The organism is Methylobacterium tarhaniae (assembly GCF_001043955.1).
In the GTDB taxonomy this organism is placed as follows: domain Bacteria; phylum Pseudomonadota; class Alphaproteobacteria; order Rhizobiales; family Beijerinckiaceae; genus Methylobacterium; species Methylobacterium tarhaniae.
Genome location: NZ_LABZ01000072.1, coordinates 1 through 46,732, shown reverse-complemented (window position 1 = coordinate 46,732; position 46,732 = coordinate 1). Strand labels below are relative to the sequence as shown.

Sequence of the window (46,732 nt, the reverse complement as noted above, 5' to 3'; positions counted from 1 at the left end):
TTAGCGCACTAGTCTGGGGGACTAGGGGTCGGAGGTTCGAATCCTCTCGCTCCGACCATTCAAATCAAGCACTTAGGCTTGCTTCTTGAGGGTGTCGGGCCCTCGGTTTGCAAGCCGCTTTGCAAAGTTCAGCGCCCCGATCGGGGCGCTTTTCGCGTTTCTGGGCCTCTCACGCCGCCCCATCATGACGCAGTCGATCCAAGCCCTGCGCGGGGAGCGCACGGCAAAAGCCCGTGACGAGACCGGCCAGGGGGGAGAGATCGTCGGCGAGAGTCTGGCGGCGAGCGGCCAGGACATCGCCTTCGGCACCGTCAGCATCGGCGCCTACACGTACGGCTCGAAGACCGTGTTGGTGCCGCTCGAGCTGCTGCAGGACCCCCGCGTCGACATCGAGCCCACCATCAACGTGGCGCTCGCCACCCGCATCACCAACCGGCACTTCGCGACCGGCACCGGCCAGCCCCGCGGCGTGGTCACCGCGGCGGCGGGCCGGACCGGGGCGGTCACCTACGACGACCTCGAGCATGCGGTCGATCCGGCCTGTCGCGGCGACGGCCGGTTCATGTTCCACGACGCCACCCTCGAGGCGCTCAAGAAGCTGAGGGACAGCCAGGGCCGGCCCCTCTGGCGCCGATGGGCGCCTCCGCGCTCGCTGCTGTTCGGCGACCTCAAGACGGACCTGATCCGCGACGTGATGGCGGTGACGTTGTTCCGCTTCGCGGACAGCAAGGACCTGGAGAAGGGTCAGGTGGCGTTCCTGGCCCGGTCGACGCCAGCAACGACGCCATCAAGGCGTTCCAGCACCCGGCGAGCTGAGGCCGGAGCCCGGTCGGCCCGGCCGCCCGGGACGGGCCGCTCACCGCGCAGCCTGCTCCGTGCCCGATGACGGTGCGAAGCCGACGGTGTCCTTCTCGGCATCGCCCATCACGGCGCCCACCCGGGCCAGGGACCGGACGCCCCCGGCGGAGGCCACCGGCAGGCCGGCCTCCGGTTGCGCGCAGAACAGCCCGACCGTGTCCTTCTCCGGGTTCCCGGTCGTCGGCCCGACCCGCATCGGCAAGTACAGGGGACAGCGCGCGGCGGCCGATCCGACACAGGCAAGCAGCAACACCGCCGTCAGCGGCGCATGGAGCAAGCGCATTGTTCCCTCCCTGAAGGGTTATTTTGGATGATCGACCGAGCAGAGACGTCGCTTCGATCTTTTCGTCTTCGCTCTCTATCGGCGCATTCCAGTCTCGCCGCATCCTCAGATTGAACGACGCGCTCACGTCGTCGGCAGGCGGAACACTCGTATCCGTGGGCCTCGAAGGCATGATCCTGCAAGTTCGGATGCCGGGAGGCGGCGGAGGGCAATCCGCTCGCGGTCAGCCTCGTGCCGCGGGGCGACCGGCCGAATGCGCTCCCGGCCTCTCCCGGGCGGAGCGGGCCGAAGCGGAGCTGCCGAGACGCAGGACCTGATCGAGACGCTGATCGCCGGGCTGGAGAAATCCACCGCCGCCCTCGAGGCGGAGCTGGAGGCCTACCACCTCTGCAACGCCGAGAAGCGCATCGCGATCGAGCTGGCCAAGGCCGAGGAGGTCGCCAGGGCCGAGGGCGTGACCCTCACCGGCGAGCGGACTGCCCGCATCCGAGCCGCCGCGGCCAGCGACAAGGACAAGCTCGCCGACCTGGAGCAGGCCGAGCGCCATCTCGCCGAGAGCGCCCGGCATGTCGGCCAGGCGCTCTCCGACGCCTTTGCCGACGCGATCCTGGAGGGCAAGAGCTTCGGCGAGGTGCTGCGCGGCCTGGAGAAGCAGATCGCCCGGGCGACGCTGCAGGCGCTGTTCACCGGCCAGGCCCGCTCGCCGGCCTCCTCGGCACGGCGCCGGCGGCGAACGCCGTCGGCGGGATCACCGGTACGGTCTCGGGTCTCGTCGAGGACCTGTTCACCCGCACGCCCGGCTCCGGGGGCGACGTGACCGGCCCCGACGGCGCGCTCCGGCTCGCCGGCGGCGGCCCGGTGCGTGACCCCGGCCCTGCTCTCGAACGGCGAGTTCGTACCTAAGAGGCGCGCCCGTATCGGGCTACGACGCCCTTTGGAAGGAGGTGCAGCCGCGCACGCTCGTCATAGGTCAGTCATCGATCGAAAACTTGCTTCTGCTGTTTTCACCTCGCCCGACGAGAAGATATGTCGGAACATGTCCGATACCTTTCACGTCTCGAAGGCCGTTGTCGGACACTTCGTAGCGCCCTGATATGACATCTGTCGTGTCTTTATCCAGCAGGATGCCATTGGGCGGAGCCAGTCCCTCCAGACGACTGGCGAGATTGACCTGCAAGCCCCACGTGTCGAAGACGGGTCGCGAATTCCCGATCACACCGCTGACCACGCGCCCGGTCGCAATACCAAATCTCAATCTCAGCTCGATGCCGCGATGTTTCCCCAACATTGCAACCGCATCTCGAGCATCCAGCGCAAACTCGGCCATCGACGCTGCGTCTTTCTCGACAGCATCGCCGATCCCCACGGCCGCCATGTAGGCATCCCCGACAGTCTTGATTTTCTCAACTCCGTGGCGAGCGGCAATCTCGTCAAGTTGCGTGAATAAATCATTCAGCGTATCGACTACAAATTCCGGTCTTTGCTCCAGTGTAAACTTCGTAAATCCCACAATGTCTGCGAACAAGATCGTCACCGGACTGCTCAAATCAGCGATCCGTCGCTCCCCGGAACGAATCCGAGAGAGTATCGATGCGGGAAGGATGTCGCGCAATATCGCATCCAACTTCGCTCGTTCGCTATCGAGCTTAGTGCGAAGAATGAAGTTGCGCCTTGCAAGAAATTCGATCGTAAAACTCAGAACGAGACCGATTGTAACCGCGTATATCATGATAAAATTTGTGTATGTGTACGCATCGGCGCCGGCCGATTTGGCCAAGAGAGCTATGTTGATAAATGCGACTTGAAGCAAGCAGCATACGACAACACTCAAGAAGAGCAATCTTACAGCGCAACACGCATATAGGAGCGTAAAGACAACACCGCATATATAGGCATCAAACGCCTTGTCGACCAAGTACATTACAATGGCAATTGCCATGGCGCTCGGTATCCAGAATATGGGAACCAAAACAAAGAGATGTTTCTTCATCAATGGCATGCTGAACATGGGCACAGCCATGCCGCAGGAAATTATTATATAAAGATGATAATAGGCCAGAATCAAGAATTCTTCCCTGAATGCGAGCCAATCTGATATCATCAAAAGCAGATGAAGAGCGACAGTGGCGGTCAAAGCATACTTCAGAGATGTGATGGTTTCTTCAGCATAATATTCAAGAAACGAATTCTCATCTTCGTTATCAAACCATGGAAACAAAACGCGATTTGACAACGTCAGCATCTTGCCCCTCATGATCGCTGGATGGCCCATGATCTGATCATGCCAATACGGATCGGGCCATTCCGCACCCGGTATCCGCTCAGAATTTTGGAGCCGCGTCCAGAGCTGTTCCCGATCGCGGTGCGATCGAAAGCTGCTCCTCACGCAGTCACGCTGGCCGGGGTGCCTCCTGGCCATGACAGCCCCCTTCCTTCGCAGGCCGCCGCACGAGGTGCGCTTTCCCCTCGCCCTGTCCTTACGGCTCCCGCGGCGGGCCGGAGCGGCGCACCGAGATCGTCACGCTGGGCTCCGGCGACGAGGAGCGCAACAGCCTCTGGCGCCACCCCCGCCGCCGCTACGATGCGGGACCCGCCCTGCGCTCGGCCGAGGTCGTCGCCGTGCTGATCGCCTTCGTCGAGGAGCGCCGCGGCCCCTCCACGGCTTTCGCCGGCGCGACACCTTCGATCACAGCTGCGCCGCCCCTGCCGCCGACAGCCTGGAGATCGTCGGGGCGCTCACCAGCGGGCGCCTGGCCGAAGCGGAACTCGCCCGCGGCCTGTTCGACGGCGCCGTGATCGCGGTCCGGCGCGTCGATTGGGCGAGCCCGGCCGACCAGGTGCTGGTCCTCTCCGGCACCGTGGGTGGAATCTCGCGCGGGCCCGCCGCCTTCGCCGACGAGGTGCGCGGCCGGATCCCCGGTGCCGATGTCGGACGAAGCAAGCGAATTGCGCACCGTGTTGCCGTGCGGGTCGGGCGCAGCTCCGGCCGGCCGCCCTGCTCGTCCGGCCACGCAACCCAGCTTTGCCGTGAACCGGACGGCGCGGCCCGGTGTTGACCCGCCGGAAAGAGCCGGAGAGGTCGAATGTCGATGCCGTTGACCCGCGCCGTCGCATTGGCGGCAGCGGCCGGAGCGATCGCGCTCCTCGTGCCTGCCGAGCGGGCGAATGCTCAAGGGACGGAGCGGCAGCGCTTGGCCTGCATGACGGATGCGATGACGCTGTGCGCCGGCGACGTTCCCAACACGCGCCGCATCGAATCCTGCCTGCGTCGGAACTACGACCGCATCAGTCCGCCCTGCCAGGGCGAGCTCGACGCGGCGGCACGCGCCGCCGCGGCAGGCCCGGGTGCCGCCGGAGCGCCCCGGTCCCGTCCCTGATATCGAGCGCTCCCGCTCCCCGGGGCGAAACCCGGTCTCCCGTCCGGGCCCGCATGTGGCCAGATGCCCCGCCTCGGGCTAAGCTCGAACAGCGCGGGACGGCGCGGCGCCGGCGGGATCGATCCCCCGGCGACCCTGGAGCGGGAGGGAAACGATGGAACAGACGGAGACGTGCTCGCGGCGGGTCCTGCTGGCGGGCATGACCGCGGGGCTGGCAGCCCCGATGCTCGCGGTCGGTGCGGGGACGGCCTCGGCCGCGGACGAGGGCGAGGTGGTGGCCCGCCAGCTCGAGGCCCTGCGCGTCGCGATCGTGGATGGCGACGCCAAGACGCTCGACGCCCTCACCCATCCGCAGCTCAGCTACGGCCATTCCAGCGGCCGCAAGATCGAGACCAAGGCCCAGTTCATCGCCAGCCTCGCCGGCAAGACCAACTACAAGTCGCTGACCTTCTCGGAACAGTGGATCCAGGTCGTCGGCGACAACGCCATGGTCCGCCATGTCTGGGATGGCGCCGACATCCTGCCTGGCGGCGAGACCGGCCGTTCCTACATCGCGGTTCTGCAGGTCTGGCTCAAGGATGGCGGCCAATGGCGGCTGCTCGCCCGCCAGAGCTGCCCGCTCAAGCCCGCCTGATCGCGAGGCGGTCTCGCGGGAACACTGGTCAAGCTCGGGCGTTTCCGCTCGCCGCCACGACGTTCGGTCATGGTCGGTCATGGCGCAGCGGGAGCGTGAGTTGTGCGATCCGACCGGCAGGTGAGCACGATCAGGCTGGTCGTCGAGGCCGTTCGCCTCGCGAGCAGCCTGGCCGTCAAGGAGATCACGCTGTTCTCCGACGAGGCCGACCGGATCGCCCGGGTCGTCTCGGGATGGGCCCTGTGGGGCGGTGCGATCGTGCTTCTCGCCTGCGTCAGCGGCTTCCTGCTGCTGATGGCCCTGGTGAAGGGTCTCGCTGCGCTGATTGGCTCGGAGGCGATCGCGGCGGTGATCGGCGCCTCACCCTTCGCCGTGGCGGCCGCCATGCTCACGGCCTGGGGATGGCGGAAGATGGACGTGCGGCGGTAGCGAGGCCGGCTCTGGCAGCGCGGGCTTCATCCATGCGCTGCGAGCAGGGCTCTTGTGCAGTGCAATCGATTGCAGCGTGCATTGCAACATGAGATAACGGTTTCGCACCGCAGCGATGGCGTCGCGGCGGTGCTGCCCTCTTTGGGCGTTTCCTCCCTAGACTTCGGGCCGCCTCGCAAGGGCGGCCTTTTTTCTGTGGGCAGGTTTTCGGTTGCGTCCGCGCCCGGTGCGGCCACACTGGCCGGCGCGGGCGGTCTGGCGGCCCGTGTTCCGTGAGAGGCTGGGCCATGGATCGCCCCAGGAGCGTCGGCATCGCCTGGTACGAGCCGGGCGACTATCCCCGGATCCGGGAGGCGATGACGGATTCCGGGCTGCCCGAGAGCTACGCCGCCTGGCAGATGTCGGCGACGCAGGTCGAGCGCGAGGTGTCGCGCAGCGGGGTGGCGGTGGTCCGCGTCCGGATCGAGCCGGAGGCCTTCCTGGCCTGGTGCCGCGCGAGGGATGTCGCGCCCGACGGGAAGGCGCGGGCCGCCTTCGTGCGCGAGGCGCACGAGGCGGACGGGGGCTGAGCCGGGGATCTCGGCGCCGGTCCGGAAGCGGGACCGTCCGCGGGTGGGTCGCGCGATGAGCGATCCGATCCTCCGGGCCGGTTCGAGGCGGTCGGCCGGACCGTATATCCCCTTCTCGACCTCATCCCGGAGCCGGGGGATGAAGGGACCTCCGTGAGGTCGTCTTCGCCGTTCGGCCGGCCCTCGACACGATGTCGAGGCCTGCTCGACCGAGCCCGAAATCGCCCTCGATCCGCTGTGTGGATCGGCAAGTCTTGGATCGGGGCCACCGTGCCGCGGCGAGGGCGCGTCCGAGGGCGCGCAGGGCGTCATCGGGGTCGGTCACGCGGCCTCCCCCGGGCGGGCGGCGTCGAGCGCCGCCGCGAGCGCGGCCTCGGTCTCGGGACGGGGCCGCACCAGGGGCAGGCGCAGATCGGGGGCGAAGCCCGGGCGCAGGAGCGCCAGGGCGAGCTTGACCGGGCCCGGATCGGTCTCGCGGGCGAGCGCCGCGATCAGCGGCCCCAGTCCGGCCTGGATCGCCCGGGCGCGGGCGTGGTCGCCGGCCCGGGCGGCCCGCTGCAGGGCGGCGCACGGCCCCGGCACCAGGTTGGCGACGACCGAGACGCAGCCCCGCCCGCCCATCGCGCGGTGGGCGGCGGCCGTGGCATCGTCGCCGGAGAGGATCGGGACGTCCGGGCCGGGCGCCCGCTCGATCACGCCCAGCCGGGCGAGGTCGCCGGCGGCATCGACCAGGCCTGCGATCCCCGGCAGGGCGGCGAGGCGCGCGAGGGTGTCGGGCAGGAGGTCGATCCCGGTGCGGGCCGGATTGGCGTGAAGGAGGAGCGGCCGGTCGCAGGCCGCGGCGATCGCCGCGCAATGCCGGTAGAGTCCCTCCTGCGTCGGGCGGTTGTAGTAGGGCGTGACCGCCAGGGTGGCGTCGGCCCCGGCGGCCTCCGCCGCCCGGGTCCGGGCGATGGCCGTGCGGGTGCAGTTGCTCTCGGTCGCGGCGATCACCGGCACGCGGCCCCCGGCCGCCGCGAGGGCGACGCGCAGCGCCCGGTCGCGCTCCGCCTCGGTCAGGGTCGGCCCCTCGGCGGTCGGGCCGCCGACCACCAGGCCCTCGATGCCCTGCGCGACCTGCCAGGCGACGAGATCGCCGAGCGCCCGCTCGTCGAGCCGGGTCCCGCCCGCGGTGAAGGGCGTGACGAGGGCGGTGAGCGCACCGCCGAGCCCCTGCGCGGATCTCACGGGACGAGGGCCAGGGTGGTGCTGGCGAGGCGCACCGCGTCGGGCCGGCGCCCGGTCTCGGCGGCGGCGTAATGCAGCGCGTCGCGGCAGGTGCGGAAGATGCCGCCGCCGAGGCCGTGCGTCTCGACGGCGAGCCAATGGCCCTCGGCGCTCCGGCCGACGAGGAAAGCGAGGGGGAGACGGGCCGGGCTCGGGGCCGGCGCGGTGGCGTCCAGGGAGGGGGGCATCGCGGGATCGGGGTTCGCGCGGCCGTCCCGCGGCCGCCCGCTCAAGGTGTCCCGGTTCCCGTCAAGGATCGAGGTGGAGGGAGCGGCGACGATATCAAGGCGCCGTGGGGTTTTGCCGGCGGCCCGAGCAGGCCGCGCAGCACGGCGACGCCCCCGCGGAGGACCGCGAGGGCGAGGACGAGACCGACGAGGAGGCGGATCAGGCCCCTGCCCCGCACGGCGGGATCGGAAGGGATGGCGACGTCACGGCCGCAGCTCGACCCGGCGGATCTCGCCGACCACCACGAGGTAGCACAGGCCGGCCACCAGGGCGTTGAGGCCGACGAAGACCAGGGCGCCGCTGAACGATCCGGTCTCGTGGACGATGTAGCCGATGACGATCGGCGTGGTGATGCCCGCGAGGTTGCCGAAGGTGTTGAACAGGCCGCCGCTCAGGCCCCCGGATTCTCTCGGCGAGGTGTCCGAGACCACCGCCCAGCCGAGGGCCCCGATGCCCTTGCCGAAGAAGGCGAGCGCCATCAGGCCGACCACCAGGGCATCCGCCTGGACGACGTTGCAGCCGATGATCGCCATCGAGAGCAGCATGCCCGACACGATCGGGATCTTGCGGGCGGCGGTGAGCGAGTAGCCGCGGCGCAGGAGCTGGTCCGAGATCACGCCGCCGAGGATGCCGCCCAGGAACCCGCACAGGGCCGGCAGCGTCGCGGCGAAGCCCGCCTGCAGGATCGACAGGCCGCGCTCCTTCACCAGGTAGACCGGGAACCAGGTGAGGAAGAAGTAGGTCAGCGTGTTGATGCAGTACTGGCCGACATAGATGCCGAGGAGCATCCGCTCGGAGAGGAGCTGGCGCAGGGTGCGTCCGGCCCGGGTCGCGGTCTCGGCCCGGCGCCCCTCCATGTCCATCAGGGCGCCGCCCCGCTCGAGATCGTCGCGCTCGGCCGGGCCGAGGCCGGGATGCTCGCGCGGCCCGTGCACCACCTGGGTCCAGAGCAGCGCGAAGGCGATGCCGAGCGCCCCCATCACCGTGAAGACGTGCTGCCAGCCGAAGGCGTGGACGATCCAGCCCATGAGCGGCGCGAACAGCACCGTGGCGAAGTATTGCGCCGAGTTGAAGAAGGCCGAGGCCATGCCGCGCTCGTCGGACGGGAACCAGGCCGCGGTGATGCGGGCATTGGCCGGGAAGACCGGCGCCTCGGCGAGGCCCACGGCGAGGCGGAGGGAGAACAGCACGGCGACGGCGGCGAAGCCGGAGAAGAAGCCGACCGCCCCCTGCATCAGCGTGAAGGCCGACCACAGGAAGATCGCCGCGGCGTAGACCCATTTCACGCCGTAGCGGTCGAGCAGCCAGCCGCCGGGAAGCTGGGCCAGCACGTAGGACCAGGCGAAGGCCGAGAAGACGTAGCCCATGGTCACGGCGTCGAAGCCGAGATCCTTGGCCATGGCCGGGCCGGCAATGGCGATGGTCGCCCGGTCGGCGTAGTTGATGGCGGTGGCGGAAAACAGCATCGCCAGGATGCCGAGGCGGATGCGGCTCCGCTTCGCGGCCGCGAGGCCGAGGACTGCGCTCATGACTCTCCTCCCGGGCGGCCCGAGGGCCGCGGCGGCGTCTTGTTCGCGCCCCGCATGCGCCGAGAGGGGCGTTCCGGGACGGGAGACTAGGGGCGGGCCCGGGGAGAGGTCCAAGTCAAAGGGTGAATGGGTCGATGCGCGGGCAGCATCGACCAGAGACTGACAGACGAGCTTGTCGCATCGATTCCGGGTTCAGGAGGCGAGCCCGTAGACGGCGTCGCCGAGGCGGCGGAAGACGGTGCCGCCTTTCGCGCGCTTCCACAGCCGGGTGTTGAGGGCCGCCACCGGATCGTGGCCCGGCAGGGTCAGGCCGCGGGCGGCGAGCCGCTCCCAGATCTCGGCGGCATGCATCGGCCGCCCGGCCTCGGCCAGGATGTCCTCCGCCGCCTCGATGAGCCGGCGGCCCTCCTGGCGCGCCGTCGCGCCGTCGGGCGCCGAGGAGCCGGGCGGGTCGCCGGCCGGCGGCCGGGCGGTCGCGACCATGGGCTCCGGGATGAGCGACCGGGCAGGCTCTGCCCGCGGCGATCCGGCCGCGGCGCCCGATGCCGGATCCGGCCGCGGCGGCTCCACCGGCGCGGGCACGGAGCGAGCCGGTTCGGCGGCGCCGCCCGGCCGGGCGAGGCGGCGGCCGAGGTCGAGATACAGCTCGTGCTCGGCGATGGCCCGGTCGAGGGCGGCGCGCTGGCGCCGCAGGTCGTCCAGACGGGCCTCCGTTTCCGCTTCCGACAGGAACATGCTGGCCTCTTGGAATATTCCAGACATGCGATTGCCGAAGCCTGGAATGCACAGAATAGGAATATTCCGCAAAAGTGCAAGGCGTCCGTCGGATTGTCCGGGCGCGATCCACCGCCGGGCGGCCGCCTCGCTCCCGGATCTTCCCTCCCGCGCCGAGCCCGTCCGGAACACGGTCCGGCGCGGGAAGAGGAGACGTCCTGCGCCGCTCCTGGGCCCCGACCGTTCTGCCCGCGCGTGGGCGGCGGCTCCGGCTGGATCGAAGGACCGCCCTCAACGAGTGAGTGGAATGAATGCGAAACATTCCATATTCCACAGAGCTGGATCATTCCCGCCTTATCGTCCGCCGCGGTTCCGTGGGACGCAGGATCGAGGGCCGTCTCCCCGGCCCCCTCGACCCCCATGGATCACGACGTGCCGCAGGGCCCAACCGGGATCGGCGCGCCCCGCCCTCCCCTCAGGCCGCCCCGGCCCTCGCGATGGCCGCCTTCCGGCGGGCGGGCTTGGGCGGCACCAGGAGGGTGCCGGGATCGGTCGGCATCAGCTGCAGGCCGGCCTCGTCGAGGCTGATCGGCAGCTTCGGAAACACTTCCTTGACGTGGGCCACGTCGGCCTTGAACGCCTGGCGGAAGCTGCGCAGGGAGGCGTTGTCGGCGCCGAACTGCTTGTGGACCGTGTCCCAGCTCAGGCGCAACGGCCGCTGCAGGCCGCGCAGGCGGTAGCCGATCCAGAACAGGAGATCGAGCTTGCGCGCCGAGCCCGAGAAGGCGCGGGCGGCCCGGATGTCGACCGGCAGGGCGTGCTGGACCAGGTTGTCGTAGAAATCCTGGTGGAACTGCACCGTCTTCGACCAGGCGATGCCGTCCTGGCCGCCAGAGCGCCAGAGGTCGAGCTGGCGGAAGGGCGGCATGGTGATGGTGGAGGAGCGCGACTGCCCGTCCCAGAGGCCGATCTGCATCGTGCAGGCGGCCAGGCGATGCAGCTGCTCCTTGAACTGCCGGATGGTGCCGCGCTCGCCGCCGGTGACGGCGAAGCCCATCTCGCGCATGAAGCCCGACAGGCTGTCGGCGACCTCGACCGTGGGGCTGCGCTGGCGCACCGCCTCGGTGCAGAGATGCAGGAGCACCAGCCGGGCCTTGGGGCCGTAGGGGAGCCCCTGCAGCTCCATCTGGCCGGTCGCCGGGTTCTTCAGCCGTCCGGCCAGGATGCTGAGCGTGTTGCGGCCGTATTCCCGGAAGAATTCCCGCTCCTCGCCGGGATCGCGGTAGGGCAGGCCGCAGAGCGCCAGCACGGAATGGATGTGCTGGATCGTGTCCGGGGTCACGGGCTCGGCCTCGATCACCATCCGGACCGCGTCGCGCCGGCGCTGGTCGCGCCCCATCGCGGCGCGGACCTCCTGCTTGCGGCCGGCCTCCGCCCGCTCGGCGTCGCGCAGGGCCTGGCGGTGGGCGATGTGCTCGACGATGACCGCGAACAGGAACCCGCCCCGGGCCGCTTCCAGCTCGGCCAGGAGGTCCTCGTCGTGGATCGCCGCGATCTTGGCCTCGATGCTCATGCCTTGCGATCTTGCCTGACGACCTTGCCTGCGGCGCTCCCCGCCGGTGATGGGTCCAAACCTTCATGCACGATTCCGATCCCGGGATTCCGGGGTCGGGGATGGGTTATCCCAAGATTCCCACGACTCGTCCCCGTTATCCCGCCCGTTATCCCGCCAGCACTCCCACCAGGATTCCCGCCAGGCTTCCGATGCCTGCCCGCCGCGAGGCCCGTGGGAGCCGCCGGAAGCCCCGCAGGAGCCCGCCGCCCCGTTTCGGCGGATGGGATGCCCCTGCCCTCCCCGGGCCTGTGGGCGGCCTGTGCACGGCCCTGTGGGCCGGTCCGGGACAGGCGGTGGCCGGGCCCGGCCGGAGCCTGTGGGCGAGCCGGTGGACGGGCGGTGGGCGGCACGGCGCAGAGTTCGATACGGGGCCGGATCGAGGGATCGCGGCCTGCGCAGAGTTCGATACGCGGGGGCGGCGCGAAACCGGCCGGTTTCCGAGGGCTTGGGCGGGGCTCGACGCCGAATCCGATGCGCGGCCACGCCGAATCCGATGCGCGAACCCCCGGAATCCCCGCAGAATCCCATGCGCCTCCACGCAGAGTCCGATGCCGGTCCACGCAGACCCGTATGCGCAACCACCCGACAAACCGTTGTCACGTCAGTGGAATTTGCCCCTCCATATAATCCACATAACTGACTCTCTGAGACTCCATGACTGATAAGTCACCTATAGGCCCGAGAGAGGGTTCGTTTTGAAGAACGCCATGGCGCGCCTTCGGCGCGGATTGGATACAATCGACGCAGCGTTGGAATTTACGGAATAAGCGAGGAATATCAGGCCCCTGCCCCGCCGGCGCGGGTGCTTCCCCGGGCGCCCCGGGGCGCCTATGAGCGGGCTGACGGCGCCGCCGGGTGCGGCGCGGGCGGATGGCGAGCGACCATGAGCACCACCCCGATCGCGCGGCTTCTCGGAATCATGGCGTCCTTGCGCGACCCGGAGGGCGGCTGTCCCTGGGACCTGGCGCAGACCCATGCCAGCATCGTCCCCTACACGATCGAGGAGGCCTACGAGGTCGCCGAGGCGGTGGATGCCGGCGACCCGGAGGAGCTGCGCGACGAGCTCGGCGACCTGCTGTTCCAGGTCGTGTTCCAGGCCCGGATCGCCGAGGAGGCCGGCACCTTCGCCTTCGACGACGTCGCCACCGCCATCGCCGACAAGATGGTGCGCCGCCACCCCCACATCTTCGGCGAGGTCCGCGGCCTCGACCCCGACGCGGTGAATGCCCAATGGGCGGCGATCAAGGCTGAGGAGCGCGCCGCCAAGGCGGCGCGCGACAAGACCCGGGCGGGCGGATCCGAGCCCGAGGACACGGCCACCGGCACGCTCGCCGGCGTGCCCCTGGCGTTGCCCGCCCTCGCCCGGGCGGAAAAAATCTCGCGCAAGGCGGCCTCCGTCGGCTTCGACTGGCCGGACGCCGCGGAGGTCATCGCCAAGGTGCGCGAGGAGACCGACGAGGTGGCGCAGGCTCTGGCCGGGGAAGGGCCGGAGGCGGTGGCCGAGGAGATCGGCGACCTGCTGTTCTCGGTCGCCAACCTCGCCCGCCACGCGGGCGTCGATCCGGAGGAGGCCCTGCGGCGGGCGAACCTGAAGTTCCAGCGCCGCTTCTCGGCGATGGAGGCGGAGGTGACGAAGGACGGCCACACCCTGAGGGAGGCCGGCCTCGCGGCGATGGAGGCGGCCTGGGTCGCGGTGAAGCGGCGGGAGCGCTGAGGGCGCCCTCCCCAGAGAGAGATGCGATACGGCCGGGCTTGACCGCCGTCCGTATGTGAGAGAATTTCTCGTTCATGAGAGATGTTCTCCCATTCGATTCCGTGCCCGACGCTCAGGCCTCGGATATCGACCTGCGCCTCGCCGCCCGCCTCGCCTCCTTGCGCCAGGAGCACGGCCTGTCCCTCGACGCGCTCGCGCAGGCGAGCGGCATCAGCCGGGCGACCCTGTCGCGGCTGGAGCGCGGCGAGACCAGCCCGACCGCCTCGCTGCTCGGCCGGCTCTGCACCGTCTATGGCCGGCCGATGTCGCGGCTGCTGGCCGAGGTCGAGGCCGATCCGGCCCGGCTTGTGCGCCACGACGAGCAGAGCGTCTGGGTCGATCCCGAGACCGGATTCCGCCGCCGCGGCGTCTCGCCCCCGGCCAAGGGCTTCTCCGCCGAGATGGTCCTCGGCACCCTGCCGGAGGGGGCGGCCATTTCCTATGCCGCGCCGCCGGTCGGCGGCCTCGAGCATCACCTCTGGATGCTGGAGGGCCGGCTCGACCTCACCCTCGACGGCGTCGCCCACGCCCTCTCGCCGGGGGATTGCCTGCGCTACCAGCTCGCCGGCGCCTCGCGCTTCTCCTGTCCGGGCCCGGAGGCCCGCTACCTCATCGCGATCTGCCGGCCCTGAGTCCGCGCATGAGCCTCGCCATCCGCGCAGCCGGGAGGTCCAAGCCATGACATCGATCGAGACCCTCTCCCCCGCCGAGGCCGAGGCCGCCCTGCCGGACCTCGCCGCGCTCCTCCATGCCTGCGTGCTCGACGGGGCCAGCATCGGCTTCGTGCTGCCATTCGGTCTGCCCGAGGCCGAGGCGTTCTGGCGCGAGGGGCTGCCGGCCCTGCGCGGCGGCGCGCGCCGGCTGCTGGTGGCGCGTCATGAGGGGCGGATCCTCGGCAGCACCCAGGTCGGCCTCGCCGGTCCGCCGAACGGCCGCCACCGGGCCGAGATCACCAAGGTGCTGGTCCATCCGGTTGCGCGCCGCCGCGGCCTCGGCCGGGCGCTGATGCTCGCTGCCGAGGAGCTGGCCCTGGCCGAGGGGCGCTCGCTCCTGATCCTCGACACGCGGGCCGACGATGCCGGAGAGGCGCTGTATCGCTCCCTCGGCTACGCCGTCACCGGCGTCGTGCCCGACTATGCCTGCTCGCCGGAGGGCGTCCCGGAGCCCTGCACCTTCATGCACAAGCGGCTGCCGGCACCATCCCATGGACAGCTTGCCCATGGACAGCTTGCCCAGGGACAGCTTGCCCAGGGACAACTTGCGCACGGACCGGAGCTTGCGCGCCAGATTGGAACTTGACGAAGTTTTGAATCGCCGATCGCTTGCGCGCAATCGAACGGTCGGATCATGTCGGGTCGGGCCGACTCGGCCCTGTGAGGGGATCACCGACCATGACCCACGCCACGATCCGGGGCGCGCTGCTCGGCGCCGTGCTGACGCTCGCCGCCGCGCCCGCCCTCGCGCAGGACGCCGCGACCACGGCCGAGCAGACCATCGCGGCCATGACCAAGATCTTCGGCGACCATCCGGGCAAGCGCTCGAACCACGCCAAGGGCGTGGTGGTGGAGGGCCGCTTCACCCCGTCGAAGGACGCTGCCGCCTTGAGCAAGGCGAGCGTGTTCTCCGGCGCCGCCGTGCCGGTGACCGTGCGCTTCTCCGACGCGACCGGCCTGCCGCAGATTCCGGACGGCGCGCTGGAGGCCAACCCGCACGGCCTGTCGATCAAGTTCAAGCCCGCCGACGGCTCCGAGATGGACGTCGTCACCAACTCGCTGAAGTTCTTCCCCGTCGCGACCGGCGAGGAATTCCGCGATCTCCTGGTGGCGATCACCAGGAGCGGCCCCGACGCGCCGAAGCCCACCCCGGTCGAGCAGTTCATGGCGGCGCATCCGGCCGCCCCGAAGGCGCTCGCCACCGCCAGGACCCCGTCGAGCTTCGCCCGCCAGGTCTATCACGGCGTCAACGCCTTCGTGCTGGTCGACGCCGCCGGCAAGCGGAACGCCTTCCGCTACCGCATCGTGCCGGTGGCCGGCGAGGAGATCCTGAGCGCCGACGACGCCAGGGCCAAGGGCCCGAACTACCTCGTCGAGGAGCTGCCGGCGCGGCTCGCCAAGGAGCCCGTGGCGTTCCGGGTGCTGGCCCAGATCGCCCAGCCGGGCGATCCGACGAAGGACTCGACGGTGCCGTGGCCTGAGGACCGGCGGCTCGTCGATCTCGGCACCCTGACCCTGACCAAGGCGGTGCCCGACAGCCAGACCGCCGAGAAGGCGCTGCTGTTCATGCCCAACAACCTGCCGGAGGGCGTCGAGGTCTCCGACGACCCGCTGATCGACGCCCGGGTCCAGGCCTACGCGATCTCGTTCGGCCGCCGGTCGCAGTGAGCAATGGAGCGCGTGCAGCCCGGCAGGATATCGGGCCGCACGTCGAGATCACAGCCCGTTCGGCCGATCGTCTCCGACAGGTTTGACACCCGCCATGTCATTCCGGGCTCCGCTGCGCGGCCCCGGAATGACCCGGAGAGGTGGAAGCGGGCCTGCTGAGGCTGCAGCCCCGGGAGGGTCGTACAATTTCTGACGACCAGGGGAGGTCGTCGTTGCGGGCGGTCCATCCCTCCGCTACGCCCACCCCCATGCTCCCCTTCCTCAAGGCCAACCTGCGCTGGCTCGCGGCCGGGTTCCTGCTCCTGTTCTGCGGCTGCTTCGGCCAGACCTTCGTGGTCGCCCTGTCGGGCGGGGCGATCCGGCGGGAATTCGGGCTGTCGGACGGGGCCTTCGGGGCGCTCTATGCCGGCGTCACCCTGGCCTCGGCCCTGGCGCTCGCCGGGCTCGGCGGGCTCATCGACCGCTGGCCGGCGCAACGGGTGGTGAGCCTCGCAGCCGGCCTGCTGGCGGCGGGGGCCGCCGGCCTCGCCCTCGCGCCGAACCTCCCGATCCTGGCCTCGAGCCTGTTCCTGCTCCGCCTCGCCGGCCAGGGGCTGATGCTCCAGACCGCCTACACGCTGCTGGGGCGCTGGTTCTCGGCGGAGCGCGGCCGGGCGGTGTCGCTCGCCGCCCTCGGGCTCAATGCCGGCCAGGCCTGCCTGCCCCTCGGCTTCGTCGCGGCCGCCGCGTTCCTCGGCTGGCGCGGCCCCTGGCTCGGCATCGCGGTGCTTCTGGTCCTCGTCGCCCTGCCCCTCGCCCGCCATCTCGTGCGGCGCGAGCGGGTGCCGGAGGAGACCGCGCGCTCCGGGCCGGCCGCGGGGGCGACCCGGGCTGAAGCCCTCGCCGACCCGTTCCTCTACCTGTTGCTCCTGGCGATGCTGCCGCCCTCCTTCATCGGCAACACGATCTTCTTCCACCAGGCGCATCTCGCCGAGAGCCGGGGCTGGCCGCCGGAGGTCCTGGCTGCCGCCTTCCCGCCCTACGCGGTCGCGACCCTCGTCTTCCTGCTCGTGGCCGGCCGCCTCGTCGACCGGTTCTCAGGCCTCGCGCTGCTGCCCCTCTACCTGGTGCCGTTCGGCCTCGCCTGCCTGATCCTCGGCGGGATCGGCGCGCCATGGGCCGCCTTCGCCTTCATGCTGCTCTACGGCGTCACCGACGGGATCTCGCTCACCCTGTTCGGCGCCCTGTGGCCGGAGGTCTACGGCACCCGCCATCTCGGGGCGATCCGCGGCGCCATCGTGGCGATCATGGTGCTCGGCACGGCGCTCGGCCCCTTCCTGTCGGGCCTGCTCATCGATGCCGGCGTGCCGTTTGCCGGGATCGTGACCGGGATGGGCCTTTACTGTCTGATCGTCTCGGGCGCCTTCTGCCTGGGCCGGCGCCGGCTCGCCGCGCATCTGCGCGGGCGCCGCTTCGCGGCCGCGTGACTCACCGCGTCGGCCAGACCCAGGACGGCGGGTCGTGGTCCGGCGCCAGGGTCTCGCCGAGGCGCTTCTCCAGGGTGATGCGGGCCGCCCCCTGCCGCTCCAGGGCCGCCACCAGGGCGGCGGCGTGCGACACCACCAGGACCTGCGTGTCCTGCGCCGCCCGCGCGATCAGCCCGGCCAGCGGCGCCAGCAGGTCGGCATGCAGGCTGGTCTCGGGCTCGTTGAGCACCATCAGCTCGGGCGGGCGCGGCGACAACAGGGCTGCGGCGAGCAGGATGTAGCGCAGGGTTCCGTCGGAGAGTTCCGGCCCCCGCAGTGGCCGCAGCAGCCCGTGCTGGCGTAGCTCCAGAGAGAACTGCCCGTCGCTGACTGCGACCGACAGCGTCGAGCCCGGGAAGGCCTCGGCGATGGTCGCGTCGAGGGCGTCGCCGTCGCCGATCTCGATGATCGTCCGGATCGCCGCCGCCACGTCGGCGCCGTCGCCGGCCAGGACCGGCGTGCGGGTGCCGACCTGCGGCCGGCGCGCCGGCGCGTCGCGGTCGGTGCGAAAATGGTCGTAGAAGCGCCAGGCCCGCATCCGCTCGCGGAGCACCAGGACGTCGAGGGCATCGCGGGGATCGGCGCCGTGGGTCATCAGGCTGTCGAAGGCGGCGAGATCGCGAAAGGCCTCGGTCCAGCTGCCGGTGCCGTCGCGCAGGCGCACCAGCGGCCCGCGGCGCTCGGCGAAGACGTTGGCCCGCCCGACGATCGGCCCGGTCCAGACGCTCTCGGCCTTGATCTCGGGGTCTTGGGAAAAGAACGTGCCCTCGTAGCTCGGCGGCGGCAGGCCCAGCGCGATGGCGTAGCCGTACCCGTCGTCCGAGAAGCCGAGCTTCAGCTCGACCGGATGTCGCCGCACCGTGCCTTCGACCCGCCGCGCCCCGGACAGGACCTGGCGCCCGAACATCTCCGGCCCGGCCCAGAGCGCCGAGGCAAAGCCCCCTTCCCGGGCGAGCGACGGGATCGCCCGCCCTTGGGCGACCTCGGCGAGGAGGCGCAACGCGCGGTAGAGGCTCGACTTGCCGCTGCCATTGGCCCCCGTCACCACGGTCAGGCGGTCGAGGCCGAGCACGCTATCGCGCAAGGAGCGGTAGCCGGAGATGGCGAGGCGGTGGATCGGCATGGCGGTCTCGCTTCAGGGCGAGACGGGAGCGAGATCGTCTACCGCCACCGTGACCAGGGCGCCGAGCGGCTGCGCGGATTCGACTTCGTATGCGGCGCCGTCACGCCAGATGCCGACGATCGTGCTCTTGGTACCGGCGGGGATCGCGTCGCCGTCGTCGGTCGTGACCGGGATGGTCACCAGGACGCTGTCGAGATTGCGGAACTGCGACCCTCCCTCACCGTGTCGCACAACGGATATCGGGTCAGTAGGTGAATGCGAACCTTTCATCGCCGATCATCCCTTCGCCGCGTCCTTCGCTGTGACCCGGGCCGAGAAGCGATTGGGTCGATACCATCGAGACGGTGCCGGTCCTGCCGTCGGAGCGGCGCACGCTGCCTTCGCCGCCGAAGAACCCGTGCTTGTACGAACCGCGACATTCGAGGCCGTCTCTCGCCTTGAAGTCGATAGAACGGCCATCGAGGTAGCCCGAGAGCGTCCGGCCGCTCGCGGAGGTGCCTCCGTCCTCGTGAGGAAACTGCAGGCACCAGCACTCACGCACAGGCCCGCCATGACGATCAGGAGCGGCCATCGGCCGAGGATGGTCATGCGTGAAGCTCTTGTCCCGAATCGGTGGCGATGCACATCGTCACCGTCCAATCGCGAGCCTACATGCGTCACGTTCACGAAACGTGGATTTCGTTTGCCATCCGACCCGGGCGTCGTCCGGCGGGCGAGAGGGCGACCCGTCGCGATCGCTCGGGAGGCCCTACCCACCCCCTCGCAACCGCCGCGCCGCCCCGAACCGGTTGAGGAACCGCGGTTCCTTCTCGGGCGCGACCCGGACCACGAGGTGCATCGCGCCCTCGGCATCCTCGCGGCGGTCGAGCACCTCGGCATTCTCGTAGAGCCAGTGCAGCTCGGCGCCCTGCGCCGGCTCCAGGATCACCGCGAAGCTCGTGCGGGCGGCGGCGATCCGGGCCTCGATCCGGCTCATCAGGCGGTCGATGCCCTCGCCGGTCAGCGCCGAGAGCAGGACGGGCTTCGGCCCCTCCTTGCCATTTGGTCGGCTCAGGTTGAGCAGGCGCTCGCGCTCCGCCTCGTCGAGGAGGTCGGCCTTGTTCCAGACCTCGATGATGCGGTCGGCGTCGGGCTCGATGCCGAGCTCGGCTAGGACCTGCGCCACGTCGGCCCCTTGCGCCTCCGCGTCCTCGTGGGCGATGTCGCGGACGTGGAGCAGGATGTCGGCCTCGATCACGTCCTCCAGCGTCGCCCGGAAGGCGGCGATCAGCATCGTCGGCAGGTCGGAGATGAAGCCGACGGTGTCGGACAGGATCGCGGTCTCGCCATGCGGCAGCTTGATCGCCCGGGCGGTCGGGTCGAGGGTCGCGAACAGCATGTTCTCGGCCAGGACCTCGGCCCGGGTCAGGCGGTTGAACAGGGTCGACTTGCCGGCATTGGTATAGCCGACGAGGGCCACGATCGGGTACGGCACCCGGCGCCGGGAGCGGCGGTGCAGGCCGCGGGTGCGGGTGACGGTCTCCAGCTCGCGCTCGATTCGGGTCATCCGCTCCTGGATCATCCGCCGGTCGGCCTCGATCTGCGTCTCGCCCGGGCCGCCGAGGAAGCCGAAGCCGCCGCGCTGGCGCTCGAGGTGGGTCCAGGACCGCACCAGCCGGCTGCGCTGGTAGGCGAGGTGCGCGTGCTCGACCTGCAGCGTGCCCTCGCGGGTCGAGGCGCGGCGCCCGAAGATCTCTAGGATCAGGCCGGTGCGGTCGATGACCTTGACGCCCCAGGCCTTTTCCAGGTTGCGCTGCTGCACCGGCGAGAGCGCGCAATCCATCACCACGAGGCGGATGCCCTCGGCCTCGACGCGCCCGGCGATCTCCTCCACCCGGCCCTTGCCGAGATAGGTCGAGGGCCGGATCTGCTGGACGGTGACGAGGAGCTTGTCGGCAACGTCGAGCTCAATCGCGGCGGCCAGCCCCACCGCCTCGTCGAGGCGGGCGAGCGGCGGCCGCGGCTCGCCGTTGGCATCGCGTCGGGTCTGGTAGGGGCCGATCACCAGCGTGCGGGTCTCGGCCGCGATCGCGGCCTCCGGCTCGGCCTGGCGCTGCAGGCGGATCTCGCCCGGTATCCGCGGTTCCATCGTGTCTCCGGCTGCTCCCGCAATCCATCGGGAGTCCATCGGACAGAGGTTGGATGAGCGCGTGCGATAATCAAGCGGCAGGGCGCGCCCGCGGCCCCGGATTCGCAAGCTCCGGCGACGAAGAGGCGGGGCCGACAAAAAACAGGCCGCACGATGCGGCCTGGACACTGGCATGGGCGAGCCTGCGGGGCCTTGGCAGGCCACGCCGCTCGCGCCGGTTTCCCCGGGATGGGATCAGGCCTTCTCGGCCCCCTCCTCGCCCTGCTCGAAGAGCTGCACGGGATGACCCGGCATGATCGTCGAGATCGCGTGCTTGTAGACCAGCTGCGAGTGTCCGTCGCGCCGCAGCAGCACGCAGAAGTTGTCGAACCAGGTCACGACACCCTGCAACTTCACGCCGTTGACCAAGAAGATCGTCAGCGGAATCTTGTTCTTGCGAACGTGGTTGAGGAAGGTGTCCTGCAGATTCTGAGCGCGTTCGCCCGCCATTCTTCTTGTCCTTTGAACCCGCTGCCAGTCCTGTCGACGGGTCGGTCCGTGTTGTTGTGTTGCGGGAAGCGCGGCGCGCCACCCCGGGAACCGGCCGCCCCATTACACGGTGAAGCTCGTCCGGGCGCAAGTGCAGACTGGCCGCAGGGGAAATCCCCGGGCCGCCGAATCTGCCGCATCCGGCCGCGCCCGCGATCCTGTCGCGCTCGGGCCACAGGACCGCCTAGCAGAAAGGCCGGGGCTCCGCATCCCCAAATGCCGGGCCCGGATCCCGCCCCTTGAAGGATCAGGCGCCGATGCCGAGCGACTTCAGCTTCCGGTGCAGGGCCGAGCGTTCCATGCCGATGAACTCGGCGGTGCGGGAGATGTTGCCGGAGAACCGGGCGATCTGCGCCACCAGGTATTCGCGCTCGAAGATCTCGCGCGCCTCGCGGAGCGCCAGGCTCATCAGCTTCTCGCCGCCGGCGCCGCTCGGGGTGGTCGGCACCAGCGCGCCGACCTCGCTCGGCAGCATCTCGGTCGTGACCTCGGTCTCCGGATCGCCTTGCGTCAGGATCATCAGCCGCTCGACGTTGTTGCGCAGCTGGCGGACGTTGCCGGGCCAGTCGTGCGATTGCAGCACCGCCATCGCGTCGGCGGCGATGCGCCTTTGCGGCAGGCCGGTGGCGGCCGAGATCTGCTCCATGAAGAACGCGATCAGCTCCGGCACGTCCTCGCGTCGCTCCGCCAGCGACGGCACCCGGATCGGGACGACGCTGAGGCGATGGAACAGGTCCTCGCGGAAGCGCCCGCCGGCGATCTCCTCGGCGAGGTCGCGCGACGAGGACGAGATGATCCGCACGTCGACATGGACCCGCGTGGTGCCGCCGACGCGCTGGAAGTTCTGGTCGACGAGGACCCGCAGGATGCGGTTCTGGGTCTCGCGGGGCATGTCCGCGACCTCGTCGATGTAGAGGCTGCCGCCATGGGCCTCCTCCAGCGCCCCGACCCGGCGCGGCTTGCCGTCGGCGGCCTCGACGCCGAACAGCTCGGCCTCCATCGTCTCCGGCGTGATCGTGGCGGCGTTGATCACCACGAAGGGCCCGTTCGCCCGCGACGAGGCGGCGTGGATGGTGCGGGCCGACAATTCCTTGCCGGAGCCCGGCGCGCCCGAGATCATCACCCGGGCGTTGGTGGGGGCGACCCGCTCGACGGTCTGGCGCAGCTGGTTGGCCGCGACGGAGGCGCCGACGATGCGGCTCGCCTGGCCGGAGCGCGCCTTGAGGTCGCGCACCTCGCGCTTGAGGCGCGAGGCCTCCAGCGCCCGCTCGGCGACCAGGATCAGCCGGTCGGCCTTGAACGGCTTCTCGATGAAGTCGTAGGCGCCCGCCTTGATCGCCGAGACCGCGGTCTCGATGTTGCCGTGGCCCGAGATCATCACCACCGGCAGGTCCGGGGCCTGGGCCTTGATCACGTCGAGCACCTGCAGCCCGTCGAGGCGCGAGCCCTGGAGCCAGATGTCGAGGAAGACGAGGTGCGGGCGGCGCGCCTCGATCGCCGCCAGCGCCTCGTCGGAGGAGCCGGCGGTCCGGGTGCGGTGGCCCTCGTCGTCGAGGATGCCGGCGACGAGCTCGCGGATGTCGGCTTCGTCATCGACGATCAGAATGTCGGCGCTCATGGCTTCAGGGCCTCCCCGCGATGCGGGTGGCAGGCCGGCCGGCCCCGCACCCCGTGCTGTGACGAATTGGGCTGTGGTGATTCAGGCCGTGCCGGCCGCGGCGGCGGGTCGGGCGCCTCACGCGGCGGGCTCCGGCGCCGGGGCCGGCCGCGCGGACCGGCCCGACGGCTCGTCGCGCCGCACCTCTTTCAGGACCCGCATGCGCACCTGCCCGCCGCGCCCGCGCGGGTTGTCGTTCAGCTCGATGCCGCCGCCGTGCTCTTCCAAGACCTTGCTCACGATCGCCAATCCGAGGCCCGTGCCTCCCTCGCGGGTGGTCATATAGGGTTCGAGCAGCCGCTGGCGCCCTTCCTGGGGGAATCCCTTGCCGGTATCGGTGATCTCGATCACCGCGGATTCGCCCTCCTCGTAGAGGCGCACCGCGATCAGGCTCTCCCCGCGCACGTCCTCCGGCACCGCCTGCACCGCCTCGACGGCGTTCTTGAGGATGTTGGTGATCGCCTGCGACAGGAGCCGGGTGTCGAAGGCGGCGCTCACCCGGGCCGCGCCCTCCTCGAGCGTGAAGGTCACGTCGGGATGCGCCACCCGCATCATGAACAGGTTCTGCTTGACGATCTCGGTCAGGTCGTTGCGGGCGATCGCCGGCTTGGGCATCCGCGCGAAGGACGAGAACTCGTCCACCATCCGCTTGATGTCGTCGACCTGGCGCACGATCGTGGCGACGCACTGCTCGAAGACCTCCTTGTCGGTGATGATGACTTTCCCGTACTTGCGGCGGATGCGCTCGGCCGAGAGCTGGATCGGGGTCAGCGGGTTCTTGATCTCGTGGGCGATGCGGCGGGCGACGTCGGCCCAGGCCGAGGTGCGCTGCGCCGTCACCAGGTCGGTGATGTCGTCGAGGGTGACGACGTAGCCCCGGTCGCCGTCCTGCGACTGCTCGCTCGTGGTGCGCACGTCGATGGTGCGCTCGCGGCCGTTGCGGGCGATCTGGATCTGCTGCTGGGTCGGGCGGGTGCGGGTATCCCCCGGCAGGCCGCCGAGCTCGGGCATCACCGCCTCCAGGGGCTCGCCGACGAGGTCGGCGGCGGAGCGCCCGAGCATCCGCTCGGCGGACGGGTTGGCGATGGTGATGACCCCGCGCCCGTCGACGCCGATGATTCCGGCCGGCACCCCGGCCAGCACCGCCTCGGTGAAGCGGCGGCGGCTGTCGATCTGCTCGCTCTGCTCGATCAGGGTGGTGCGCTGGCGGCTCAGCTCCTGGGTCATCTTGTTGAAGCTCTCGCCCAGGTGCTGCAGGTCGCCCTCCGTCTTCCGGAACGGGACCTGGGCGTAGTAGTTGCCGGACGCGACCTGGTCGGCGGCGTTGATCAGCCGGCGGATCGGCGCCACGAAGCGGTTGGCGAAATTGAGCCCGAACCACACCGCCGAGAGGAGCGCGATCAGGGCGATCAGCGCGAACATCGTCGCGAAGGCGATCTGCACGCTGCGCCGCCCGGCATCGATGGTCAGGAATTCGGTCGCGGCGGCCCGCGACACGCCCGGGAACTCGACCGCGAGCCGCGTCACCTCGCGCTCGACCAACAGGAAGGCGTCGTCATAGGCCGGCAGCTTCATCAGCGTGCCGAAGACCCGCCCCTCCCGCGGCAGCAGGCAGGTGGCGTCGGCGGATTTCGACGCCTCCTCGAAGTCGCTGGCGGAGGGCAGCGGCGGGTCCTTGAGGATGTCGATATTGGCCCGCGCCACGGTCTCGGTCGGCGAGCGCATGATCCGGGCGATCGGCAGGCCGAGCGAGGCGGCCCGCGCCGTGAGGAAGTTCTCGAACCAGGCCCGCTCGACGTCGAAGGCGGGCCGCGCCCGGGTGAGGTCGTCGGAGAGGATGCGGGCCTCGCGGGCGAGGCTCTGGCACTGGTTGGTCAGGTAGGCGTCGGCCACGTCGACCGACATCAGCACGACGTTGCGCATCCGGTCGGAGAACCAGGGCGAGAGGCCCCGTTCCAGGGTGATCGACGCCACCACGGCGAGCAGCACCGTCGGCAGGGTGGCGATCAGGCTGAACAGCCCGACGATGCGGGTATGGAGCCGGGCGGCGGCGGCGTTGGTCTGCCGGGCGCGCAGGAAGACCCGCGCCTCCCAGGCGATCACCACGACGAGCAGCAGCACCAGGGCGACGTTGCTGAGCAGCAAAGCCACCACCACCGTGTGGGTCGGCGCGATCGCGGTGGCGCCGACCAGGATCAGGAAGGTGGCGAGCGCCAGCGCCAGGGCGACGATGACCGCGAGGGCACCGAACCAGCCCGGACCCCGCGGCGCGGCGTCTTGAACCAGCCCGGGCGCGGCCGGCCTGGCGGTGTGGCCGGGCGCGCCGGAGGGGGGCGCTGGAGCCCGGGGGCGACGTGTGAACAGCATCCGTGGTGCAAGGCCACTACAGTGTGGCGAAATTAATACGGATGCCGATGCGGCGGCAATCGGGGCCGGCGGCGGTCAGGCCGCCCGGCCCGGGAGAACCCCGCGGCGAAGCCTCTCAGGCGGCCTGGTTCGAGCGCGGGCGGCGAACCACCGGCTTCTGGCCGAGGCCGATGCTCTTGGCCAGCTCGGAGCGCTGGGCGGCGTAGTTGGCGGCGACCATGGGATAGTCCGGCGGCAGGCCCCACTTCTGGCGGTACTGTTCGGGGGTGAGCCCACGTCCCGCCAAGTGGCGCTTGAGCGTCCGGTACCGGCGCCCGTCCTCCAGGCTGATCAGGTAGTCGGGCGTCACGGTCTTCTTGATCGGCACCGGCGGGGTCAGCCGCCCGGGCTCGGCCGGCGCGGCCGAGCCGAGCCGGGCCACCGCCTCGTGGACGCTGCGGATCAGGCTCGACAGCTCGCCCACCGGCACGCTGTTGTTCGACACGTAGGCCGACACAATATCGGACACGAGGCCGATCATCTGAGGTGTTTCGACGTGGTCAGCTGAACTCATTGCGGTCCTCGAGAAGTGCGGGCCCCCGTCCGAGGTCATGGATGTTACGCCAGTCTCCGTCAACCGCAAGGTGTCTCGATCAACATAAGAGTTGGATCTGCTTTAGTGGCATTTGGTTCCGCAGGGTCATGCCGATTGCCGCTTGCGTCGGGACGTGAGCGACGGCCGCCGCTGCCCGGGCGGGGACGGGCGGCCCCGGGAATTCGTCGGGAGTCTGGAAATGTGATTTTTTGTCAGTGCTTTACGGGTTTGTCCGGAGCGCCGCGACCGGGCGGCCGCCAGCGGATCGGGCCGTCCCGCGGAGCCCGGCGGGCCGATCCGGCTACCTCTTAATAATTTATAAAAGTCGCGAACCAATACGTTTCGCCTCAGCCTATCGGCGCGCAGACGTCCAATCCAGGCATGCCTCCGGTGGCCGTTGCGATGCTGCCTGATCGACCGAAATCGCGCCGTTGCTCCGGTACTCTAGTCCTTGTCGTCAATCCGCGTAGAGGGAATTCGTATTCTCAAGATGGATATCATCATGGGGATCGAAGAGGCATCCCTTGTGATTGTGTTCCGTGCGAGATTGTGGCGGTAGATCCTTCGCGTGTGCTGAAGGATTACGGCGAGCGCAGCGGAAGTACGATCCGGGGCCGAGCTTGAGCGCTGGCGCCGACGCGATGCCGCGTCGCGCGGCAGCAGCGCGTGGCAGCCCAAAAACGGACCAGGCCGGCCCGTCTCCGGCCCGGCCTTGCCGAATTATCCCGCATGACGCGCCTGCGCGAAGGTGGCTGTCTACGGATGCGTCCGAATGCCGCGCTGCGCCGGGCCGGTTGTCCACGGGTCCGGCCCTGCCGGCGCCTCAGCGCGGGGTGCGGAAGACCTGGAGGTCGAGGTCCCGGACCTTCTTGCGCAGGGTGTTGCGGTTCACGCCGAGCAGCTCGGCGGCGCGAATCTGGTTGCCGCGGGTCGCCGCCAGGGCCGCGCCGATCAGCGGTCCCTCGATCTCGCGCAACACGCGGTGGTAGAGTCCGGGCGGCGGCAGCGTGTCCCGGTAATTGGAGAAATACTCCGACAGGTGCCGCTCCACCGCCGCCGACAGCCCCTCGGATTCCCCGTTCCCCTTGCGCGCCGTCCCGCCTTGCGCGGGTGCGGCGAGCGGCAGGGTGTCGAGCTCGGCCTCGATCACCGGGCCGGTGATCGTCTCCTGGGGATAGAGCGCCGCGAGGCGCCGGACCAGGTTCTCGAGCTCGCGCACGTTGCCGGGCCAGCGGTAGCGCTTGAGCTTCTCCATGGCGTCGCCGTCGAGCTGCTTGCGCGTCAGGCCCTCGCGCTCGACCAGCACGAAGAAGTGGCGCACCAGGTCCGGCACGTCCTCGGAGCGCTCGCGCAGGGCCGGCAGGCGCAAAGGCACCACGTTGAGGCGGAAGAACAGGTCCTCGCGGAAGATGCCCTGCTGGATCGAGACCCGCAGGTCCTTGTTGGTCGCCGCGATGATGCGGACATTGGTCTTGATCGGCACGCGGCCGCCGACGGTGGTGTACTCGCCCTGCTGGAGCACGCGCAGGAGGCGGGTCTGGGCCTCCATCGGCATGTCGCCGATCTCGTCGAGGAACAGCGTGCCGCCCTCGGCCTGCTCGAAGCGGCCGGCCGAGCGCGCGGTGGCGCCGGTGAAGGCGCCCTTCTCGTGGCCGAACAGCTCGGATTCGATCAGGTCGCGGGGGATCGCCGCCATGTTGACCGGGACGAACGGCCCCGAGCGGCGGCGGCCGTAATCGTGCAGCGCGCGGGCGACCAGCTCCTTGCCGGTGCCGGATTCGCCGGTGATCATCACCGTCAGGTCGGTCGGCATGAGGCGCGCGAGCGAGCGGTAGATCTCCTGCATCGCCGGCGAGCGGCCGACGAGGGGGATGTCCTCGTTCTCGGGCGCTGCCCCCGGGGCCGCGTTGCCGCGCGGGCGCGACAGGGCGCGGCCGACGATCGCGGTCAGCTCCTTCAGGTCGAAGGGCTTCGGGAGATACTCGTAGGCGCCGCGCTCCGACGCCCGGATCGCCGTCATGAAGGTGTTCTGCGCGCTCATCACGATGATCGGCAGGTCCGGCCGCACCCGCTTGATCCGCGGCAGGAGGTCGAAGGCGTTCTCGTCCGGCATCACCACGTCGGTGATGACGAGGTCGCCCTCGCCCTGCGCCACCCAGCGCCACAGGGTGGCGGCGTTGCCGGTCGAGCGGACCTCGTAGCCGGCGCGCGACAGGGCCTGGTTGAGCACGGTGCGGATGGCGGCGTCGTCGTCCGCAACGATGATGTGTCCGTTCGGCATGGCGCTCACTCGGTCTCGGCGGAGGATTCGCGCCCGTCGCGGGCATGCGACATCGGCAGGAGGACGCGGAAGGTGGTGCGGCGGGGGGCGGGATCGCACTCGACGATGCCGCCATGGTCGCCGACGATCTTGGCGACGAGCGCCAGGCCGAGGCCCGACCCCTGCGCCTTGGTGGTGACGAAGGGATCGAACAGGTCCGGCAGGAGCTCGGCCGAGACGCCCGGGCCGTTGTCGCGCACCGCCACCTCGATCGGCAGGCTGACCCGCTCGCGCGAGCCCGGCACCTGGAGGCGCAGGCCCGTGCGGAAGGCGGTCGACAGGATGATCTCGCCGTCGACCGCGTCGGCGCCGATCGCCTCGGCGGCGTTCTTGACGAGGTTCAGGATGACCTGGATCAGCTGGTCGCGGTTGCCGAGCACCGGCGGCAGCGAGGGGTCGTAGTTCTCGACGAAGCGGATGTGGCGGGCAAAGCCCGACTGGGCCGAGCGCTTCACCTGGTCGAGGACGCCGTGGACGTTGACCGGGCCGCGCTCGACCGGGCGCTCGTCGCCGAACAGCTCCATCCGCTCGACGATCCGCACGATGCGGTCGGATTCGTCGCAGATCAGCCGGGTCAGGAGGCGGTCGTCCTCGGTGCCGGACTGCTCGAGGAGCTGGGCCGCGCCGCGGATGCCGGCGAGCGGGTTCTTGATCTCGTGGGCCAGCATCGCGCCGAGCGCCACCATCGAGCGGGCCGCACCCCGGTGGGTGAGCTGGCGGTTCATCTTGTCGGCGATGGTGCGCTCCTGGAGCATCAGCACCACGAGGTCGTCGTCGAGATGGGTCGCGAACACGTCGACGCTGCGCTCGATGCCGCTGCGGGGCGAGGCGAGTTCCACCCGGTACTCGCTGACGCTGGCGCGCCGCCGCCGCACCTCGTTCACCAGGGCGATGATCGGCGAGGAGAACGGGATGATGTCGCGCAGGCGCTGGCGCTGCATCATCCGGCGCGAATAGTCGAAGAAGTGCTCCGCCGCCATGTTGACCTGGAGGATCCGCTCGTCCGGGCCGATCGTCAGGACGGGCAGCGGCAGGGCGTTGATGATCATCTCGCTCGTCGGGTCGCTCATGAACGACGCCTTCCGGGTGCGGGCGGCAGGGGGGGCTGGCGCATCGCTCATCCTCATGCGGCCTGAGTTTCAGGCCGTGCGGCCTGCCCTGCAGACCGGGCGGCCGGGGTCTCGAAGGCGCGCCGCAGGAGCCGCGCGGCCTCGTCCGGGTCGGTGGTGGTGACGAGCCGGGTCCGCTCGTCGCGGTCGAGCCCGCCGGCATGGTCGGCATAGGCCGCGAGGTGCTTGCGGGCGTGGCGCACGCCCATCCGGGCACCGTAGAGCGCCAGCAGCCCCTCGTAATGCTCGGCGGCGAGGTCGGCCTTTGCCGCGGCATCCGGCTCCGCGACCGTCTCGTTGCTGAGGCCCGCCGCCACCGCGGCGACGAGCCAGGGCCGCCCGACCGCCGCCCGGCCGATCATCACGGCGTCGGCGCCGGAGGCCGCGAGGCAGGCCCGGGCATCGTCGAGGCCAGCTATGTCGCCATTGGCCACGACCGGGATCGCGACGGCTTGCGCGACCGCGCGGATCGCCGCCCAGTCGGCGCGGCCGGTATAGAATTGCTGCCGGGTGCGGCCGTGCACCGTGACGGCGGCGTAGCCGAGCCGCTCGGCGCGCCTGGCGAGGTCGGGGGCATTGCGGGTGGCATCGTCCCAGCCGAGCCGCATCTTGACGGTGACCGGCACCGCCACCGCGCCCCGCACCGCCGCGAGCAGGCGCTCGGCATGGTCGAGGTCGCGCATCAGGGCCGAGCCGGCCTGCCCGCCGGTCACGGCCTTCGCCGGGCAGCCCATGTTGACGTCGATCACGTCGGCGCCGTTCGCCTCGGCCAGCCGCGCGCCTTCGGCCATCCAGTGCGGGTCGCAGCCCGCGAGCTGCACCACGTGGGGCAGCACGCCCTCGCCTTCCGCCCGTAAGCGAGCCTCCTCGGTGCCGCGGGCGAAATCTTCCGCCGCCACCATCTCGGAGACGGTCGCGGTGGCGCCGAGCCGGCGGGCGATGCGGCGCATATGCAGGTCGGTGACGCCCGAAAGGGGCGCGAGCAGCGCCCCGCGAGCGAGCAGCGCCCCTGCGGACAGGAATCCTCTTGGCAGCGCTGCCGGCCCGGCCCCCGGCGCCCCGGCGCTCAAATAATGGTCAGTCGTCATTGTGCACAGCAAATAGCCAAAACCCGGTCATACGCAAGCGCGTTCGGGCTTCGATCCCCGAATTGCCCGCGAATTGTCAGCTGGTTGGGCCCCTGCCCGCAGCGGGCGCCCGAACGGCGTCGGCGGAGGCGCGCGCGGTGGACGGATGCGCGTGCGGTGGACTTCGTGCGGTGGCGTTCCGCACCGGGCCGGGCCGTCCTGGGCCAGGATAGCGGGGGGCGGTCTGGGAATGGAAGCCGGAGCTGGGATCTTTGTTGCAGTGCGAGAGGCGGCGCCGGGCGGGGCCGCACGGGGCGGAGGTCGCCGGGCCGCCCTGCCCCCTTCCCACGCGGCACTCCCCTTCCCCTGGTGCATTTGCCTCGCCGGACCGCCCCGGCTAAGGAGCGGGCAATCCCGGGAGCGACCTCTTTGACCCTTCCCCAGATCGCCGCGGTGGTCGTCGCCGCGGGGCGCGGCATCCGCGTCGGCGGCGACACGCCCAAGCAATATCGACGCGTCGGCGGCCAGGCGGTCCTGACCCGGACCCTGGCGGCCCTCGCCGCCCATCCGGGCGTCACGCGGATCCAGGTGGTGATCGCGCCCGACGCCGTCGCCTTCTACGACGAGTGCCTGGACGACCTTCCTCTGGCGGTGCAGGCCAAGCTCGCCCGGCCGACCGAAGGCGGCGCCACGCGGCAGGCCTCCGTCCGGGCCGGGCTCGCGGCTCTGGCCCGGGAGGGCGCCCCCGACCTGGTCCTGGTGCACGACGCCGCCCGCCCCTTCGTCGATGCGGGCCTGATCGACCGGGCGATCGCGGCGGCGCAGGCCCACGGCGCCGCCGTGCCGGGCGTGCCGGTGAGCGACACGATCAAGGTGGTCGAGCCGGACGGGCGGGTGCGCGCGACCCCGGCGCGGGAATCCCTGCGCGCGGTGCAGACCCCTCAGGCGTTCCGCTTCCGCATCCTGCACGAGGCGCACGGGCGGGCCGCGGCGGAGGGGCTCGACGGCTTCACCGACGACGGGGCGCTCGCCGAATGGGCCGGCCTGCCGGTGGCGGTCTTCCCCGGCGATCTCCGCAACCGCAAGATCACCCAGGCCGCCGACCTCGTCGAGGCGGACCGTGCCTTCTCGCCGGGGACCGGCCCCGCTGCCCAGGATGCTTCCATGACCCTTCTGACCCGCCTCGGAACCGGCTTCGACGTGCACGCCTTCACGGAGGGCGACCATGTGTGGCTCGGCGGCGTGCGCATCCCGTCCGATCGCGGCGTGCTCGCCCATTCGGATGGCGACGTGGTGCTGCATGCCCTGACCGACGCGATCCTGGGCGCCCTCGCCGACGGCGATATCGGCGTCCACTTCCCGCCGAGCGATCCGCGCTGGCGCGGCGCCTCCTCCGACCAGTTCCTGGCCGATGCGGTGCGGCGCGTGGCCGAGCGCGGCGGGGTGATCGATCACCTCGACATCACGGTGCTGGCCGAGGCGCCCCGGATCGGCGCCCATCGCGAGGCGATCCGGACCCGGATCGCCGAGATCGCCGGCGTGCCGCTCTCGGCGGTGTCGATCAAGGCGACGACGTCGGAGAAGCTCGGCTTCGTCGGCCGGTCCGAGGGCCTGGCCGCCCAGGCCGCCGCCACCGTGCGGCTTCCCGCGGAGGCGCGCCCGTAATGTTCGATGCTGCCCTCGTCACCCGGGCGAGCGTGCTGATCGCCGCCTACCGCGAGCGCCAGGCCCGCCTCGTCACCGCCGAATCCTGCACCGGCGGCCTCGTCGCCGCCCTGCTCACCGAGGTGGCGGGCTCCTCGCTGGTGGTGGAGCGCGGCTTCGTCACCTATTCCAACGAGGCCAAGGCGGAGATCCTCGGCGTCGACTTCAACCTGATCTCGGCCCACGGCGCGGTGAGCGAGCCGGTGGCCCGGGCGATGGCCGAAGGGGCGCTCGCCCATTCCCGCGCCGACGTGGCGCTGGCCATCACGGGCATCGCGGGTCCCGGCGGCGCCACGCCGGTCAAGCCCGTGGGCCTCGTCCATTTCGGACTCGTCGCCGCCGGCCGCGCGACTCGGCACATCGAGCGCCGCTACGGCGATCTCGGCCGCTCCGAGGTCCGGCGCTGCGCCGTCGAGGACGCGCTGGGCTTCCTGGAAATGGCGCTGGAGAAGGTGTGAGGGCCGTTTCTCACAGGTCCAGCACCCAGGTCTCCCCCACCAGGTCCTGCCCGAACGAGCGGTGCGGCGCGCTTTCGACCAGGCGGAAGCCCGCCTCGGCGTAGATCCGCCGGGCGGCCGTGAGCACGTCGTTGGTCCAGAGCGTCAGCTGCCGGTAGCCGCGCTCGCGGGCGCCGGCGATGCAGGCCGCGGTGAGGCGCCGGCCGAGTCCCTGCCCCCGGGCGGCGGGCTCGACGTAGAGCAGGCGCAGCTTCCCGACCGTGCCGGAGGCGCGCTCCGCGCCCGCTCCGGCGGGCATTGCGCCCGCTTCGGCGGGCTTTGCGCCCGCTTCGGCGGGCGCCAGGAAGACGCTGCCCATCACCTCGCCCCCCTGCGCGGCGATCCAGGCTCCGGCCCGCGCCGGATCGAAGTCGCGCACGAACCCGGCCAGGATCTCCGCCACCAGGGCCTCGAAGCGGAGGTCGAAGCCGTATTCGGTGGCGTAGAGCAGGCCCTGGCGGTGGGCGATCCAGCCGAGATCGCCGGGGCGCAGGTCGCGCAGGGTGAGTCCCGCCTCGGCCAGACCCTCCGACGGATCGCCGAGCAGGCGGCGCACCCGCGCCATCGCGCCGACGAGGGCCGCCCGGTCGGCGGCCGGCAGCCGCGCGAGCAGCGCCCCGACTTCCGCCCGCGAGGCCGCGTCGAGCGGCGCGAAGGCGGCCTGCCCCTCGGGCGTCAGGGCCAGGACCTGGCGTCGCCCGTCGCCCGCGGCGGTCCGGCGGGTCAGGAGGCCCTGGTCCTCGAAGCGCTTGAGCAGGCGGCTGAGATAGCCCGCATCGAGGCCGAGATCCTGGCCGAGGACCGAGGCGGTCAGGCGATCGCGATGGGCGAGCTCGTAGAGCACCCGCGCCTCGGTGAGCGAGAAGGCGCTGCGGTGCAGCCCCTCCTCGAGGAGGCCGATCTGCCGGGTGTAGAACCGGCCGAAGGCCCGCACCGCCGCGACCATCGCCCCGTCCACGTCGTCGTCGCGCGTCATCGGCCCGCCTCCCGTTTCGCAGCAGGCAGGATCGCCGAATTAGTTGACTCGGTCAATTATCTCCGCCGCGGCCCGCCAGCAGCCCCTCGACGAGGTCGCGCACCTGCTTGAGCCGGAACGGCTTGCGCAGGAAGGCGGCGTGGCCGGAGGCGCGCTCCCGCACGGTCTCCTCGGGCATCGAGCTCATCAGCACGACCGGGATGCCGCAGGTCTCCGGGTCGGCCACGAGGGCGGCCAGCATCGCGGGCCCGTCCATCACCGGCATCATGAAGTCGAGGAAGATCAGGTCGGGCCGGGAGGCGGCGACGCGGGCGAGGCCCTGCCGGCCGTTGGCGGCGGTGACCACCTTGTGGCCGTCGTCGGAGAGGACGGCGTCCAGCAACTCGGCGATGCCGAACTCGTCGTCCACGATGAGCACCGTCGCCACGGGCCTACTCCCCGCCGGGCCCTGCGGCGTCCCGGTCGGCCAGGATCGCCTCGGCCCGCTCGGAGCCGTCGTCGATCGCCAGGCCGCCCGGCCGGATGTCGAAGACGCGCATCCGGGGATCGATCCGGGCGTCCCGGGCCTTGGCGACGGCAATCAGGCGGTGGACGCTGGAGCGCTGGGCGCAGGAGCGCATCAGGACCACGTTCTCGGCGACGCTGGAGGTCTGCCGCAGGGAGGGGGCGCCGGAGGGGGCATCGAGGAAAGTGCCGCGCAGGTCGGTTTCTCGGGTGTACATCGCCGTCACGCCCAATGCCCTCAGCTCGGCCGTGAGGGCGGCGAAGATGCGGACGATCCGGTCCTGATCCCCTGCGATCCGACACATCGCGTCCAGACCGTCGATGAACACGCGCCGGGCCCCCCGGTTCCGGATCGTCCCCAGCAGATCGGTGCAGATCTCGTCGATCAGCCCCTCGGTGGCGGGCTGCCACATCACCCCGACCCGGCCGTCCTCGATCAGGCCGGCGACGGGCAGGTCGAGCGCCCGGGCCTTGGCGCGGATCGCCGCCTCGCTCTCGTAGAAGCCGCAGAGCAGGCCGGGTGCTTCCGGGTCGGCGCCGAGGAACTGCAGGCCGAGCGTGGTCTTGCCGATGCCGGAGGGACCGCCGACGAGGGTGGTGGAGTGGTGCGGCAGGCCGCCGCCCAGCATCGCGTCGAGGGCCGGCGACCCGGTGGTGAGCGGTGCCCCCTCGACGTGGTCGCGCCGGCTCGGCAGCCGCAGGGACGCCTCGATGCGCGGAAACACCCGGACCCCGTCATCGGTGATGCGGAAACTGTGGCGCCCGCGCAGGAAGCCGCTGCCGCGGAACTTGCGCACCTCCAGCTCGCGCTCCGCCCGCCAGCCGGTGAGCCGGCTCGACAGGGCGATGAGGCCGTCCACCATCGTGTGCTCGGCCGCCACCAGGTCGGCCCCGGCGGAGGCGCTGGTGAGGAGCAGCGCGGTGGCGCCGGTCGCCGCCGCCTGGGTCTGCAATTCGTGGATGAAGGTCTTGAACTCGAGGGTCGAGGCGGCGGTCTCCTCCGCCGCCACCAGGCCGTCGAGGACGAGCAGGCTCGCCTCGCGGAGGGCGGTCTCCCGGCGCAGCAGGGTCAGGAGCCCGGCCAGCCCCTCGTCCTGGAGGGTGCGGAAGGCGCTGAGATACGTGATCCGGTCGGGGATCAGGCCGGCCGCGAAGAAGCCGAGCGGCGCGATGTGGCCGAGCATCCGCGCATGGCTCTCGGCGAGCAGCGTGACGTAGAGCGCCCGGTGCTCCGGCGAGGCGCCCGCATGCGTGTAGCAGGCCTGGTTGCCGAAGATGGTTTTCCCCGAGCCCGGCGTGCCCTGGACGATGTAGACGCCGCCGCGGAACAGCCCGCCGCCGAGGATGTCGTCGAGGCCGGCGATTCCCGTCGGGACCCGCTCCAGCTTCCCGTAGGCACCGGCCTGTCCCATGCTGGGTCCTGCCCCCGTCATTCTGTCTTCTCTCGCCGCACTCTCTTGCCGCACGCTTCCGCCGTGCGCCCGGCTGCTGCGACCGTCGACGCGTCGGCCGATCACGCGTGGAGCGGAAGCGTTACCGTGAAGGTCGCGCCTTCGCCAGGGCGGCTGTCGAGCGCGACGCCGCCGCCCATCGCCTCGGCGAGGCGGCGCACCAGCCACAGGCCGACCCCGAAGCCGGCCGGTGCGCCGTCGGAAGCGCCCACCGCCCGCTCGAACCGCTCGAAGATGCGGGCCTGGTCGGCCTCCGGAATGCCGATGCCGCGGTCGCTCACCCGGATCCGCGCCGCCCCGGCCTCCCGGACGGCCGAGACCGTGATCGCGCTGCCGTCGCCATACTTGATCGCGTTGGTGACGAGGTTGTCGAGGATCTGGTCGAGGGCGAGGCGCTCGCAGGAGAGCACCAGGTCGTCTGGCACGGACACCGCGATCGCGCTGCCGACATGGGCCGCCATCGGGCTCAAGGAGGCCACCACCTCCTCCACCACCTCGGCGAGGGGCACCGGGGAGGCCAGCAGCGCGAGCTGCCCGGCCTGCACCCGGGAGACGTCGAGGAGGGTCGTGGCCCGGCGGACGTAGCGCTCGACGAGCCAGCGCAGCTGCGCCAGCCCCTGCGCCACCCGGCTCTCCGGCGCCTCGCGCTCGGCGGCGCCGAGCAGGCGCTCGACCTGGCCGAGGATCGGGGTCATCGGGTTGCGTAATTCGTGCGCCACGCCGGCCAGGAAGGCGTCGCGCTCGGCGAGCGCCCGGCGCAGCTCCGCCACCTCCCGGCGCAGGGCGGCGGCCTCGTCCGAGGCGGGCATGGCGGCTGCGGTGGGGATGTCGGCGCGCAGCCTCATTGGTTCGCGGAAGAGCCCGGCCGCCCGATGCGAGCGGGGATCCGGCTCTGCGGGCTCGGAGCGGGGTGCGAGATCGGCATCACCGGCACGGCATAACAAATCGCGACCCGGCAGGCGAGCGCCCGCGACAGTACCCACAGGCGCCATACCGGTTCCTGCGTCCTAGCGCCGCGGTATTCTGCCGATCACTACGACATGTGTCCTATCCCGGCGGCCCTTCTTTCACCTCCGCGGCGCCTGAACCGAGACCACCCGGGCGCCGCCGACCGAGCGCTCGCCGCCGTTGATGACGTAGAGGACCGGATCGGCCTTCGGCTGGGGCGGGATGCCGGCGACGGTCGGGATGCCGTAGGTGCCCTCGCCCCAGGCGGAGGGCACCAGCTCGCTCGGCCGCGGCAGCTTGAAGTAGGGCTCGGCGACGAGGCCGGGCTCGAGCACGCCGTTCGCGCCGTAGACCCCGAGGGGACCCGCGAAGGTGGTGCCGCCAGAGGCGGCGAACCGCCGCCCGTGGACCACCCCGCCCCGGCCGTGCCGGCCGCGGATGTCGTAGATCGCGGCGCGGCCGCCCTGTACCGGCGCGAACTGGAGACGCCCGGCCGGGGCTCCGGGGCCGCGCAACGGCTGCGCCTCGGCGCCGGCACCCACCAGGGTGGCGGCGAGGGTGAGGACGATCAGGTCGCGACGCATGATGTGTCTTCCCGGCTCCCGGCATCGGCAGGATCAATGCCGGGGGGACATCCTCGTTCCCGTGGGAGAGCCGCGCCAGCCGTGGCAGAGTGCGGAGGCCGGGACCGATCAAGGCCGATGACGGGCGGTGCCGCCGGTGTGACGCGGCGCTTCATCCAGCGGATCATTCAGCGGAAGAGCGAGATCAGGGTCTGGCTCGCCGCGTTGGCGATGCTCAGGCTCTGCATCGCCAGTTGCTGCTGGGTCTGCAAGGCCTTCAGCTTGGCCGATTCCTCGTCGAGATCCGCGTCCACCAGGATGCCGATCGTGCGATCGTTCGCCTTCATCAAGGCATCGACGAACGTCCTGTGGCCATCGATCAGCGTCTTGCTCGATCCGAGCTTCGTGCCGGCATCCGTGACCCGGCCGATGGCGAGATCGACCTGCTGGATCATAGCCTTGATGGCGGATTCGTCTTGTCCGGTGATGTCGAGCGTCCCGATCGTGGCACCGGTATTGCCGTCGAGCGTGTCGAGGATGCCGCGGGACGCGGCCGTATGGGCCGGCGATCCGTAGCCGGCCGCATGCGCATTGCCGCCGCTGCCGAAGCCCAGTGTAACGGCAGGCATGGCGGCTGTGACCGAGACGTCGTCGATGGCCCAAAATCCAAATGGTTGTTGAAAATCGAACATGATGGTTGTGCTCGATCCCGTTGCGACGGCCGTGAATATTTGGCGTGTATAGGGGTAGTTTGATACATTGCCGATCGCGATCTGGGTGGCTCCGTCCCATTTGGCCATGAAGCTGTTGGGTGTACTGTAACTGCCATAAAGCCAGAATTCGATTTGATAGCTCTGTCCGGCGACGGTCGCGATGGTCTGGCTCAAATGGTTCGTCCCACCACTCGTTCCCGAAATATAGGAAGATGAGCCATTGTGAGCATAGCCGGTCCCGGTACCAGCATAGGACGTGTCGCCCGTCGACGACCAATCCGCCATGCCGCTCTCGAATCCCGCATTGGCGACCAGGTTGGGACCGGCGCCACCGCCGCCCACCCGATCGACCACGAGGCTGCGGGCTGCTCCCGTCCCGGTGGTCTCGAAATACAGCCGGCCCCCGTCGTCGAGGCCGACCCGGACGCCGCCGGCGAGGACGGGATCGGCCGCGATCTGGTTGGCGATGGCCCGGGTCAGGTCCTGCGCGGTGACGCGGGCGAGGTCCGGCACGGCCGAGGCCAGCATCGTCCGGTTCAGCACGACGTCGCGCGCCGCCGAGCCGTCGAGGCTCACGCTGAAGCGGACCGCGTTGGGACCGCTGAAATCCGTGGTGCCCGTCAAGGCGGAGCCGGCCGTGACCCGGGCCGGCGTCGCCGGGATCTCGCGCATCGAGGTTCCGGCATCGTAGAGGGCGATGTCGGAGACGGGGATCGACGCCTGGCTCGGGGTGATCCCGCCCGAGGCGCTGCGCGAGAAGCCGACCGTGAAGGTCTGGGTCGAGCGGTAGCGGGACGAATCGGCCGAATTGACCGAGAGCCAGTTCTGGCCCGACGCGCTCGAGGCTTGGGCCGTCGCCCTCATCTTGTCCTGGAGCGCATCGATCTCGACTTGCACCTTGGAGCGGTCGACGCCCGGGGTCAGCGCCGTCTGCAGCTTGGCCCGCAGGTTCGTCAGATCGCCGAGCACCGAGGTGAGGCCGTTATAGGCGATGTCGACGGACGAGGCGCCGAGACCGAGCGAATCCTTGACCGCCGAGAGCGAGGCGTTGTCGGTGCGCATCGCGGTCGCGATGGACCAGTAGGCGGCATTGTCGGACGCGGCGGAGACACGCTGGCCCGTGGCGACCCGATTGCTCGTGGCATCGAGCTGGCGTCCGATGCTCTTGAGCGTCGTCAGCGCCGTCATCGCAGCGTTGTTGGTGAGCAGGCTGGTCATGTGTCTCGACTCTCGTCGCTGCGAGGGATTTGGCTTTTCCTCGGCGTGATCGATGGGTTTGGATTGATCGTTGTCTTATCGTTGCGGGCAAGAAGTCGGTCCGCTCGCTGTCATGGTGCGACAAGGCGACGATGTCGTGCCGCCATCATGGACTTCGTCACGGCCTGCGCCGTCGTCCCGCCCGCCGTTTCCAGGTTCGCCGTCCGATATGGCGATCCCTGTACTGTCGCTCATCGCGTGATCGAGGCGTTCCCCGGCATAGCGATATCGTATCTCTCGACCATGGGCCTGTTTTCATGCGTCGGGATACAGCTCCGTGCTCGTCGAGGGAGAGATGTGATTGACGATATCGAGATCGGTAGTTCTGTCGCCTTCGATTTCATCGGCGTAGATCTTCCGCGATGGCCGCACGGCCATCTCGTGGGCAGGTGTCAATTTAGTGTATTGTGTATTACTGTTTCCGATATTTACGTGTTCAAAGAGTTAATGTCGTCATCTTCTGATCTTGGGTTTTTGCGCAAATTCTGCGACGATCGTGCCGGTCCCTTGGGTCATGCGCGAGCGGAGCGGCGGCGAGCCCGCTTGCCCGGATCTCCATCCATGGTGATCCCGTCCTCCGCAGGTCTGTCCGGGGTTGGACCCCCCGACGGAAGTCTCACGACCTAAGTCTCACGACGAATTGTCGGATGGGCCCGAGGGCATGGCTGGCTTAACGATTCGTGTCGGCGGCAGATCACGTGCGAGCGGGCGGTTTCCATCCCGCCGCCCGGCGTCAAGGCGCCGCCACCCGGTTCACCTGAAACGCGACGATCCCGACGCGGCGAAGATTCGCGCGGGCGACGCGTGCCGTTCTCGACGGAAACGCCCTCAAAGGAGGACACACCCCATGGCAAGCTCAGCCGCCCTCGGGAAAGCCGGCGATGCCGCGCGCCCGATGACGCGGGAGGAGAGAAAGGTCATCCTGGCCTCCTCCCTCGGTACCGTGTTCGAGTGGTACGACTTCTACCTCTACGGCTCGCTCGCCGGCATCATCGGCGCGCAGTTCTTCTCGTCCTATCCGCCGGCGACCCGGGACATCTTCGCGCTGCTCGCCTTCGCGGCGGGCTTCCTGGTGCGGCCGTTCGGGGCCCTGGTCTTCGGGCGCGTCGGCGACATCGTCGGGCGCAAATACACCTTCCTGGTCACCATCCTGCTGATGGGCCTGTCGACCTTCATCGTCGGCATCCTGCCCAACGCCGCGCAGATCGGCATCGCGGCGCCGATCATCCTGATCATCTTGCGCCTCGCGCAAGGCCTGGCGCTGGGCGGCGAGTATGGCGGGGCGGCCACCTACGTCGCCGAGCACGCGCCGCAGGGCCGGCGCGGCTTCTACACCAGCTGGATCCAGACCACGGCGACGCTCGGCCTGTTCCTGTCGCTGATCGTGATCCTGACGGTGCGGACCATCACCGGCGAGGCCGCCTTCGCCGAGTGGGGCTGGCGCATCCCGTTCCTGGTCTCGGTGCTGCTGCTCGGCATCTCGCTCTGGATCCGGCTGCAGCTCAACGAGTCGCCCGCCTTCCAGCGCATGAAGGAGGAGGGCAAGACCTCGAAGGCACCCCTCACCGAGGCTTTCGGCCAGTGGCGCAACGCCAAGATCGCCTTGATCGCGCTGCTGGGCCTCGTCGCCGGCCAGGGCGTGGTCTGGTATACCGGCCAGTTCTACGCCCTGTTCTTCCTGCAATCGATCTTGAAGGTCGACGGCTACACCGCCAACCTCCTGATCGCCTGGGCGCTGCTCCTCGGCACCGGCTTCTTCGTGGTGTTCGGCTGGCTCTCGGACAAGATCGGCCGCAAGCCGATCATCCTGGCCGGCTGCCTGATCGCGGCGCTGAGCTTCTTCCCGGTGTTCAAGCAGATCACCACGCTCGCCAACCCCGCCCTCGAGAAGGCGATCGAGAACGTCAAGGTGACCGTGGTGGCCGATCCGGCCCAGTGCGGCAGCCTGTTCAACCCCGTCGGCACGCGGGTGTTCTCGGCGCCGTGCGACCTCGCCCGCGACTACCTCGCCAAGTCCTCGGTGCGCTACAACACCGAGGCCGGGCCGGCCGGCCAGCCGACGGTCGTGCGGATCAACGGCACCGAGGTCCCGTTCGCGGCGGGCGCCCCGGCGGCGGAGTTCAACAAGGCCGCCACCGCCGCGCTCCAGGCAGCGGGCTACCCGAAGGCCGGTGACGCCCAGGTGGTCAAGATGTCGAACCCGTTCGACATCTTCCGGCCGCAGGTGGCGGGCGTGATCGGGCTCCTGTTCGTCCTCGTGCTCTTCGTCACGATGGTCTACGGCCCGATCGCCGCGGCCCTGGTCGAGCTCTTTCCGACCCGGATCCGCTACACCTCGATGTCCCTGCCCTACCATATCGGCAACGGCTGGTTCGGCGGCCTGCTCCCCGCCACCGCCTTCGCGATGGTGGCCCAGACCGGCGACATCTATTACGGCCTCTGGTACCCGATCGTCATCGCGCTGATGACCTTCGTGCTCGGCCTGCTGCTGGTGCCCGAGACCAAGGACCGGGACATCTTCGACGAGCGGGACACCGCGCACTGAGATGAGGATGGCGTGACGAGAGGGGCGCCCGCGGCCTGAGGCTGCGGGCGCCCTTTCCGTTCGGGCCGACGCTGCCTCCATCCTGGATGTCATCTCGAGAGCTTGCTTGAGTTCGCCGACCGACTTGAATCCCTCGACCTCAGCCCGGTGCCGCGCGGCGGAGCCCGGGCTGACGTCGAGGGATGTCGACGTGTGTGCCGGATCGATCGGCGCAACCGCCCAAACAGGCTCCCAGGAAGAGGTCGAGGGTGGAATGAAGGAAAGGCCGCGGGGAACTGGAGCACCTCACGATCGCGTTGCAATCGCGAGGCTCTCTAGGTCTTTGATTTTGATGCATTTTCTGCGACGAGCCGGTATCCGCTTCGTCGGACAATGCTCTATCGAGGAACGATCTCGTGAGCCCAACGACAAAGGCCCGCCTCACCGAGACGGGCCCCGAACACCGGTCGGTCCGGTGTGGTCACCGGCAGGTCGTCACCCGCCGGACGATCCAGCCCTCGCCGTCGACGAACAGCTTCTTGCGGGAGGTCGAGCATTGGGCATCGTCGGCCTCCGCGGCGGGTGCGGTGACGCTCGCGGTGGCGGCGACGTCGCGGGCGGTGCCGGCTCCGGCCTTCGGCGCCTTGTCGACCGCGGGCGCGGCACCCGCGCAGAGCGGGGCGCCGGCCGTGGCCAGGGCGGCCAGGAAGACCGCCAAGCGGGCGAGCAGGGGCAGTCGGGCGCAGGGACGCGCACGCATGGTCGGTATTCCCATCGATTGAAGGCCGAGCGGCATGATCCGACGACGTGGCTCGGGACCGCTCTCTCATGCCATGGATCTCTTGCCATGGATAAGTCGCCAGCGCTCGAAGAGTTGCGTCGCCGAAGCGTGTCCGTTGCGAAAACGGTAAACACGCGGCTGCGACGCCGCGGTGACATTGCGCACCGCGCGCGGCATGGCCGGGCAGCCGTATCGACCCAGTCGTCGATCGATGCGATCTCACGGATGGACTGAGACGTACTTCAAACGGCCGACACCCCGCCGGGTTCCTGCCGCAGTGTCGCGCAGTCGAGGCCCGGCTCGTCTGCGCTCGATTGGTTCCTGTCCCGACCTCGCGGGCGTCAGGCCGGCAGCGCCCGCCCCTGCCCGGCTTGGCGCTGGACCAGCCACAGGGAGATGGCGACGTTGAGCAGGTTCCAGCCGATCCCGTTGGCGAAGGCCGCCGCGTAGGAACCGCTGAGGTCGAAGATCACGCCGGAGAGCCAGCCGCCGAGCGCCATGCCGAACAGGGTCGACATGAGAACCACCCCGACCCGACCCCCGGCCTCGTTGGCGGGGAACAGCTCGCGCACGATGATCGCGTAGGCCGGCACGATGCCGCCCTGGAACAGGCCGAACAGGGCCGAGATCACGTAGAGCGAGGTCAGCCCGTCGAAGGCGAGGTAGAGGAGGAGCGCCACGCCCTGGAGCACCGAGCCGACGAGGAGCGTCGGCAACCCGCCGATCCGGTCGGCGAGGAAGCCGGAGGCGACCCGGCTGACGATGCCGAAGCCGAGCATCAGCGACAGCATCTCGGCGCCGCGGGCGACCCCGTAGCCGAGGTCGCCGCAATAGGCGACGATGTGGACCTGCGGCATCGACATGGCGACGCAGCAGGCGAGGCCCGCGACCACGAGCAGGCCCTGGAGCATGGTCGGCGGCAGGCCGAGCGTGCCGCCCGCACCCGCGGCCCCGCCCCGCTCCACCGCGGCGACCGGCGGGCGCCGGCGCATCAGGAGCGCGAGCGGCAGCATGGTGGCGAGGCAGAACAGTCCGATGCCTCCTTGCGTGGCGCGCCAGCCATAGGCCGACACCGCGTGCTGGACCAGCGGCGGCCATATCGTGCCGGCGAGGTAGTTGCCCGCGGCGCAGACCGAGACCGCGATGCCGCGCCGGCGCACGAACCAGAGCGAGATGTCGGCCATCAGCGGCCCGAAGGCGGCCGACGAGCCGAGCAGCCCGATCAGGATTCCGTGCGCGAGGGCGAACTGCCACAGGCTGGTCGAGAGCGCGGTGGCGCCGTAGCCGAGGAAGAGGCAGATGCCGCCGAGCACCAGCGGCGCCAGGATGCCGAAGCGGTCGGCGAGCCGCCCCATCAGCACGCCGCCGAAGGCGAAGCCGACCATCGTGAGGGTGTAGGGCAAGGCGGCAGCACCCCGGGCGGCGCCGAACTCCGCCTGCACGGCGGGCAGCACCACCACCACCGACCACATGCCGACGCCTCCGATGGTGGTCAGCAGCACGGAGACGGCGAGGCGGCGCCAGGCGGCGGCGGAATCGAGCCCGTCGGCGGGCATCGCTTGGGTCGGCACGGGCGGTTTCCTCGAATCTTTGATTTCTCCCGCTGTAGCAGCCGGCCCGGCGCCCGGGGAGCGTTCCCGGCGCAACCCCCGGCCCCGCTGCGCGGTGACGGCGCCGTGCCGCGCGGGATCACCCCTCCGCGACCGTTCCGGGATACTGTGCCGCGAGGTCCCGCCGCATCGCCTCGGTCCAGTCCCGGCCGCGCTCCGCCCGCTTCGTCCGGATCGGCACCTCCGCCACCAGGCTCGCCGGCCGGCCGGAGAGGAGCAGCAGCCGGTCGGCCACCGCCAGGGCCTCCGGCACGTTGTGGGTCACCATCAGCACCGCCGCGCCGCGGGAGGCCGCGCTGCCGAACACCGCAGCGCGCAAGGACGAAGCCGCCGCGTCGTCGAGGGAGACGAAGGGCTCGTCGAGGACGAGGAGGCTAGGCGCCAGGGCAAGGGCGCGAGCGAGCGCGACCCGGCGGGCCATGCCGAGCGACAGCGCCCGCGGATAGTGCCCGCGCCAGGGGCCGAGACCCAGTTCCTCGAACAAAGCCTCCAGGGGCTGCCCGCGCTCGCCCCGCGGCAGGGACAGGCGCACGTTCTCCTCGACGGTCCGCCAGGGCAGGAGCCGGGGCTCCTGGAACACCATGCCGATGCGCAGGTCCGGGCGGGTGGTCAGCGCGCCCTCGAAGTCGCGGTCGAGGCCGAGCAGGATGCGCAGGGTCGTGGTCTTGCCGGCCCCCGACGGGCCGATCAGGCACAGGGTCTCGCCCGCCCGGACCGTGACGGCGAGGTCGCGCACCGCCTCGACCGGCTCGGACCCGGCCCGGCGATAGACCTTGCGGTGGACCGTCAGGGTGAGGATCGTGGCGGTCCTCGCGACAGCGGGATCGGCGCCGGCAGAATGCATCTTATCGCCAGCGGCGGGCATGGGCGTCGAGGGGCTGGAGCAGCAGGGCGTCGACCGCCAGCATCACGGCGCTGAACACGAGGCTGTAGCCGATCAGGGCCGCGACGTCGAAGAGCTGGAAATAGTACGAGATGGCGTAGCCGACGCCGTTCGGCCGGCCGAGCAGCTCGACCACCAGCACGATCTTCCAGGCGAGCGAGACGCCGGAGCGCGCCGCCGCCACCGCGAAGGGTTCGAGCTGGGGCAGGAGCACGTGGCGGATCCAGGTGCGGCGGTCGTACCGGAAGGCCTGGGCCATCTCCTCCAGGCCGGGATCGAGCCCGCGGGCGCCCTCGCGCAGGATCACCGCGACGTTCGGCATCTTGTTGAGGGCGACGGCCAGGATCGCCGCGGTCTCGGTCAGGCCGAGCCAGATATAGGCGAGCACGGTGACGATCAGCGCCGGGGTGTTGAGCAGCACCAGGAGCGGCGTGTCGAGGAGCCGGTCGGCGGTCCGCGAGCGGCCCAGCGCGATGCCGAGCACCGCCCCCGTCGCCATGGCGAGGCAGAACGAGGCGACGACCCGCCACAGCGTGATGCCGATGTTGCGCAACAGGTCGCCGGAGGCGGCCTCCCGCACCACGAAGGCCGCCACCGCCTCCGGTGACGGCAGGGTGCGGGGATCGGTGACGCGGCTCGCCAGCCACCAGCAGGCGAGCAGCAGGACGAGCGATCCGAGGCGGGCGAGGAGGGCCATCAGGTAATCGGGAGCCGCTCAGCCATTCGGCCCGCCATCCCAGTACAGCCCCTCCGGCAGGGTGGTGGCCGCGCCGACCAGGCGCTCGCCGCCGAGCCGCGCCAGCACCGCGTAGAGGCGCTCGGCATCGGCCCGCTCGGCCGCCGCCTTCCGGCGCGGGATGCCCTCCAGGAAGGCGCGCTTGAGGGTGGCGAAGGTCGCCTCGTCCTCCGCCGCCATCAGCGGGCGCACCGGCGCCCAGGCCGCCTCGCCGGCGGCGAGCGCCTGCTTGGCTCTGGCCGAGGCGCGGGCGAAGCCCGCGACGGTGTGGGGCTGGCGCTGCAGCAGGGCCTCGTCGAAGACGTAGCCGAGGAGCGCGATCGGCCCTTCGACCCCGAAGGCCTCGGCGATGCCGTCGGCGCCGATCAGGCGGCGGAAGCCCCGCGCCTCGAGCCGGGCGCAGAAGGTCCAGTACAGGAGGGCGGCGTCGAGCTCGCCCGATTCGAGCTTGCGCATCAGCAGCGGCGGCGCGCCGAAGACGGGTTGCGCCACGCGCTCGAGGTCGAGCCCGTCCTTCTCGCGGGCGCGGGCCCGCAGGAGCAGCCAGTTCTTGTCGAGCGGCCCCCCCGCCACCCCGAGGCGCTTGCCCGCGAGGTCGGCGATGCTGGTCAGGGAACTATTGCCCGGCACCATCAGGGCGCCCTCGGTGGAGGAATAGGGCAGGAACTTCACCGCCCGCCCCTCGGCCCGCAGGCGCGCGGCCCAGAGCAGGTCGGACACGATGGTGTCGACCTGGCCGCCCTGGAAGGCGATGCGGGCGGCGTCGCTCCCGGCGAGGCGCACGCCGTCGAGGGACAGGCCCTCGGCCGCGTCGATCCCCTCCGCCTTGATGACGGCGGCCTCCCACGAGACGGTGCCGAAGGGCAGCAGGCCGACCTTGAGGGAGGCGGGTTGTGCGGACACCGCCTGGGCCGCGGCCCCACGGAGGGCGAGCGGCCACAGCCCGGCCGCCGCCATCAATCCGCGCCGTGAGAGCATGGGCCCCCTCCTCCTGTCCCGGCCGTGTCGCCGGCCTTTCCCCGGTGAGGTAGGCGGCGCAGGCGGCGGCGTCCACCGCTTGCGCGCGGGGGCGCGAGGCCGCACCCTGGGCGGGCCCGCCGCCGCGGTCACTTGTACTCTCGTCAGGACGATGACGACATGCCGAAAGACCAGGTTCTCGACCCCGACGTGATCGCCGCGCGCCTCGCCGACCTGCCGGCCTGGAAAGAGGCCGACGGCTGGATCACCCGCACCTACCGGACGAACAGCTGGAAGGGCACACTGATGGTGATCAACACCGTCGGGCACCTCGCCGAGGCGGCCTGGCACCACCCGGACCTCACCGCCTCCTACGCCTGGGTCGAGGTGCGGCTCACCACCCACTCGGCCAAGGGCCTGACCGAGAAGGATTTCGCCCTGGCGAAGAAGATCGAGGAGGTGGTCGGCTGGCAGCCGGGGCCGGAGGGCGGCGCGCTGGAGGGCACGCCGACGGACCCGCGCTTCGCCTACATCAAGTACGACCGGTAAGTACAACAGGGAGGGGGCGGTCACCCCCCCGCCCTCACCCGCCGGCACAGCGTCTTCAGGTAGGC

The 46,732-nt window shown here is 70.6% G+C and carries 46 protein-coding genes; 17 read left to right on the top strand and 29 right to left on the bottom strand.

Annotation, left to right across the window (positions count from 1 at the left end; genetic code table 11):
• The first annotated feature begins 184 nt into the window (after positions 1–184).
• Positions 185–886: a phage major capsid protein gene (locus VQ03_RS11635; protein WP_053078522.1), complete on the top strand. Its 702-nt coding sequence runs from the start codon at positions 185–187 to the stop codon at positions 884–886.
• On the opposite strand, the gene VQ03_RS11630 is transcribed toward VQ03_RS11635, so the two are convergent.
• Positions 857–1,141, bottom strand: coding sequence for a hypothetical protein (locus VQ03_RS11630; RefSeq protein WP_048451034.1), 285 nt, complete (start codon positions 1,139–1,141; stop codon positions 857–859). The genes VQ03_RS11635 and VQ03_RS11630 overlap by 30 nt on opposite strands.
• Before the next feature lie 253 nt (positions 1,142–1,394).
• Between VQ03_RS11630 and VQ03_RS11625 the strand changes: the two genes are divergently transcribed.
• The gene (locus VQ03_RS11625) at positions 1,395–1,958 is read left to right on the top strand and encodes a hypothetical protein (protein WP_048451033.1); all 564 of its coding nucleotides are present in this window, start codon (positions 1,395–1,397) and stop codon (positions 1,956–1,958) included.
• A gap of 153 nt (positions 1,959–2,111) precedes the next feature.
• Here VQ03_RS11625 and VQ03_RS31835 read toward each other — a convergent pair whose 3' ends face one another.
• On the bottom strand, positions 2,112–3,413 hold the full coding sequence (locus VQ03_RS31835; RefSeq protein WP_167376077.1) for an adenylate/guanylate cyclase domain-containing protein: 1,302 nt from the start codon (positions 3,411–3,413) through the stop codon (positions 2,112–2,114).
• A 242-nt stretch (positions 3,414–3,655) separates the two neighbouring features.
• Between VQ03_RS31835 and VQ03_RS34300 the strand changes: the two genes are divergently transcribed.
• From VQ03_RS34300 to VQ03_RS11600, 6 genes are all read left to right on the top strand, one after another.
• Positions 3,656–3,937: a DUF2460 domain-containing protein gene (locus tag VQ03_RS34300; protein WP_245292049.1), complete on the top strand. Its 282-nt coding sequence runs from the start codon at positions 3,656–3,658 to the stop codon at positions 3,935–3,937.
• Positions 3,859–4,197 (top strand): baseplate hub domain-containing protein, encoded by a 339-nt coding sequence (locus VQ03_RS34295; protein ID WP_208605500.1) that lies wholly within the window; start codon positions 3,859–3,861, stop codon positions 4,195–4,197. Before VQ03_RS34300 ends, VQ03_RS34295 begins: the two co-directional genes overlap by 79 nt.
• Positions 4,198–4,230: 33 nt before the next feature.
• A complete protein-coding gene (locus VQ03_RS11615; protein WP_157064072.1) occupies positions 4,231–4,518 on the top strand; it encodes a hypothetical protein in 288 nt (95 codons plus the stop codon).
• Positions 4,519–4,672: 154 nt separating this feature from the next.
• A complete protein-coding gene (locus VQ03_RS11610) occupies positions 4,673–5,152 on the top strand; it encodes a nuclear transport factor 2 family protein (protein WP_208605499.1) in 480 nt (159 codons plus the stop codon).
• Between the two features lie 120 nt (positions 5,153–5,272).
• Positions 5,273–5,581: a phage holin family protein gene (locus VQ03_RS11605; RefSeq protein WP_245292048.1), complete on the top strand. Its 309-nt coding sequence runs from the start codon at positions 5,273–5,275 to the stop codon at positions 5,579–5,581.
• 287 nt (positions 5,582–5,868) lie between these two features.
• A complete protein-coding gene (locus VQ03_RS11600) occupies positions 5,869–6,150 on the top strand; it encodes a hypothetical protein (protein ID WP_048451030.1) in 282 nt (93 codons plus the stop codon).
• Positions 6,151–6,471: 321 nt separating this feature from the next.
• On the opposite strand, the gene dapA is transcribed toward VQ03_RS11600, so the two are convergent.
• From dapA to VQ03_RS11575, 5 genes are all read right to left on the bottom strand, one after another.
• Positions 6,472–7,377 (bottom strand): 4-hydroxy-tetrahydrodipicolinate synthase, encoded by a 906-nt coding sequence (dapA, locus tag VQ03_RS11595; RefSeq protein WP_048451029.1) that lies wholly within the window; start codon positions 7,375–7,377, stop codon positions 6,472–6,474.
• Positions 7,374–7,604: a hypothetical protein gene (locus tag VQ03_RS11590; protein ID WP_048451028.1), complete on the bottom strand. Its 231-nt coding sequence runs from the start codon at positions 7,602–7,604 to the stop codon at positions 7,374–7,376. Before VQ03_RS11590 ends, dapA begins: the two co-directional genes overlap by 4 nt.
• A gap of 243 nt (positions 7,605–7,847) precedes the next feature.
• Positions 7,848–9,173, bottom strand: a complete 1,326-nt coding sequence (locus VQ03_RS11585) for an MFS transporter (RefSeq protein ID WP_048451027.1) — start codon at positions 9,171–9,173, stop codon at positions 7,848–7,850.
• A 192-nt stretch (positions 9,174–9,365) separates the two neighbouring features.
• Complete coding sequence (locus VQ03_RS11580) at positions 9,366–9,908, bottom strand: winged helix-turn-helix domain-containing protein (protein ID WP_048451026.1); 543 nt, start codon at positions 9,906–9,908, stop codon at positions 9,366–9,368.
• A 454-nt stretch (positions 9,909–10,362) separates the two neighbouring features.
• A complete protein-coding gene (locus tag VQ03_RS11575) occupies positions 10,363–11,460 on the bottom strand; it encodes a replication protein RepA (RefSeq protein WP_048451025.1) in 1,098 nt (365 codons plus the stop codon).
• 925 nt (positions 11,461–12,385) lie between these two features.
• On the opposite strand from VQ03_RS11575, the gene mazG reads away from it, so the two are divergent.
• From mazG to VQ03_RS11550, 5 genes are all read left to right on the top strand, one after another.
• Positions 12,386–13,216: a nucleoside triphosphate pyrophosphohydrolase gene (gene mazG, locus VQ03_RS11570; RefSeq protein WP_048451024.1), complete on the top strand. Its 831-nt coding sequence runs from the start codon at positions 12,386–12,388 to the stop codon at positions 13,214–13,216.
• A 74-nt stretch (positions 13,217–13,290) separates the two neighbouring features.
• The gene (locus tag VQ03_RS11565; RefSeq protein ID WP_048451023.1) at positions 13,291–13,887 is read left to right on the top strand and encodes a helix-turn-helix domain-containing protein; all 597 of its coding nucleotides are present in this window, start codon (positions 13,291–13,293) and stop codon (positions 13,885–13,887) included.
• A gap of 46 nt (positions 13,888–13,933) precedes the next feature.
• Entirely contained in the window at positions 13,934–14,554 is a 621-nt protein-coding gene (locus VQ03_RS11560; protein ID WP_083467941.1) for a GNAT family N-acetyltransferase, read from the top strand.
• Positions 14,555–14,646: 92 nt separating this feature from the next.
• The gene (locus tag VQ03_RS11555) at positions 14,647–15,636 is read left to right on the top strand and encodes a catalase family peroxidase (protein WP_048451022.1); all 990 of its coding nucleotides are present in this window, start codon (positions 14,647–14,649) and stop codon (positions 15,634–15,636) included.
• 248 nt (positions 15,637–15,884) lie between these two features.
• Positions 15,885–17,102 (top strand): MFS transporter, encoded by a 1,218-nt coding sequence (locus tag VQ03_RS11550; RefSeq protein WP_048451021.1) that lies wholly within the window; start codon positions 15,885–15,887, stop codon positions 17,100–17,102.
• A 1-nt stretch (position 17,103) separates the two neighbouring features.
• Here VQ03_RS11550 and VQ03_RS11545 read toward each other — a convergent pair whose 3' ends face one another.
• From VQ03_RS11545 to dusB, 11 genes are all read right to left on the bottom strand, one after another.
• Positions 17,104–18,264 carry an AAA family ATPase gene (locus VQ03_RS11545; protein ID WP_048451020.1) on the bottom strand — a complete coding sequence of 387 codons (1,161 nt, stop codon included), beginning with the start codon at positions 18,262–18,264 and terminating at the stop codon, positions 17,104–17,106.
• 12 nt (positions 18,265–18,276) lie between these two features.
• Positions 18,277–18,444, bottom strand: coding sequence for a hypothetical protein (locus tag VQ03_RS11540; RefSeq protein WP_245292047.1), 168 nt, complete (start codon positions 18,442–18,444; stop codon positions 18,277–18,279).
• Between the two features lie 64 nt (positions 18,445–18,508).
• Complete coding sequence (locus VQ03_RS32995) at positions 18,509–18,835, bottom strand: hypothetical protein (protein ID WP_157064071.1); 327 nt, start codon at positions 18,833–18,835, stop codon at positions 18,509–18,511.
• Between the two features lie 177 nt (positions 18,836–19,012).
• A complete protein-coding gene (gene hflX / locus VQ03_RS11535; RefSeq protein ID WP_048451018.1) occupies positions 19,013–20,392 on the bottom strand; it encodes a GTPase HflX in 1,380 nt (459 codons plus the stop codon).
• A 234-nt stretch (positions 20,393–20,626) separates the two neighbouring features.
• On the bottom strand, positions 20,627–20,881 hold the full coding sequence (gene hfq, locus VQ03_RS11530) for an RNA chaperone Hfq (RefSeq protein ID WP_048429571.1): 255 nt from the start codon (positions 20,879–20,881) through the stop codon (positions 20,627–20,629).
• Between the two features lie 286 nt (positions 20,882–21,167).
• Positions 21,168–22,538 (bottom strand): nitrogen assimilation response regulator NtrX, encoded by a 1,371-nt coding sequence (ntrX, locus tag VQ03_RS11525; RefSeq protein WP_048451017.1) that lies wholly within the window; start codon positions 22,536–22,538, stop codon positions 21,168–21,170.
• A gap of 117 nt (positions 22,539–22,655) precedes the next feature.
• Complete coding sequence (locus VQ03_RS11520; protein WP_048451016.1) at positions 22,656–24,944, bottom strand: sensor histidine kinase NtrY-like; 2,289 nt, start codon at positions 24,942–24,944, stop codon at positions 22,656–22,658.
• 115 nt (positions 24,945–25,059) lie between these two features.
• Entirely contained in the window at positions 25,060–25,497 is a 438-nt protein-coding gene (locus VQ03_RS11515) for a Ros/MucR family transcriptional regulator (protein WP_048451015.1), read from the bottom strand.
• 844 nt (positions 25,498–26,341) lie between these two features.
• Positions 26,342–27,799, bottom strand: coding sequence for a nitrogen regulation protein NR(I) (gene ntrC, locus VQ03_RS11510; protein WP_048451014.1), 1,458 nt, complete (start codon positions 27,797–27,799; stop codon positions 26,342–26,344).
• Positions 27,800–27,804: 5 nt separating this feature from the next.
• Positions 27,805–28,965 (bottom strand): two-component system sensor histidine kinase NtrB, encoded by a 1,161-nt coding sequence (locus tag VQ03_RS11505; RefSeq protein ID WP_425350060.1) that lies wholly within the window; start codon positions 28,963–28,965, stop codon positions 27,805–27,807.
• Positions 28,962–30,035: a tRNA dihydrouridine synthase DusB gene (gene dusB / locus VQ03_RS11500; protein ID WP_083467940.1), complete on the bottom strand. Its 1,074-nt coding sequence runs from the start codon at positions 30,033–30,035 to the stop codon at positions 28,962–28,964. The genes VQ03_RS11505 and dusB overlap by 4 nt, the downstream gene beginning before the upstream one ends.
• A 408-nt stretch (positions 30,036–30,443) precedes the next feature.
• On the opposite strand from dusB, the gene VQ03_RS11495 reads away from it, so the two are divergent.
• Both VQ03_RS11495 and VQ03_RS11490 read left to right on the top strand, forming a co-directional pair.
• Positions 30,444–31,679, top strand: a complete 1,236-nt coding sequence (locus VQ03_RS11495) for a bifunctional 2-C-methyl-D-erythritol 4-phosphate cytidylyltransferase/2-C-methyl-D-erythritol 2,4-cyclodiphosphate synthase (protein ID WP_245292046.1) — start codon at positions 30,444–30,446, stop codon at positions 31,677–31,679.
• The gene (locus tag VQ03_RS11490) at positions 31,679–32,176 is read left to right on the top strand and encodes a CinA family protein (RefSeq protein WP_048451012.1); all 498 of its coding nucleotides are present in this window, start codon (positions 31,679–31,681) and stop codon (positions 32,174–32,176) included. Before VQ03_RS11495 ends, VQ03_RS11490 begins: the two co-directional genes overlap by 1 nt.
• A 10-nt stretch (positions 32,177–32,186) precedes the next feature.
• Here the strand turns inward: VQ03_RS11490 and VQ03_RS11485 are convergent, their stop codons facing one another.
• The 6 genes from VQ03_RS11485 to VQ03_RS11460 all read right to left on the bottom strand — a co-directional run bounded on the left by VQ03_RS11485 (position 32,187) and on the right by VQ03_RS11460 (position 38,588).
• Positions 32,187–33,191 carry a bifunctional helix-turn-helix transcriptional regulator/GNAT family N-acetyltransferase gene (locus VQ03_RS11485; protein ID WP_048451011.1) on the bottom strand — a complete coding sequence of 335 codons (1,005 nt, stop codon included), beginning with the start codon at positions 33,189–33,191 and terminating at the stop codon, positions 32,187–32,189.
• A 52-nt stretch (positions 33,192–33,243) separates the two neighbouring features.
• Positions 33,244–33,618, bottom strand: coding sequence for a response regulator (locus VQ03_RS11480; RefSeq protein ID WP_048451010.1), 375 nt, complete (start codon positions 33,616–33,618; stop codon positions 33,244–33,246).
• 4 nt (positions 33,619–33,622) lie between these two features.
• The gene (locus tag VQ03_RS11475; RefSeq protein WP_245292045.1) at positions 33,623–35,107 is read right to left on the bottom strand and encodes an RAD55 family ATPase; all 1,485 of its coding nucleotides are present in this window, start codon (positions 35,105–35,107) and stop codon (positions 33,623–33,625) included.
• A 101-nt stretch (positions 35,108–35,208) separates the two neighbouring features.
• Positions 35,209–35,955 (bottom strand): sensor histidine kinase, encoded by a 747-nt coding sequence (locus tag VQ03_RS11470; RefSeq protein ID WP_245292044.1) that lies wholly within the window; start codon positions 35,953–35,955, stop codon positions 35,209–35,211.
• A gap of 258 nt (positions 35,956–36,213) precedes the next feature.
• On the bottom strand, positions 36,214–36,678 hold the full coding sequence (locus VQ03_RS11465; RefSeq protein ID WP_053078519.1) for a hypothetical protein: 465 nt from the start codon (positions 36,676–36,678) through the stop codon (positions 36,214–36,216).
• Positions 36,679–36,845: 167 nt separating this feature from the next.
• Positions 36,846–38,588: a flagellin N-terminal helical domain-containing protein gene (locus VQ03_RS11460; protein WP_048451007.1), complete on the bottom strand. Its 1,743-nt coding sequence runs from the start codon at positions 38,586–38,588 to the stop codon at positions 36,846–36,848.
• Positions 38,589–39,522: 934 nt separating this feature from the next.
• Here VQ03_RS11460 and VQ03_RS11455 point away from each other — a divergent pair.
• Positions 39,523–41,172, top strand: coding sequence for an MFS transporter (locus VQ03_RS11455; protein WP_048451036.1), 1,650 nt, complete (start codon positions 39,523–39,525; stop codon positions 41,170–41,172).
• Positions 41,173–41,632: 460 nt separating this feature from the next.
• Here the strand turns inward: VQ03_RS11455 and VQ03_RS11450 are convergent, their stop codons facing one another.
• The 5 genes from VQ03_RS11450 to VQ03_RS11430 all read right to left on the bottom strand — a co-directional run bounded on the left by VQ03_RS11450 (position 41,633) and on the right by VQ03_RS11430 (position 46,139).
• Complete coding sequence (locus tag VQ03_RS11450; protein WP_048451006.1) at positions 41,633–41,911, bottom strand: hypothetical protein; 279 nt, start codon at positions 41,909–41,911, stop codon at positions 41,633–41,635.
• 362 nt (positions 41,912–42,273) lie between these two features.
• On the bottom strand, positions 42,274–43,488 hold the full coding sequence (locus tag VQ03_RS11445; protein ID WP_048451035.1) for an MFS transporter: 1,215 nt from the start codon (positions 43,486–43,488) through the stop codon (positions 42,274–42,276).
• Positions 43,489–43,621: 133 nt separating this feature from the next.
• Positions 43,622–44,386: an ATP-binding cassette domain-containing protein gene (locus tag VQ03_RS11440; RefSeq protein ID WP_048451005.1), complete on the bottom strand. Its 765-nt coding sequence runs from the start codon at positions 44,384–44,386 to the stop codon at positions 43,622–43,624.
• 1 nt (position 44,387) lies between these two features.
• A complete protein-coding gene (locus tag VQ03_RS11435; RefSeq protein WP_048451004.1) occupies positions 44,388–45,122 on the bottom strand; it encodes an ABC transporter permease in 735 nt (244 codons plus the stop codon).
• A gap of 18 nt (positions 45,123–45,140) precedes the next feature.
• Positions 45,141–46,139, bottom strand: a complete 999-nt coding sequence (locus VQ03_RS11430) for an ABC transporter substrate-binding protein (RefSeq protein ID WP_048451003.1) — start codon at positions 46,137–46,139, stop codon at positions 45,141–45,143.
• Positions 46,140–46,298: 159 nt separating this feature from the next.
• Between VQ03_RS11430 and VQ03_RS11425 the strand changes: the two genes are divergently transcribed.
• A complete protein-coding gene (locus VQ03_RS11425; protein WP_048451002.1) occupies positions 46,299–46,667 on the top strand; it encodes a 4a-hydroxytetrahydrobiopterin dehydratase in 369 nt (122 codons plus the stop codon).
• Positions 46,668–46,732: the final 65 nt, after the last annotated feature.

What these genes read in the sequence shown, in the direction of transcription:
- VQ03_RS11635 (WP_053078522.1), top strand. Translation starts at nt 185, where the DNA reads ATGACGCAGTCGATCCAAGCCCTGCGCGGGGAGCGCACGGCAAAAGCC.
- VQ03_RS11630 (WP_048451034.1), bottom strand. Translation starts at nt 1,141, where the DNA reads ATGCGCTTGCTCCATGCGCCGCTGACGGCGGTGTTGCTGCTTGCCTGT.
- VQ03_RS11625 (WP_048451033.1), top strand. Translation starts at nt 1,395, where the DNA reads ATGCGCTCCCGGCCTCTCCCGGGCGGAGCGGGCCGAAGCGGAGCTGCC.
- VQ03_RS31835 (WP_167376077.1), bottom strand. Translation starts at nt 3,413, where the DNA reads ATGGGCCATCCAGCGATCATGAGGGGCAAGATGCTGACGTTGTCAAAT.
- VQ03_RS11615 (WP_157064072.1), top strand. Translation starts at nt 4,231, where the DNA reads ATGCCGTTGACCCGCGCCGTCGCATTGGCGGCAGCGGCCGGAGCGATC.
- VQ03_RS11610 (WP_208605499.1), top strand. Translation starts at nt 4,673, where the DNA reads ATGGAACAGACGGAGACGTGCTCGCGGCGGGTCCTGCTGGCGGGCATG.
- VQ03_RS11600 (WP_048451030.1), top strand. Translation starts at nt 5,869, where the DNA reads ATGGATCGCCCCAGGAGCGTCGGCATCGCCTGGTACGAGCCGGGCGAC.
- VQ03_RS11590 (WP_048451028.1), bottom strand. Translation starts at nt 7,604, where the DNA reads ATGCCCCCCTCCCTGGACGCCACCGCGCCGGCCCCGAGCCCGGCCCGT.
- VQ03_RS11585 (WP_048451027.1), bottom strand. Translation starts at nt 9,173, where the DNA reads ATGAGCGCAGTCCTCGGCCTCGCGGCCGCGAAGCGGAGCCGCATCCGC.
- VQ03_RS11580 (WP_048451026.1), bottom strand. Translation starts at nt 9,908, where the DNA reads ATGTTCCTGTCGGAAGCGGAAACGGAGGCCCGTCTGGACGACCTGCGG.
- VQ03_RS11575 (WP_048451025.1), bottom strand. Translation starts at nt 11,460, where the DNA reads ATGAGCATCGAGGCCAAGATCGCGGCGATCCACGACGAGGACCTCCTG.
- mazG (WP_048451024.1), top strand. Translation starts at nt 12,386, where the DNA reads ATGAGCACCACCCCGATCGCGCGGCTTCTCGGAATCATGGCGTCCTTG.
- VQ03_RS11565 (WP_048451023.1), top strand. Translation starts at nt 13,291, where the DNA reads ATGAGAGATGTTCTCCCATTCGATTCCGTGCCCGACGCTCAGGCCTCG.
- VQ03_RS11560 (WP_083467941.1), top strand. Translation starts at nt 13,934, where the DNA reads ATGACATCGATCGAGACCCTCTCCCCCGCCGAGGCCGAGGCCGCCCTG.
- VQ03_RS11555 (WP_048451022.1), top strand. Translation starts at nt 14,647, where the DNA reads ATGACCCACGCCACGATCCGGGGCGCGCTGCTCGGCGCCGTGCTGACG.
- VQ03_RS11550 (WP_048451021.1), top strand. Translation starts at nt 15,885, where the DNA reads ATGCTCCCCTTCCTCAAGGCCAACCTGCGCTGGCTCGCGGCCGGGTTC.
- VQ03_RS11545 (WP_048451020.1), bottom strand. Translation starts at nt 18,264, where the DNA reads ATGCCGATCCACCGCCTCGCCATCTCCGGCTACCGCTCCTTGCGCGAT.
- VQ03_RS32995 (WP_157064071.1), bottom strand. Translation starts at nt 18,835, where the DNA reads ATGGCCGCTCCTGATCGTCATGGCGGGCCTGTGCGTGAGTGCTGGTGC.
- hflX (WP_048451018.1), bottom strand. Translation starts at nt 20,392, where the DNA reads ATGGAACCGCGGATACCGGGCGAGATCCGCCTGCAGCGCCAGGCCGAG.
- hfq (WP_048429571.1), bottom strand. Translation starts at nt 20,881, where the DNA reads ATGGCGGGCGAACGCGCTCAGAATCTGCAGGACACCTTCCTCAACCAC.
- ntrX (WP_048451017.1), bottom strand. Translation starts at nt 22,538, where the DNA reads ATGAGCGCCGACATTCTGATCGTCGATGACGAAGCCGACATCCGCGAG.
- VQ03_RS11520 (WP_048451016.1), bottom strand. Translation starts at nt 24,944, where the DNA reads ATGCTGTTCACACGTCGCCCCCGGGCTCCAGCGCCCCCCTCCGGCGCG.
- VQ03_RS11515 (WP_048451015.1), bottom strand. Translation starts at nt 25,497, where the DNA reads ATGAGTTCAGCTGACCACGTCGAAACACCTCAGATGATCGGCCTCGTG.
- ntrC (WP_048451014.1), bottom strand. Translation starts at nt 27,799, where the DNA reads ATGCCGAACGGACACATCATCGTTGCGGACGACGACGCCGCCATCCGC.
- VQ03_RS11505 (WP_425350060.1), bottom strand. Translation starts at nt 28,965, where the DNA reads ATGAGGATGAGCGATGCGCCAGCCCCCCCTGCCGCCCGCACCCGGAAG.
- dusB (WP_083467940.1), bottom strand. Translation starts at nt 30,035, where the DNA reads ATGACGACTGACCATTATTTGAGCGCCGGGGCGCCGGGGGCCGGGCCG.
- VQ03_RS11490 (WP_048451012.1), top strand. Translation starts at nt 31,679, where the DNA reads ATGTTCGATGCTGCCCTCGTCACCCGGGCGAGCGTGCTGATCGCCGCC.
- VQ03_RS11485 (WP_048451011.1), bottom strand. Translation starts at nt 33,191, where the DNA reads ATGACGCGCGACGACGACGTGGACGGGGCGATGGTCGCGGCGGTGCGG.
- VQ03_RS11475 (WP_245292045.1), bottom strand. Translation starts at nt 35,107, where the DNA reads ATGGGACAGGCCGGTGCCTACGGGAAGCTGGAGCGGGTCCCGACGGGA.
- VQ03_RS11470 (WP_245292044.1), bottom strand. Translation starts at nt 35,955, where the DNA reads ATGCCCGCCTCGGACGAGGCCGCCGCCCTGCGCCGGGAGGTGGCGGAG.
- VQ03_RS11465 (WP_053078519.1), bottom strand. Translation starts at nt 36,678, where the DNA reads ATGCGTCGCGACCTGATCGTCCTCACCCTCGCCGCCACCCTGGTGGGT.
- VQ03_RS11460 (WP_048451007.1), bottom strand. Translation starts at nt 38,588, where the DNA reads ATGACCAGCCTGCTCACCAACAACGCTGCGATGACGGCGCTGACGACG.
- VQ03_RS11455 (WP_048451036.1), top strand. Translation starts at nt 39,523, where the DNA reads ATGACGCGGGAGGAGAGAAAGGTCATCCTGGCCTCCTCCCTCGGTACC.
- VQ03_RS11450 (WP_048451006.1), bottom strand. Translation starts at nt 41,911, where the DNA reads ATGCGTGCGCGTCCCTGCGCCCGACTGCCCCTGCTCGCCCGCTTGGCG.
- VQ03_RS11445 (WP_048451035.1), bottom strand. Translation starts at nt 43,488, where the DNA reads ATGCCCGCCGACGGGCTCGATTCCGCCGCCGCCTGGCGCCGCCTCGCC.
- VQ03_RS11440 (WP_048451005.1), bottom strand. Translation starts at nt 44,386, where the DNA reads ATGCATTCTGCCGGCGCCGATCCCGCTGTCGCGAGGACCGCCACGATC.
- VQ03_RS11435 (WP_048451004.1), bottom strand. Translation starts at nt 45,122, where the DNA reads ATGGCCCTCCTCGCCCGCCTCGGATCGCTCGTCCTGCTGCTCGCCTGC.
- VQ03_RS11430 (WP_048451003.1), bottom strand. Translation starts at nt 46,139, where the DNA reads ATGCTCTCACGGCGCGGATTGATGGCGGCGGCCGGGCTGTGGCCGCTC.
- VQ03_RS11425 (WP_048451002.1), top strand. Translation starts at nt 46,299, where the DNA reads ATGCCGAAAGACCAGGTTCTCGACCCCGACGTGATCGCCGCGCGCCTC.